The sequence below is a fragment of the Burkholderia sp. 4M9327F10 genome (assembly GCF_005503145.1).
GTDB lineage: Bacteria > Pseudomonadota > Gammaproteobacteria > Burkholderiales > Burkholderiaceae > Paraburkholderia.
This window is the reverse complement of sequence record NZ_SCNV01000058.1, coordinates 1-56,884: the sequence shown is the minus strand read 5'-3', so window position 1 is coordinate 56,884 and position 56,884 is coordinate 1. Positions and strand designations below refer to the sequence as shown.

At 63.0% G+C, this 56,884-nt stretch carries 50 protein-coding genes and 1 pseudogene; 13 read left to right on the top strand and 38 right to left on the bottom strand.

Going from position 1 to position 56,884, the window contains the following annotated elements:
• Positions 1–131 precede the first annotated feature (131 nt).
• From FFS45_RS33775 to FFS45_RS33690, 18 genes and pseudogenes are all read right to left on the bottom strand, one after another.
• Positions 132–920 carry a DNA adenine methylase gene (locus tag FFS45_RS33775; protein WP_137958978.1) on the bottom strand — a complete coding sequence of 263 codons (789 nt, stop codon included), beginning with the start codon at positions 918–920 and terminating at the stop codon, positions 132–134.
• A 161-nt stretch (positions 921–1,081) separates the two neighbouring features.
• Positions 1,082–1,714 carry a hypothetical protein gene (locus tag FFS45_RS33770; protein WP_137958977.1) on the bottom strand — a complete coding sequence of 211 codons (633 nt, stop codon included), beginning with the start codon at positions 1,712–1,714 and terminating at the stop codon, positions 1,082–1,084.
• Positions 1,711–2,262, bottom strand: a complete 552-nt coding sequence (locus FFS45_RS33765; protein WP_137958976.1) for a glycosyl hydrolase 108 family protein — start codon at positions 2,260–2,262, stop codon at positions 1,711–1,713. Before FFS45_RS33765 ends, FFS45_RS33770 begins: the two co-directional genes overlap by 4 nt.
• A complete protein-coding gene (locus FFS45_RS33760; protein ID WP_137958975.1) occupies positions 2,259–2,708 on the bottom strand; it encodes a hypothetical protein in 450 nt (149 codons plus the stop codon). Before FFS45_RS33760 ends, FFS45_RS33765 begins: the two co-directional genes overlap by 4 nt.
• A gap of 64 nt (positions 2,709–2,772) precedes the next feature.
• The gene (locus FFS45_RS33755; protein WP_137958974.1) at positions 2,773–3,825 is read right to left on the bottom strand and encodes a contractile injection system protein, VgrG/Pvc8 family; all 1,053 of its coding nucleotides are present in this window, start codon (positions 3,823–3,825) and stop codon (positions 2,773–2,775) included.
• A gap of 25 nt (positions 3,826–3,850) precedes the next feature.
• The gene (locus tag FFS45_RS33750) at positions 3,851–4,057 is read right to left on the bottom strand and encodes a tail protein X (RefSeq protein WP_137958973.1); all 207 of its coding nucleotides are present in this window, start codon (positions 4,055–4,057) and stop codon (positions 3,851–3,853) included.
• Positions 4,032–4,913, bottom strand: a complete 882-nt coding sequence (locus FFS45_RS33745; RefSeq protein WP_137958972.1) for a phage tail protein — start codon at positions 4,911–4,913, stop codon at positions 4,032–4,034. The genes FFS45_RS33750 and FFS45_RS33745 overlap by 26 nt, the downstream gene beginning before the upstream one ends.
• A gap of 20 nt (positions 4,914–4,933) precedes the next feature.
• Positions 4,934–7,375: a phage tail tape measure protein gene (locus FFS45_RS33740; protein WP_137958971.1), complete on the bottom strand. Its 2,442-nt coding sequence runs from the start codon at positions 7,373–7,375 to the stop codon at positions 4,934–4,936.
• Positions 7,376–7,484: 109 nt separating this feature from the next.
• On the bottom strand, positions 7,485–7,808 hold the full coding sequence (locus FFS45_RS33735) for a phage tail assembly protein (RefSeq protein ID WP_137958970.1): 324 nt from the start codon (positions 7,806–7,808) through the stop codon (positions 7,485–7,487).
• Positions 7,809–7,921: 113 nt separating this feature from the next.
• The gene (locus FFS45_RS33730; protein WP_137958969.1) at positions 7,922–8,425 is read right to left on the bottom strand and encodes a phage major tail tube protein; all 504 of its coding nucleotides are present in this window, start codon (positions 8,423–8,425) and stop codon (positions 7,922–7,924) included.
• 10 nt (positions 8,426–8,435) lie between these two features.
• Positions 8,436–9,605: a phage tail sheath family protein gene (locus FFS45_RS33725; RefSeq protein ID WP_137958968.1), complete on the bottom strand. Its 1,170-nt coding sequence runs from the start codon at positions 9,603–9,605 to the stop codon at positions 8,436–8,438.
• 92 nt (positions 9,606–9,697) lie between these two features.
• Complete coding sequence (locus FFS45_RS33720) at positions 9,698–10,159, bottom strand: phage tail assembly chaperone (protein ID WP_137958967.1); 462 nt, start codon at positions 10,157–10,159, stop codon at positions 9,698–9,700.
• Positions 10,160–10,371: 212 nt separating this feature from the next.
• Positions 10,372–11,862: pseudogene (locus tag FFS45_RS33715) on the bottom strand (ComEC/Rec2 family competence protein); the annotation flags it as partial.
• A 109-nt stretch (positions 11,863–11,971) separates the two neighbouring features.
• Positions 11,972–12,760, bottom strand: a complete 789-nt coding sequence (locus FFS45_RS33710) for a TatD family hydrolase (RefSeq protein ID WP_137958965.1) — start codon at positions 12,758–12,760, stop codon at positions 11,972–11,974.
• Between the two features lie 26 nt (positions 12,761–12,786).
• Entirely contained in the window at positions 12,787–13,527 is a 741-nt protein-coding gene (gene lolD / locus FFS45_RS33705) for a lipoprotein-releasing ABC transporter ATP-binding protein LolD (protein ID WP_137958964.1), read from the bottom strand.
• Positions 13,520–14,776 (bottom strand): lipoprotein-releasing ABC transporter permease subunit, encoded by a 1,257-nt coding sequence (locus FFS45_RS33700; RefSeq protein WP_137958963.1) that lies wholly within the window; start codon positions 14,774–14,776, stop codon positions 13,520–13,522. The genes lolD and FFS45_RS33700 overlap by 8 nt, the downstream gene beginning before the upstream one ends.
• Positions 14,777–15,055: 279 nt before the next feature.
• Positions 15,056–15,355 carry an addiction module antidote protein gene (locus FFS45_RS33695; protein ID WP_137958962.1) on the bottom strand — a complete coding sequence of 100 codons (300 nt, stop codon included), beginning with the start codon at positions 15,353–15,355 and terminating at the stop codon, positions 15,056–15,058.
• Positions 15,356–15,358: 3 nt separating this feature from the next.
• Positions 15,359–15,664 carry a type II toxin-antitoxin system RelE/ParE family toxin gene (locus FFS45_RS33690; RefSeq protein WP_137958961.1) on the bottom strand — a complete coding sequence of 102 codons (306 nt, stop codon included), beginning with the start codon at positions 15,662–15,664 and terminating at the stop codon, positions 15,359–15,361.
• A gap of 312 nt (positions 15,665–15,976) precedes the next feature.
• Here FFS45_RS33690 and FFS45_RS33685 point away from each other — a divergent pair, with 312 nt between their 5' ends.
• The 5 genes from FFS45_RS33685 to FFS45_RS33665 all read left to right on the top strand — a co-directional run bounded on the left by FFS45_RS33685 (position 15,977) and on the right by FFS45_RS33665 (position 22,886).
• Entirely contained in the window at positions 15,977–17,104 is a 1,128-nt protein-coding gene (locus FFS45_RS33685; RefSeq protein ID WP_137958960.1) for a regulator, read from the top strand.
• Positions 17,105–17,156: 52 nt separating this feature from the next.
• Positions 17,157–18,863 (top strand): single-stranded-DNA-specific exonuclease RecJ, encoded by a 1,707-nt coding sequence (recJ, locus tag FFS45_RS33680; RefSeq protein WP_137958959.1) that lies wholly within the window; start codon positions 17,157–17,159, stop codon positions 18,861–18,863.
• Between the two features lie 146 nt (positions 18,864–19,009).
• A protein-coding gene (gene prfB, locus FFS45_RS33675) for a peptide chain release factor 2 (RefSeq protein ID WP_137958958.1) occupies positions 19,010–20,114 on the top strand; the annotation gives its coding sequence in 2 pieces (ribosomal slippage) (positions 19,010–19,090 and positions 19,092–20,114; 1,104 coding nt in all).
• Between the two features lie 157 nt (positions 20,115–20,271).
• Positions 20,272–21,798: a lysine--tRNA ligase gene (gene lysS, locus FFS45_RS33670; RefSeq protein WP_137958957.1), complete on the top strand. Its 1,527-nt coding sequence runs from the start codon at positions 20,272–20,274 to the stop codon at positions 21,796–21,798.
• Between the two features lie 371 nt (positions 21,799–22,169).
• Complete coding sequence (locus FFS45_RS33665) at positions 22,170–22,886, top strand: glycine zipper 2TM domain-containing protein (RefSeq protein ID WP_137958956.1); 717 nt, start codon at positions 22,170–22,172, stop codon at positions 22,884–22,886.
• Positions 22,887–22,997: 111 nt separating this feature from the next.
• Here the strand turns inward: FFS45_RS33665 and iscX are convergent, their stop codons facing one another.
• The 12 genes from iscX to FFS45_RS33605 all read right to left on the bottom strand — a co-directional run bounded on the left by iscX (position 22,998) and on the right by FFS45_RS33605 (position 32,713).
• A complete protein-coding gene (gene iscX, locus FFS45_RS33660) occupies positions 22,998–23,195 on the bottom strand; it encodes a Fe-S cluster assembly protein IscX (RefSeq protein WP_074299870.1) in 198 nt (65 codons plus the stop codon).
• 15 nt (positions 23,196–23,210) lie between these two features.
• The gene (gene fdx, locus FFS45_RS33655; RefSeq protein ID WP_137958955.1) at positions 23,211–23,552 is read right to left on the bottom strand and encodes an ISC system 2Fe-2S type ferredoxin; all 342 of its coding nucleotides are present in this window, start codon (positions 23,550–23,552) and stop codon (positions 23,211–23,213) included.
• A 183-nt stretch (positions 23,553–23,735) separates the two neighbouring features.
• A complete protein-coding gene (gene hscA, locus FFS45_RS33650; protein WP_137958954.1) occupies positions 23,736–25,607 on the bottom strand; it encodes a Fe-S protein assembly chaperone HscA in 1,872 nt (623 codons plus the stop codon).
• A gap of 154 nt (positions 25,608–25,761) precedes the next feature.
• A complete protein-coding gene (gene hscB, locus FFS45_RS33645) occupies positions 25,762–26,289 on the bottom strand; it encodes a Fe-S protein assembly co-chaperone HscB (protein WP_137958953.1) in 528 nt (175 codons plus the stop codon).
• A gap of 134 nt (positions 26,290–26,423) precedes the next feature.
• Positions 26,424–26,747, bottom strand: coding sequence for an iron-sulfur cluster assembly protein IscA (gene iscA, locus FFS45_RS33640; protein WP_074264157.1), 324 nt, complete (start codon positions 26,745–26,747; stop codon positions 26,424–26,426).
• Positions 26,748–26,882: 135 nt separating this feature from the next.
• Entirely contained in the window at positions 26,883–27,299 is a 417-nt protein-coding gene (iscU, locus tag FFS45_RS33635; protein ID WP_137958951.1) for a Fe-S cluster assembly scaffold IscU, read from the bottom strand.
• Between the two features lie 89 nt (positions 27,300–27,388).
• The gene (locus tag FFS45_RS33630) at positions 27,389–28,612 is read right to left on the bottom strand and encodes an IscS subfamily cysteine desulfurase (protein ID WP_137958950.1); all 1,224 of its coding nucleotides are present in this window, start codon (positions 28,610–28,612) and stop codon (positions 27,389–27,391) included.
• A 65-nt stretch (positions 28,613–28,677) separates the two neighbouring features.
• Positions 28,678–29,208: a Fe-S cluster assembly transcriptional regulator IscR gene (gene iscR / locus FFS45_RS33625; RefSeq protein WP_137958949.1), complete on the bottom strand. Its 531-nt coding sequence runs from the start codon at positions 29,206–29,208 to the stop codon at positions 28,678–28,680.
• Between the two features lie 155 nt (positions 29,209–29,363).
• Positions 29,364–29,861: a low molecular weight protein-tyrosine-phosphatase gene (locus tag FFS45_RS33620; RefSeq protein ID WP_137958948.1), complete on the bottom strand. Its 498-nt coding sequence runs from the start codon at positions 29,859–29,861 to the stop codon at positions 29,364–29,366.
• A gap of 202 nt (positions 29,862–30,063) precedes the next feature.
• On the bottom strand, positions 30,064–30,303 hold the full coding sequence (locus tag FFS45_RS33615) for a hypothetical protein (protein WP_137958947.1): 240 nt from the start codon (positions 30,301–30,303) through the stop codon (positions 30,064–30,066).
• Between the two features lie 150 nt (positions 30,304–30,453).
• Positions 30,454–31,866, bottom strand: coding sequence for a lactate utilization protein B (locus FFS45_RS33610; RefSeq protein ID WP_137958946.1), 1,413 nt, complete (start codon positions 31,864–31,866; stop codon positions 30,454–30,456).
• 124 nt (positions 31,867–31,990) lie between these two features.
• Positions 31,991–32,713, bottom strand: a complete 723-nt coding sequence (locus tag FFS45_RS33605) for a (Fe-S)-binding protein (RefSeq protein WP_137958945.1) — start codon at positions 32,711–32,713, stop codon at positions 31,991–31,993.
• Between the two features lie 193 nt (positions 32,714–32,906).
• Here FFS45_RS33605 and FFS45_RS33595 point away from each other — a divergent pair, with 193 nt between their 5' ends.
• On the top strand, positions 32,907–33,713 hold the full coding sequence (locus FFS45_RS33595) for an IclR family transcriptional regulator (protein ID WP_137958944.1): 807 nt from the start codon (positions 32,907–32,909) through the stop codon (positions 33,711–33,713).
• 170 nt (positions 33,714–33,883) lie between these two features.
• Here the strand turns inward: FFS45_RS33595 and pbpG are convergent, their stop codons facing one another.
• A complete protein-coding gene (pbpG, locus tag FFS45_RS33590) occupies positions 33,884–35,059 on the bottom strand; it encodes a D-alanyl-D-alanine endopeptidase (RefSeq protein ID WP_137958943.1) in 1,176 nt (391 codons plus the stop codon).
• An 828-nt stretch (positions 35,060–35,887) separates the two neighbouring features.
• Between pbpG and FFS45_RS33585 the strand changes: the two genes are divergently transcribed.
• Complete coding sequence (locus tag FFS45_RS33585) at positions 35,888–36,460, top strand: phasin family protein (protein WP_137958942.1); 573 nt, start codon at positions 35,888–35,890, stop codon at positions 36,458–36,460.
• A gap of 528 nt (positions 36,461–36,988) precedes the next feature.
• Here the strand turns inward: FFS45_RS33585 and lpdA are convergent.
• From lpdA to aceE, 3 genes are all read right to left on the bottom strand, one after another.
• Positions 36,989–38,770: a dihydrolipoyl dehydrogenase gene (gene lpdA, locus FFS45_RS33580; RefSeq protein WP_137958941.1), complete on the bottom strand. Its 1,782-nt coding sequence runs from the start codon at positions 38,768–38,770 to the stop codon at positions 36,989–36,991.
• Positions 38,771–39,044: 274 nt separating this feature from the next.
• The gene (aceF, locus tag FFS45_RS33570) at positions 39,045–40,724 is read right to left on the bottom strand and encodes a dihydrolipoyllysine-residue acetyltransferase (protein WP_137958940.1); all 1,680 of its coding nucleotides are present in this window, start codon (positions 40,722–40,724) and stop codon (positions 39,045–39,047) included.
• Between the two features lie 86 nt (positions 40,725–40,810).
• A complete protein-coding gene (gene aceE, locus FFS45_RS33565) occupies positions 40,811–43,507 on the bottom strand; it encodes a pyruvate dehydrogenase (acetyl-transferring), homodimeric type (protein ID WP_137958939.1) in 2,697 nt (898 codons plus the stop codon).
• Between the two features lie 273 nt (positions 43,508–43,780).
• Here aceE and fixL point away from each other — a divergent pair, with 273 nt between their 5' ends.
• The 3 genes from fixL (at position 43,781) to folD (ending at position 48,180) form a co-directional block, all read left to right on the top strand.
• Entirely contained in the window at positions 43,781–46,294 is a 2,514-nt protein-coding gene (fixL, locus tag FFS45_RS33560) for an oxygen sensor histidine kinase FixL (RefSeq protein ID WP_137958938.1), read from the top strand.
• On the top strand, positions 46,291–46,938 hold the full coding sequence (fixJ, locus tag FFS45_RS33555; protein WP_137958937.1) for an oxygen response regulator transcription factor FixJ: 648 nt from the start codon (positions 46,291–46,293) through the stop codon (positions 46,936–46,938). Before fixL ends, fixJ begins: the two co-directional genes overlap by 4 nt.
• A 384-nt stretch (positions 46,939–47,322) precedes the next feature.
• Positions 47,323–48,180: a bifunctional methylenetetrahydrofolate dehydrogenase/methenyltetrahydrofolate cyclohydrolase FolD gene (gene folD / locus FFS45_RS33550; protein ID WP_137958936.1), complete on the top strand. Its 858-nt coding sequence runs from the start codon at positions 47,323–47,325 to the stop codon at positions 48,178–48,180.
• Here folD and FFS45_RS33545 read toward each other — a convergent pair.
• Positions 48,177–49,277, bottom strand: a complete 1,101-nt coding sequence (locus FFS45_RS33545; RefSeq protein ID WP_137958935.1) for an acyltransferase — start codon at positions 49,275–49,277, stop codon at positions 48,177–48,179. The genes folD and FFS45_RS33545 overlap by 4 nt on opposite strands.
• A 433-nt stretch (positions 49,278–49,710) precedes the next feature.
• On the opposite strand from FFS45_RS33545, the gene FFS45_RS33540 reads away from it, so the two are divergent.
• Positions 49,711–51,810: a M3 family metallopeptidase gene (locus tag FFS45_RS33540; RefSeq protein ID WP_137958934.1), complete on the top strand. Its 2,100-nt coding sequence runs from the start codon at positions 49,711–49,713 to the stop codon at positions 51,808–51,810.
• 208 nt (positions 51,811–52,018) lie between these two features.
• Here FFS45_RS33540 and FFS45_RS33535 read toward each other — a convergent pair whose 3' ends face one another.
• Together FFS45_RS33535 and dinB are read right to left on the bottom strand one after the other, a co-directional pair.
• Positions 52,019–53,308: an amidohydrolase family protein gene (locus FFS45_RS33535; RefSeq protein WP_137958933.1), complete on the bottom strand. Its 1,290-nt coding sequence runs from the start codon at positions 53,306–53,308 to the stop codon at positions 52,019–52,021.
• A gap of 110 nt (positions 53,309–53,418) precedes the next feature.
• On the bottom strand, positions 53,419–54,591 hold the full coding sequence (dinB, locus tag FFS45_RS33530; protein WP_249363033.1) for a DNA polymerase IV: 1,173 nt from the start codon (positions 54,589–54,591) through the stop codon (positions 53,419–53,421).
• A gap of 138 nt (positions 54,592–54,729) precedes the next feature.
• On the opposite strand from dinB, the gene FFS45_RS33525 reads away from it, so the two are divergent.
• On the top strand, positions 54,730–55,113 hold the full coding sequence (locus FFS45_RS33525; RefSeq protein ID WP_137958932.1) for a hypothetical protein: 384 nt from the start codon (positions 54,730–54,732) through the stop codon (positions 55,111–55,113).
• Between the two features lie 143 nt (positions 55,114–55,256).
• A complete protein-coding gene (locus FFS45_RS33520; RefSeq protein ID WP_137958931.1) occupies positions 55,257–55,979 on the top strand; it encodes an aspartate/glutamate racemase family protein in 723 nt (240 codons plus the stop codon).
• A 26-nt stretch (positions 55,980–56,005) separates the two neighbouring features.
• On the opposite strand, the gene FFS45_RS33515 is transcribed toward FFS45_RS33520, so the two are convergent.
• Positions 56,006–56,884: AAA-associated domain-containing protein (locus FFS45_RS33515; RefSeq protein ID WP_137958930.1), on the bottom strand; the 879-nt coding region annotated here is incomplete at its 5' end.

Here is a 56,884-nt window from a genome sequence, read left to right as displayed (position 1 = left end):
CCCAAAAGGCGAGAATCTACGCACTCCGACACGAAGTTAACAGCAGTACCGTCCCGTCTGTTGTGCGTAAACGTCACCCCGATGCGCAGCAGCCAATTTATGCAACAACGCCGCGCAAGCATCTCTTGACATTAGAACAGGCCCACCGGCTCATCCAGTTCATTCCAGCTATAAATGACGATTTCCTTACGGGCGATGCCCTTCCCGCCCCCGATGGTGTAATGAATGTCCACGGTCTCAATATAAAAGCCTTCAAATGCCCGACGGACGTCCGGATGATCGTTCAGGCTGACAATTGCCTTTCCTTTAAGTGTCTGCAGGCGCCGTGCCATTTTCACGTACTCGTCGAATGCAAACGGCACCCCATACCCTTCAGTTTCCCAGTAGGGCGGATCCAGATAAAAAAGCGTGTGCGGCCGGTCGTATTTGTCGATGCACGCCGCCCAGTCGAGTCGCTCAATGAAGGTGTTAGCCAGGCGTAGGTGTGCCGCTGACAGGTCCTCCTCGATGCGCAAGAGGTTAAGCCCCGGTGGCGTCGTCGTCGCTGTCCCGAACGTCTGCCCTTCCAGCTTTCCGCCAAAGCAGTTTTTCTGAAGGTAGTAGAACCGTGCCGCACGCTGGATATCGGTGAGGGTTTCCGGGACCGTATCCTTAAGCCATTCGAACACTTGCCGGCTTGTCAGCGCCCACTTGAACTGGCGAACAAACTCTTCAAGATGATGCTGCACGACCCGGTACAGGTTCACCAGTTCGCCGTTGATGTCGTTGATCACCTCTACCTTGGCCGGTGGCCGCAGAAAGTACAGCGCTGCGCCACCGGCGAACACCTCAACATAGCAATCGTGAGCAGGAAAACGCGGAATCAGATGATCGGCGAGACGGCGCTTGCCGCCGATCCATGGAATGATGGGATTTGCCATTGTGAAAGCCGTTTTTAAACTTGGTGTAGAATCCGGCCCGCCTACCGGTAGGTAGCAGGGCCTTGGCTGATTCACTGGCACAAGCAGTGGAAAGGCGGCCGGGAGACGTGTTACAGCACGCCACCCGGTCGCCCTGTTTCTTCATTGACGCAGGTACGCCGTCAAAGTTGCTTTTTCGTGGAATCAGGTCCCGCAAGACGAGCGCTATCGGCGCTCACCGTGATATCCGGCGACACGGCGAACTGGGTGATCGCCGCGGCCTGTTTGTCCGCCCGCGACGACGATCCGAAGAAGTACTCCTTCGAGCCCAGCACCATCGCGATCAAAATCCCGAACAGCGTGTCGAGCGCTCGCATCACGCTGTCGTCCATCTTGATCTGCTGCGCCGCGAGCAGGAACTCCATACCGATCACCGCAAACAGCGCGGCCGTATACATATAGGCAAGATTGCGCGCCGTATGATCATGCTCGACCGCCGCAAAGTTGCGGGCGCTCGCCCGATCGTCGGCAGCCACCCGGTCTGCCTGCACCTGTATGCCCGCCATGTTCTCCACATGCGAGAAACCGGCCTGCCGCATCTTCAGTGCGAAGTCGTCGTCCGCCTGCTTCAGCACGAGTAGTTGCTCGGGCGTTGTCTGCTGGTCGGTCAGGGCAGACTTTACCGCGTCGACCGAACCATCGGCGAGACCCAGCTTGGCTGCGATAGCGGAAGCGGCCATCGCCGCAATGCCCGGCACGCCACCCGTCAGGGCCGTGACAAGCCACGGCGCTACCGTTTTCAGGACATCCATCATGCGCTCACCCCCAATGCGCGATTGAGCTGCCAGCCGTATTCGAACGTCTCGTTCTCCGGGCGCTTTTCGGCGCACTCGATGTAATAGACGGACTGTTGCGCTGCCACCATGCCGAGCAGCACCCGATGGCCGTCCGCACCGCGCACAGCGAGGAAGGATTTCAAGGCGGACATCGTCATCGCACCGATACCGCCATCGACGGCAATGTCCGGGAACGCCCGGGCGTTCTGGTTCAGAACGTTCAGCGCACGCTGCAGGAACCGCACGCCTGTCACCTGCCCGGTGTTAACGCCAATGTCAAAAAGCCTGTCGGCCAAAGCCGGCGACACGTCGTCGACGAGATCGAACCTGGGCTGCAGCCAGTATCGGCTCCGGTAGATCCGCACGGCTACCGCGCGCGGCATATCACGCATCGCACCGGTATAGCCGAACGCTCTGGCAACGGCGACGGTAATACCCCACATCGTTTCGCCGCCCGCATCGGCGGCATTGTTCGAATACCCGCCTTCGCGACCGATCAACGCATCAATCTTTTCGTCCAGTGTCATTGCTTCGTTCCTTTCGCCACGTTTTGTTCCAGAACCTCAATACGCTGCTGCTGCAACCGGTTGAGGATGTCGCCTTCGTTGATATGGGTGAACACCCACACGATTGAGCCCACGAGGAAGGTCTGAACGATGCCAAACACGATCCCCAGCACCCACATCGCCCCTCTCGCCGTGTTCCGCATGGCAGCTACGCCGTCGTCAACGCCACTGATCTGTGCCTCCAGCGCGTCACGCTCCTTCTTCGCCTCGCCCACCCGGCCCCACAGAAGCTCGATGTCCTTGCGTGCGTTCTGGTTATGAATTGACATCTCTGCAATCGCACGATCAAGTACTGCGACTGGTTGCACCGAAGTCTTGATGTCCTCAAGGCTCGCCGCGACGCTGCGCAACTGCTCGCCCAGACGTGCAATCTGCACCGCCAGACTGGTGTTCTGCTGTTCACCCATCGTCCCGTCCGTTCCAATAAAAAAACCGCCCGTAGGCGGTTCGCTTCCATGTCCGGTAATCACCTCAGTGCGGCGGTGCCGGAACGACCAGATTGATTGCCTTCGCGGCCTTCTTCCCGTGCCCGACCTTCGCCTTGCCCTTGTTGCCAGCGTTCAGTTCAACCCGCGTTTCCCAGCTACGACCGGCATAGTCGTGCGTCACCGAATCGATCAGGAAATCGCCATCCACCTCTTTCTTGAAACCCTTCAGGCTGACGGTCTTCTCGGCGGAAAAATCCGCTCGCCCCTGCATCAGCATCGAGCTCTTCGCAGTGTGGTGGTTGAGCTTCTGCAACCGTGCATCGGCCGCCGCTTTCGCCGCCTCCCGGCTCGCAAAGGCATGCCGCTCCGTATGCACCGCCGACGCCCCCTTCGGTGCATCGGGATTCGGAATGACCAGATCGATTTTCTTGCCCGTCTTCACGTCGTGCACCCTGGTTCGAACTGCAGCGAAGCTGGCCCGATCGGCAAACGTGATCTCGTAGTCGAGCAGCATGTTCGGTGTGAGCGTGATCGATGGAAGCGGCAAGCCACTCGAACTCTTTCCCGCACCGCGACCTGCGACGATCAGCTTGCCAACCTTCACGGCCGCCGTCGCCCCATGTTGCCGCGACAGGCGCGTCACGAAATGCAGGTCGCTCTCGCCGAACTGATCCGCTCGCGGCACCGTGACGTCGATCGCGCACACCGGCGCCCACCCGTTGCGCCGCGCGACATCCCCAACGATGTCGGCCAGCTTCGCGTTCTCCCAGCTACCGTACCGATGCGTCTTCGACGTCGCACGCATGTTCGAGGGGCGGCCGCGGATGATCACCGATGCCGGTGGCCCCCTGAGCGCAATCTCGTCGATCGTGTATTCGCCGAGAAAGGCGAGGCCCTGCCCCTGCCACCCAAGCGAGATTTTCAGCGTCGCGCCCTTGGGCGGAAATTCGATCTTGCCATCCCGGTCGTCGAGCTCGATCTCACACTCATCGGCATCGAGCCCTGGCTTGTCGACCATATGGATGCGCAGCACACGATCCTCAATCACCTTCGTAATGTCGTCGCCATTGGCGACGATCTGGAAAATAGCCTGCATACCTGCCCTCCCGATTTACGCCGCGCTAGGTCCACAGTTGGACCGGTTCACTACGCGGCACGTCGACATCCGGCAGCGTGATCGTGATGCCCGCCATGAACGGCTGTTCCCGCGCAGCAAGGCCCGGGTTGGCTTCGTACACGGCTTCAACCATCCCGGTCACCGAGCCGTACACCGCATAGCAGATCTCGTCGAGTACGTCGCCGTCAGACGTTCTTATAATCTTCGCCATAGCGACCAAACTCCAGGCTAAACGTCTGTTTGCGCGGGACGCCGTCCGACATCAGCGCCTCCTGCTCCTCCTCGACCGCCTGCAGATACCAGCGACCGAGCACTTCGCCGTAGCCGGTTGTCAATTGCACTGGCAGCATGCGATCGCCGATCGCACGCAAGGCATCGAGTTGCTTAGCTCCAGCGCCAGAGGCTGCAAACACAACGCCCGACAGCGTGATGGTTTCGCCGCCCTGACTGACCGCCTGCAGCGCCTCCTGGCGGTTTAGACGTTCCTGCGAGGCGACCTTATATTTCGTGATCCGACGCAACTTGTCGAAAGCCGCGGTCGACAGATTGAAGTGGAATGTATCGCCCTTGTCCGAGCTCAGCGTCATCAGGTGAGGGGTTGCAGTCGCGGCACCGTCAAGCAGGCCGGAGAACAGCGTCCCCGCACCGGTTGAAGTCGCGAGCGAACCCGGTGCCGGCGTCTCCCTGATCCCTGCCCACGCGTTGAACTTCGTGCGCACGTCGCCGAGCGCGCCGGTCACCGATTCGGCAGCCGACCTGATCACCGGATTGCCCGATGCCGTCGCCATCTTCAGCACGCTACCGACCGATGACTGCACGGCGTTGAAGCTGCGCACGACGGTGCCCACCTTCGGGTTCACGTCACTCGCCACCGACAACGCGCTGCTCGCGCCGGACAGGAGCTCGGCAGCGCTATCGAGGTTTCCCGTCGCCAGCTTCTGCAACACGGCGACGGTATTCGCGCTGGCCGGCCGGTTGCGCTCATAGACACGGTTCATGCTTCGCACGCGCTCCGTCGCGATGCTCGCCTGCGTCGCCGCCTGCGTGATCTGTCTTTCAAAGTCCATAACGTTTCCTTTGGTATCTGCTATAGATGAGGCGAATCAAACATCGCCGAGCGATTGCTCTTCGCGAGCTGATCCTTCATCATGCGTTGCAGTTGTGGCGAAACCTTTGCGAGGAAGCGGTCGGCCGCGTCACTACTGGGTTCCCCCTGCATCACCACTTGAAAGACTGGCGCAAAGGTGTTTTGCTGATCGACCTTCATGGCGGGTTTGACGGCCCCGGATGGCTTCTCCAGCGCCCTGGCTTTCGCAACGGCATCGACAGCAGGCTGTGCATCGCCACGGGAGAACGCCCATTTTGCGGCGGCCCCCAGTGCCTTTTCGCCAGCATACGTGCCGATCGCCCCACCCACGATGCCGCCGATCGCCATACCAATCGGGCCACCCACCGCACCAACCAGTGCACCGGCTTTCGCACCAAGCACACCACCCGCGAGACTGCCGGCTATACCGCCAAAACCCCGAGCTTTCTCGGCCCGGTTATCGTCGCTCGTTGCGACCGCATAGGCGTTTGTCGCCGCCAAACCAACCTTGAGCACCGAGCCGGCCACCGCAATCTTGCCCGCGTACGGCATGACGCGACCGACCAGACCACGGGCAGCGCCCAGCACGCGCGAGAAGCGACCGCCCTTGCCTGCTGCGCGACCGGCACCGCCAGCAACGTCGCCGAGTTCGCCCGCGATCGCACCGGCCGCCCCACCCAAACCGCCGCCTGCGCCACCGACACCCGGCAGGTTGACGACGAAGACGCGTTGCACGCCGCCGACAGCAGCCCCACCCAGCGCGTCCATCACCCGGCCCATCGGACCGCCCTTGCCACCGCCCGCGCCACCGATCCCGGCGCCGGCACGACCGCGACCGACGAGGATCGAGCCCCGCGCGATGTCGAGCGCTCCGCGCCCGATCTGGAAAAGCGACTTTGCGCCGCGATACGCAATGAAGCCAGCCGCTACACCGGCAACGGCCATCGTCGCCTTCGGAGCCGCATCGGTAATCTTCGCGAGCCCCTCGCCGGTTGCCTTGGTTGCATGGCCCACGGCATCGGTAACGGGTCGCAGCGCGTCGCCGATACTGCGCATCGCATCATTCCACTGCTGCCCGACCTCGCTCCAGATCTGCTTCGAGGCATCGCGCCGGTCGGCGAGATCCTTCACGATCTCACCATTGGCCTGCGCCGATTCCTTCTTCAGGCGCTGATATAAATCGGCATTCTGCAGATAGGCGGTCAGCGCCGCCTTGACCTGCATGTCGTTGAAGAGGTCACCGGTTTTCATGGTGTCTTCAAACGCGGCGATCTGAGCCTCGCGCTTCTCCGGATCCGACTCCCCGTTTATGCTCTTCGCTGCATCGGCAAGCTGTTTCGCTTTCGCGGGATCGGTGCGCTCGATGTACGCACGCGCCAGAACGAAGGAAGCCTCAAGCGTCGACCAGCCCTTGCCGATCGCTTCGCGCATTTTGGCTTCGTAGTCGACGCCGGCCTTTTTATAGTTGCTCGCGGTTTCATTGGATCCGATCTTTGAAAACCAGTTTTTGAGGTTGTTCGCCGCTTCGTCTGCATTGCCGGCCGTCTTCATCTGAACCTGCAGCATCGCGCCGAGCTGGGTCACCGAATCCTGCCCGGTGATACCGATCTTCTGCATTTCGGCAAGCAGCACGGGAAACCAGCGAGCCATATCGGCCGACTCGAACGAGCCCTCCTTGCCGAGGAACGCGATGGCTTCGAATGCACGGCTCATGTGCGCCGGGTCCGCAATCCGCGCGTTCTGCTGCAGCGCCTGGATCATGCGAGCGGTTTCAACGGTGGTCGCACCCTGGCCGATTGAAAACTTCGCGGCCAGCGGTGCGAAGTCGAGCGCACGGTCCACATCCATGCCGGCGGCAACCATCTGGTTCACCGCGTCGGCAAGCTCATTACGGCCAATACCGTTCGCCGAGGCATCACGACGGATCCGACGCCCCATCGTCGCTTCCTGCTCAGTGCGGGCGATGCCCGCCTTGATTGCAATGTCGCGGATGATCGCCTGATAGTCCGCCGAGATCGCAGTCGGTACGGCGACCGCAGCAGAAAACTTCACAGCGTCGCCGATCGTGCCTCGAACCCCTTCGCGGCCTGCCGCAATGCGTTCGTGACCAGCGGCCTTCAGGTCAAGTCCGCGCGCGGTGCGCCCGAGTCGCTGATACGATCTGTCAAGCCGGTCGACTTCAACGCCGGCCTCGCGAAGGGACCGCAGGTTTGAGTCGATCTTGCGACGGATACCGTCGGCCGCCGAATCGCCCGCCTGATGCAGGCGGCGAAATTCATCCTGCAGTTTGATCGTGTCGCCGATCGTGCGCTGCCAGAGCCTTGTGTCGCTCGCCGTCTTCTTCAGGCCGACAATGCGCGAGCTCGTCTCGGTGATTGCCTTGCCGAATGTCGACGACACGACACCGCCGATGACAATTCCCAGTGCGATGTCATTTGCCATCTCACACCTCATTCGATGCAACCGGCAGCGCCGGTTGCGGATTCAGTCCCGCTACGCCCGTTAGTCGGTCAGCCACCAGATCACGTCGTCGAGCGTCAACTCGTCGACATCACGCGGCGACATCCGCAGTTCGTTCACCAGGCGCTTCGCCAGCTTTTTCAGCGTCGCCGGACTGATCCTTGCGAGGGGCTCGAAAGCGAAAGTAGGCATCCTGCAGGCGGTTGTAATCACCAAGATCCATGCCCTCCAGGTCGTTCGGCGCGACCTCCGCCAGCGCTGCAAAGAGCGCGAGCTCCTGACCCGCAGGATCATCCGGATAGAGCTTCTGTGCAGCGCGCTGGTCGCGCACCCTGGGTCGACGTAGCGTGATGCTGTCGCGCGTCACGCCGTCGAATGTCGCTGGGTAGTCCAGCCTGACCGTTACCGTATCCATCAGCACCTCAAAAAAGGAAACGGCGGATAACGCGTGCCCGCCGTGATATGAAACCCTGTCAGGGAAAAGTTACTTTGCAGCGCGATGTGTCACCGACACGCCGCCCACATACATCACATGCCTATTGCCTTGCGAATCTCCGTGAGCTGGTCGACTCCGTTGATGATGCGCACCATGCCGAGCGGATCGATCTCATGCACCGCCGCGCCGTCGATCTCCAGCTTGTAGTACGTCAGCGACACGGTGAATTTGGATTCCGCCTTCTCACCGGGCTTCCAGTCACCCGGATCGATCTCGGACAGCATGCCGCGCAACGTTGCGGCCACCGCCTTCGTCTTGCCCTGCAAGTCCTTGAATGCGCCGCGAAAGACACCGTTGAACGCCGTCGTATCCGCAAGCCCGAAGAAAACCAGAACTTCGCGCGTCATTGACGCCATCGCAAAGGAGGCCTCCATGGCTTCCATACCGAGGTCCATCTTCACGGGCGCATCCATGCCGCCGCCGCGATGCTCGTCGGTCTTGATCTTGAGCTTGGGCAGCGTCACTGAGGTCGACAGGCCGGCGAAGCCCTTGCCGTCGACGTACAGGTTGTAATTTGATAGTGTTTCCGGAATCACGCATTACCTCTCATGAGTGGGTATCGAGCACTTCGGTGAGCCACTGGTTTGTGATCTCGAAGCGGAAGATGGGGTTTTCAGCGGGCGGCACATCGGTGAAGCGGATGTTCCAGTAGACCTTGCCTTGCTCGAGCTGCGAAGCCGTGTTGAGCTCCGGGTCGGCGTAGACCTCGAAGTTGATCAACGCGCCCTGCTTCTTGAGGTCGCGCATGAACGCCTGCAAGCCCTTCGTGACGTCGTCTACGTAGGTAGCGGTAATGCCGCGGTCGACCGCCCACTTATGCCCCGCGAGCACGGCATCCATGACGATATCGAGCGTGCGCACACGCGTAACGAATGCCCATTTCGGATCGCTCGACAATGTGCGATTTCCCCACAGACGATAGCCGCCGTCGCGGATAATCGTGGCGATATTCGCGTTATTGAGCAGGTTCGCGCGACACGTCTCGTCGCCGTCGAGAAACTCGATCGGTCGCTTCGTCCCGGTGATGTCCGTGAGTTCCTTGTTCGATGGCGACGCCCAGAAGCCTATGTTCCCGTCCGTCTGGCAGAAGAGGCCCGCCGCATACGACGAGGCGGGTGCAGCGACGTCAGCGTTCGCGGTCGTGTCCCAGTACGTCGCGCCAGGATCGACCATATACAGCCGCTTGCTGCCGAAGTTCGCCGCATAGGCAATCGCCGCCTCGTCGTCGGTGTTCGGCCCGTCAATGATGCCGATCGCGCGCAGCTTGCCTGCCAGCGAATCCATTGCTGTCGCGACTGCCTGAGTCGCAGAGAAGCCCGGTGCGAGTAGCAGGCGCGGCTGCACGTTGTACTTCGACTTTGCGTCGAGCAGCGACTGCAGGCCGGTGCGGGCGCCGCCGGCACTCACGCCACCGATGATCGCAGAGGTAAGCGCGGCAGCCTCGCCGCCGGCAGCGACACCCGTCGCAACAATCACGGCCTTGCTCTGCGCGTAGATCGCACGCGCGGCCTGCGCAATCGCGCTGCCCTCGCCGAACGCTGCAACGGCTTCGCGATAGCTCGTAAGCTGTGTCGGCACGTTCGGTGCGGCCCGGTCCGCGCCCGGTGTATACGTGTTGACCATGCCGACGATCGACGAGCTCGGCACGGCAATGGTACGTGGTCCGGAGTCGACCAGCGAGACCGTGACGCCATGAAAAAACGATGTTGCACCCATGTAAGTCTCCTGGGAAACGGCAAAAGAAAAGCCGCCCCTGGACAACGAGGGCGGCTGAAAACATGTTTGGCGGGTGACGCGACAGCGAGTGGTCAGCTGGTCGACGAGGTACTGTCCTGCGAGGTCACGAAGTCAGGCCGCAAGGGCAGGTCAACGTTTGGCCAGCCATCGGTGACCGGCAGATCGCGCAAGGTCTTGCGGTACGCGAGCAGCCCGGCGAGCTGGTCAGCGGTCAGCGTCGTGCCGCGGCCGGCGAACGTCTCGTCCTGATGACGGGCAATCAGCCAGTCCGTTGCAGACAGCGCCGCGTCGCGCTCTGCCCGCTTCGCGTCGGCGAGCTGGTCGGGCGAGAGGGGTGCCGGGTCGAGCAGGACGGGCAGGCCATTTTCGTCGACCGCCATGCGCTTACCTTCTCCCTGGCCAGTCAGCAGACCGCGATATTGCGCGTCATTGAGTTTGATTACCTGCGCACCTTTCGGCGCGGGGCTGATAGCGTCATCGTAGAAGGCAACGATAGTGCGCTGTTCATCATATGCGGCGTATTTCTGACCCATGATCTAGAACCCTGTAGCAATGTAGGAACACGCGATAGGCGTGCGGCCACCCGTTACCCATCCGCCGGCGTTGAAACCGGTCCGCGATGAATACGATGTCCCGACGCCGCCCAGCGCGGACTGTGAGTTGTTGCCAATAACAAGCGCCGTTGCGCCGCTTGGAAATGCAATTGGGTAGGTCACGCCAACATCGCCTGTCTGCGATGTTGTGTAGGAATCTGCGAGAACCAGTAGACGGTCAGCGGCGCAAGTGCGACGGTCACCGCGAACTGGACCTGCGCTGCACTGCGCATACGCTCGAGTAAAGCCAGGCTGCGCGCGCGCAACGCTGCAAACATGCGCTCGACCAGGCGCTTAACCGGCGAGCCGGCCGGCGGCGTATCAGGCTCTGGATCCGGATCGGCCTCATCACGCACGCGCGGCCGGCCCGACACCGCAAACAGGATCGCCGCCACCGCGCAAAACGACAGCCAGAACCCTGCCGAAACCGGCGTCCAGGGGTCGAGCAGCAACACGAGGCCGAGCGCCCAGGCCAGCACCCACGACGGCCCCGCGCTGCGTCCGCTGACAAACGCAAGCGCCACCACGCCGGCCATCCACAACGCCCGCTGCGCCGGCACGTTGAATCCGGCGAGCGCTGCGTGCAGCGCGGCAAACAACACGCCTGCAGTGACGGCGACCTGCTGCGCGGGAATCCGCAGCGGCCAATGGCGACCGACGAAACACGAGCGTCGCCACAGCGCACCGGCCAGCCATCCCGCAAGGCCAGCGACGAAGCCGATGTGCAGCCCCGAAATAGCCACCAGGTGGCTCGTGCCGGTTGCGCGCATCAGCATCCAGTCAGCGGCGCTGACCTCGTCCTGCGCGCCGACCGCAAGCGCCACGACGATGCCGCGATGTGGCGCGCCGGCCAGCACGGCATCGATACGCGCACGCAGCGCAGCGCGCCAGCGGTCCACGCTGACTGCCAAACCGCTCGCATAGCCTTCGAGACGCCGTGCTGTGGCAGGGGTGCTGACATAACCGGTCGCCCGGACATTGCGCGCCAGCAAGCCGGCCTCCGCGTCGCGTACGCCGTAATTGGCGTTGCTGTGCGGACGCTTGAGCCGCACCGTCAGGCGCCACCGCGCACCTGGTTCCAGCAACGGCGGCAGCGGTCCCTTCTGATCGATCCAGGACAACTGGATCGTGCGGGGAAAACGGGCGATCGGCGCATCGACAGAGTCCACATCGAACAGGAAACGTGCGCCCTTGTCGTCGTGTGTCGGCAGGCCTCGGATGGCGCCCTCCACTTCGAGGTCGCGTCCCTCCCACGCGGTGGGCAAGCTCACGGCCAGCCGAAGTTCAGCCCGCCATGCCGCGTATCCGAAGCCCGCACAGGCAGCAGCCAGCCATAGCGCGCACCAGCCGCTGGCAATACGTGCGTCGAGCTGCAACGCAAACCGGGAGTCAGGCGTGTGGCGGCCTCGCCGCGCGCGCAAATACCGGAAGTACCGGAAGCACCGGAAGCGCCGGAAGCCCCCTAATTCCCCTAAGCTCCATAAGCCCCGGAAACTCCGCAAACCCTCGAAGCTCCAGATAGCCCAACCAGACGCGGCAATCAACGCGAAACACAACCCCAGCCACTCGCGCCGCAAAGGCAACGCCGCTTGCTGCTGCAAGACGATTACCCCTAACGCAAAACCACACCACACCGCCCGCATGCCCCCTCCGCCTGTCAAGCGCCAGGCATCGCAATTGGACACAGTCAGAAAGGCATTTCAGACGGCTTGCCGCACGTGTGCTCCGCCCGGCGCGAACCACTGAGGAAGATTATGCAGACGAAAGTGCGAGCCGCGGCAACGCGGCGTGAGCGTTAGCCGTTGTGCCTATGGAAAGCTCGTCTACGCCGATGCCGCGCAGTTGCGCGAGCCCGGCGCCGATGGCGGGAATCTGGTCTGGCGTGTTGCGTTGGCGGTAAAGCCAGGACGGGGGGATATCCGGCGCATCGGTCTCGACGACAAGCGCATCGAGTGGCAATTGCGCCGCGAGACGGCGGATCTGCAAGGCGCGCTCGAACGTCAGGTTGCCGCCGAAACCGAGATGCATGCCCTGATCGAGAAACGCCTGGGCCTGCTGAAAACTGCCGTTGAAGGCATGGGCAATGCCGCGATGCACGCCATGCTTGCGCAGGCCCTTGAGCACCTGATCCTGCGATTTGCGCACATGGCAAATCACCGGCAGATCGAATTCACGCGCGAGCTTCAACTGCTCGTTGTAGAAGAACTGCTGGCGCGCGTCGTCGAGGCCAGCCACGAAATAGTCGAGGCCGATTTCACCGAGACCAATAAAGAGCGGATCGTCGAGACTCGCTTCGATCTCCATGCGCAGCACCTCGAGATCGGCGTCCTGTGCACCGGGTGTGAAAAGCGGATGAATTCCGAGTGCGTACGCCCCGCCCTGCACGCGATGCGCGAGCTCACGCACCGTGGCGAAGTTCTCGCGCGCCACACCTGGAATCACGATACGCCCCACCCCAACTGCGCTCGCGGCCGCCGCGACGGACTCCCGATCCACGTCGAATTCCGACGCGTCGAGATGGCAGTGCGTATCGATCCACATGCTGGCGCCCCGGCGGTGAACGACGCTTAGACCGGAACCGTCGGCTCTTCGTACAGCACGCCGTCGCGCAGCCGCATGGTACGGTCGCAGCGCGCTGCCAGATCCGGGTCGTGCGTGACGATGACGAAGCTGGTGTCGAAGGTCTGCGACAGTTCGAGCATCAGGTTGAACACCGTGTCGGCCGTACCGCCGTCCAGATTGCCGGTGGGCTCGTCCGCCAGCACGCAGGCCGGGTTCGTAACGAGCGCCCGCGCAATCGCGACGCGCTGGCGCTCACCACCCGACAGCTCACCCGGACGGTGCTTCGCGCGATGCGCAAGACCGACTCGCTCCAGCGTCTGCAGCGCAGTGCGGCGCGCTTCGTCGGTCGGGATGCGACGGATGCGCAGCGGCATCGCGACGTTATCGAGCGCGGTAAATTCCGCCAGCAGATGGTGAAACTGATAGACGAAGCCGAGTGCGCGGTTGCGCAGGTCGTTGCGCTCGCGCTCCGAGAGTTTCGTGAACGGCTTGCCGAGCACCGACACTTCGCCCGCGCTCGGATCGTCGAGGCCGCCCAGCACGTGCAGAAGCGTGCTCTTGCCCGAGCCCGATGCGCCGACGATCGCCAGCTTCTCGCCGCGGCGCACCGACAGTTGTGTGTTGTTCAGCACCTGCACGTTCAGGCCGCCCTGCACGAACGACTTCGAGATACCGGTCGCTTCGAGGACGTACGGATGCAGGGCGCTGTCTGGGGTCATGGATTGGGCAACTGAACGATCATTCATAGCGCAGCGCCTCCGCAGGACGGACCTTCGCACCACGCCAGCTCGGATAGAGCGTCGCCAGCGACGCCAGCACGAACGCGATCACACCGATCTTGACCACGTCGCCGGGCACCAGTTCGGACGGCAGCTCGCTGATGAAATACACCGACGGCGGCAGGAACTGCACACCGAGCAGATGCTCGATCATCGGCACGAGCCATGGAATGCTCCAGGCAATCAGGCAGCCGAGCGCCACACCCGTCGCCGTGCCGATAAAGCCAATAGTCACGCCCTGCACGACGAAGATTTTCATGATCGAGCCGGGCTGTGCGCCGAGCGTGCGCAGAATTGCGATATCCGCCTGCTTGTTGGTCACCGTCATCACCAGTGACGACACCAGGTTAAACGCCGCTACGGCGATGATCAGCGTCAGGATGATGAACATCATGCGCTTTTCGATCTGCACGGCCGAGAACCATGTCTTGTTCTGCTGGGTCCAGTCGCGGATATACAGATCGCCCGAGAGCGTGCGCGCCAGCTGGTGCGCCACCTCCGGCGCACGCTGCATGTCCTTGAGCCGCAACCGCACGCCGGTGGGCGCCGGCACCCGGAACAGCACTTCCGCATCCTGAATGTTGATGAGCGCGAGCGTGCTGTCGTATTCGTAATGCCCCGACTCGAACACGCCAACCACGGTGAACTGCTTGAGGCGCGGCAGCATCCCGGCAGGCGTGATCGTGCCTTCGGGCGCCACCAGCGTGATCTTGTCGCCGCGCATTACGCCGAGATTCGCAGCCAGATCCGCACCGAGGACGATGCCGAAATCGCCCGGCTTCAGATCGGACAACTGGCCGCCGCCCTTCATTTCCTTATAGATATCGGACACCTGCGGCTCGAGTGCCGGGTCGACACCGCGCAGCGCCACGCCGCTCACGGCGTCCTGGCGGGTCAGCAACGCCTGGGCGTCGACATAAGGCGCCGCGCCGATCACTTCCTTGTTCTGCCGCGCTTCCTTGGCCGTCAACTGCCAGTCGGGCATCGAACCGGTCGGCGAAAAAATCTCAACGTGCGCCAGCACCGACAGCATGCGGTCGCGCACCTCTTTCTGGAAACCGTTCATCACCGACAGCACGACGATCAGCGCCGCGACGCCGAGCGCGATGCCCGACATCGAAACGAGCGCGATGAACGAAATAAAGCCGTTACCGGTCGTGCGTTTGCCGGCGCGGGTGTAGCGCCAGCCAATCTGCCATTCGTAGGGAAATTTCAAGCGAATCCTTTTCTGCGTTCTTCAACCTCGTGCGGCGGCCTCGTCATGCGACCGTTTGCGCAGCGCATGGCGGCGGCAATCCCGCGCCCCATAAGCTCCGAGGGTCGTGACCGTTGGTGTCGGATCGGGGCGGATGGTTCCGGAGCGGTACGCAAACTGCTGCAGCTGCACGGCTGGTACCGCTTCCACTCGGCGAATCCGCGCCGCGGCCCATCTACCATCGGTCAAGCGCGAAGTTTGCCATACAACGCAGAGAACCTCCGCAAAGCGTTGCTGGCCCTACGCGCGCGCCGCAGTGGCGTGCAATTCAAGGCCGAGTGCCCGGATCACCTTGATGATCGTCGCGAAGCTAGGGTTACCGTCTTCAGAGAGCGCCTTGTAAAGCCCCTCGCGCGAGATGCCGGTATCGCGAGCAAGTTGCGCCATGCCGCGCGCACGTGCGATCACGCCAAGCGCGTGCGCGAGATAGGCCGGATCGTCGCCGCCTTCGAGAAGGCAGGCTTCGAAGTATTCGGCCATGTCAGCCTCAGTCTTCAGGTGTTCGGCCGAGTCCCAAGGACGTGTTTTGATCTTTTCCATTACTCACTCTATATCGAGATTGTCGAGCATCTTGTGCGCCGCTTCGATATCCGCCTTCTGGGTCGATTTGTCGCCACCACACAGCAGAATCACCAGTTCCACGCCACGCTGCGCGTAATAGACACGGTAGCCAGGTCCATGGTCAATGCGCATTTCAATAACGGGCGCGCCAGCCGATTTCGTATCTCCCGGATTGCCCATGGCCAGCCGGTCAATGCGGGCCTGTATCCGGCGCTTCGCGATTCGGTCACGAAGGCCGTCGAACCAGACGTCGAAAACCTCAGTTGTTCGGATATCAAGCGTTATCAAGTGTAGTCCATGGTTCACATGACGTCAACTGTGGTTCACAGTCAACGACCAGTTATGGTGGGCCCGCAGCCGTCAACAATCGCATCCGGACGATGCAAGTTACGGGGCAATGCGGTTCGAAGCGTGCGATCAGAATGTCTGATCCTCTGGAGGTCAATTCTCCACCGGAGCCGGTGCGCGCGAAACTACTCCGATCGGCATAGGTGCAACCACAGCCCAAGCTTTAGAGACGGTGGACGGCAGCAAGCCGCCAGGCCTTTCTCCTAATCGCTCAACGTCCTGAATCGAAACACCTGCATGGTTTGCCATACAATGCCGAGCATCATGCACGCCAACCGTCTCCACCTTCTTCTACCCTTCGCGCTGCCCGCCGCGGCCGACGCCTCCACCGCGCTGCACAACATCGAAAGTCCCGCCCTCGACAGGCTGGTCGCGCGGGCGACGCTGGTCGAGCGGGTGATCGGCGAGGACTTCCAGCGCACGCTGCCACATGAGCGCTGGGTGGCCCGCCAGTTCGGCACCGTCGCGAGCGGCGCCGGGGCGGCCGACGAAGCGCCGCTCGCCCCCTACATGCTGCGTGCCGACGGCGGCGAGCCCGGCACCTCGACCTGGGCCTGCGTGCAGCCGGTGCACGTGCGCATCGCGCACGATCATCTGGTGCTGATCGACCCGGCCTCGCTCGCGCTGACGGACGCTGAAGCCGCCACGCTGCTCGAAGTCGCGCGGCCGCTGATCGAAGAACTCGGTGTGCGCATCGAGGCGCCCCAGCCGTCGCGCTGGTACCTCGCGAGCGACGCCTTCGGCACCCTGGCCGGCGCTTCGCCGCTGCGCGCGAGCGGCCGCAACATCGAAATCTGGCTGCCGCACGAGGCGCACACGGGCCAGCGCTCGCGGGCGTGGATGAAGCTGCAGAACGAAGTGCAGATGGCATGGTTCGAGCATCCGGTCAACGAGGCGCGTGAAGCGCGCGGGCTGCCAGCGGTCAACTCCATCTGGTTCCACGCGCAAGGCGCGGCCCAACCGGTCAGCAGCCCGTTTGGCCGAGTATTGTCGGACGCAGCGGCCACGCGCGGCCTCGCGCTTACCGCCGGCGTCGGGATCGGCACGCCACCGGCTTCGTTTGCGGAGCTGGCCTCAAATGGGCTCGGTGCCGGCAATGGCGCAAACAGCGCCAACGGACCCGCCGCCACGACGCTCGTCGAGCTCGACCCGTTTTCCGCGCCCTACATCGAGCAGGACTGGGGCCGCTGGAATGCGGCGTTTGCCGCGCTCGAGACCGGCTGGTTAGCGCCCGCGCTCGCCGCCCTGCAATCGGGCCAGCTCAACGAGCTCGGCCTCACGCTATGCGGCGACACCGGCTCGGTAACGCTCACGATTACGCGCGGCGATCTGCGCAAGTTCTGGCGGCGCCGTGTGCTGGCGTCGCTTCTGATCGAATGATTCAGCCCATCACCCGATTACCGTTCCACAGCATGTTCTCCGGCCTTTCTGCATGACTCGAATCGTTACGCGCGCCTGTTCCCCCGTCGACGCCGAAGTGTTGACCCGTCATGGCCTGCATCCGGTGCTGGCCCGCCTTTACGCGGCGCGCGGCGTCTGTCAGCCGGAGGAGATCGAAACCGGTCTCGCGCGCCTGGTGTCGCCGGCCCAGTTGAAGGGCTGCGAAGACGCCGCCGTGCTGCTGGCCGATTCGATCGAAGGCAAGCGCCGCATGCTGGTGGTCGCGGACTACGACTGCGACGGCGCCACCGCCTGCGCGGTAGCGGTGCGCGGCTTGCGGATGTTCGGCGCGCAGATCGAGTACCTGGTGCCGAACCGCTTCGAATATGGCTACGGCCTCACACCGGAGATCGTCGCGCTAGCGGCGCGCAATCCGTCCGGCAAGCCCGATCTGCTGATCACCGTGGATAACGGCATTGCCAGCGTGGACGGCGTGGAAGCAGCCAACGGCCTCGGCATCGATGTGCTCGTCACCGACCACCACCTGCCCGGCGACGAGCTGCCCGCCGCACGCGCGATCGTCAATCCGAATCAGCCGGGCTGCGGCTTTCCGAGCAAATGCATCGCCGGCGTGGGCGTGATGTTCTACGTGCTGCTTGCGTTGCGTGCCGAACTGCGGCGGCGCAACGCCTTCGACGACGCACGGCCCGAGCCGCGTCTGGATGGCCTGCTCGATCTGGTCGCGCTCGGCACGGTGGCCGACGTCGTCAAGCTCGACGGCAACAATCGCGTGCTGGTCGCGCAAGGTTTGCAGCGGATTCGCAAGGGCAAGATGCAGCCGGGCATCGCCGCACTGTTTCGCGCTGCGGCGCGCGATGCGCGCAGCGCCTCCGGCTTCGATCTCGGCTTTGCGCTCGGCCCGCGGCTGAATGCGGCAGGCCGGCTCTCGGACATGTCGCTCGGCATCGAATGCCTGACCACCGACGATATCGGCCGCGCGTGGGAGCTCGCGCAGCAGCTCGATTCGATCAACCGCGAACGGCGCGAGATCGAAGCGGGCATGCAGCAACAGGCGCTCGAGGACCTGTCGACGGTCGATCCGGCCGGCTCGGCCACCATCGTGCTGTTCAATGCGGGCTGGCATCAAGGCGTGATCGGCATTGTCGCGGGACGGCTGAAGGAAAAATTCCACCGCCCCGCCTTCACCTTTGCCCCAGCCGACGAAAGCGGCGTGCTCGCCAAAGGCTCAGGCCGTTCGATCCCGGGCTTCCATCTGCGCGATGCGCTCGATCTGATCTCGAAACGCGAACCCGGCCTGATCGTCAAGTTTGGCGGCCACGCCATGGCGGCAGGCATGACACTCGCTGCCGCGGATGTGCCGCGTTTCACCGCCGCGTTTGAAGCGGTGGGCCGCGAGTGGCTGTCCGAGGACGCGCTCGCCCGCGTGGTCGAAACCGATGGCGACCTGGAAGAAGCCTATTTCACGCCGCAATTCGTCGAGATGCTCGATGCCGCGGTGTGGGGTCAGGGCTTTCCTGCGCCGGTATTCTCGGGTGAATTCGAGGTGGCCTCCCAGGCGCTGGTAAAAGACAAGCACCTGAAGCTGCAACTGCTGCGCGGCCGGCAGCGTTTCAACGCAATCTGGTTCAATCACACGGATTCGCTGCCCGCGCGCACCACGATCGCCTACCGTCTTGCGAGCGACACGTGGAATGGCGTTTCGCGCGTGCAGCTGATCGTGGAGCACGCGCTGAGCTAAAGGCGTATCACCCCTCAACGCCCCCAAAACCGCGCAAATTCGCCACAAAACCGTCCCAAACGCCCACCGGAAACGCGCATTAGCCTCCGGCGGGCAGCCTCGATCGGCTATAATTTCCCCTTTTTACGAAGCTATAAAAGATCGACATGGAAGCGGAACGTCTCAACGCGATCGAAGCCTCTCTGGCCGACCTGCGCCATCGCGCGGGCGAGCTACGGGGGTATCTTTGACTACGACGACAAAGCACTGCGTCTAATCGAGGTCAACCGGGAACTCGAAGACCCGAACGTCTGGAACGACTCGAAGCACGCCCAGGCCCTTGGCCGGGAGAAAAAGCTGCTCGACGACGTCGTCGGCAAACTCACCTCGCTCGACAACGACCTGCGCGATGCGCAGGACCTGTTCGGCATGGCGCGCGAAGAAGATGACGAGGACACGCTCCTCGCCTGCGAAAGCGACGCAGCCGGCCTCGAGCAACGCGTCGCCGACATCGAATTCCGCCGGATGTTCTCGAACCCGGCCGACCCGAACAACGCGTTCCTCGACATCCAGGCAGGCGCCGGCGGCACGGAAGCGTGCGACTGGGCCTCGATGCTGCTGCGCCAGTACCTGCGCTACTGCGAGCGCAAGGGCTTCAAGACCGAAGTGCTGGAACAGACCGACGGCGACGTCGCGGGCATCAAGAACGCTACGCTCAAGATCGAAGGCGAATACGCCTACGGCTTCCTGCGCACCGAAACCGGCGTGCACCGCCTCGTGCGCAAGTCGCCGTTCGATTCGTCGGGCGGCCGCCATACGTCGTTCTCGTCGGTGTTCGTGTACCCGGAAATCGACGACTCGATCGAAGTGGACATCAACCCGGCCGATCTGCGCATCGACACGTACCGCGCGTCCGGCGCGGGCGGTCAGCACATCAACAAGACCGACTCCGCTGTGCGGATTACGCACATGCCGTCGGGCATCGTCGTGCAGTGCCAGAACGACCGCTCGCAGCACCGCAACCGCGCCGAAGCCATGGCCATGCTGAAATCGCGCCTGTACGAAGCGGAAATCCGCAAGCGTCAGGCCGAGCAGGACAAGCTCGAAGCCGGCAAGACCGATGTGGGCTGGGGTCACCAGATCCGCTCGTACGTGCTGGACAACAGCCGCATCAAGGATCTGCGTACCAACGTCGAAATCAGCAATACCAAGAGCGTGCTCGATGGCGACCTCGACCCGTTCATCAGCGCCAGCCTGAAACAGGGCATCTAAGAGCGACGCGAGTAACAGACGCAATTTAGCGCGCCGGCGCGGCATGGTTTGCCGCGCCGCATCTTTCAAGCGCCTGCCGCACGCAGTCCCAACGTCGAGCAGCAGGCAACCCCATGCGGCCCACCCGCATGCAGGCCACTCCGAACACCGACTCATCATGACCGAACCGATCCAGACGAACGCCGCGCCCGAGGGGGACGAAAACAAGATCATCGCCGAGCGCCGCGAAAAGCTGCGCGAGCTGCGTGAACAGGGCGTCGCCTATCCGAACGACTTCCGCCCCACGCATCACGCGGAAGACCTGCAGACGCAATACGCCGAAACCGATAAGGACACGCTCGAAGCGAATCCGCTCGAAGTTGCGGTGGCCGGCCGGATGATGTTGAAGCGCGTGATGGGCAAGGCGAGCTTTGCGACCGTGCGCGACGGTTCGGGTCAGATCCAGTTCTTCATCACGCCCGCGGACGTCGGCCAGGAAACCTACGACGCGTTCAAGAAGTGGGACATGGGCGATATCGTCGCCGCGCGTGGCGTGCTGTTCCGCACCAACAAGGGCGAACTCTCGGTGCGTTGTACCGAGCTGCGCCTGCTGTCGAAGTCGCTGCGCCCGCTGCCGGACAAGTTCCACGGCCTCGCCGACCAGGAAATGAAGTACCGCCAGCGTTACGTCGACCTGATCGTCACGCCGGAAACGCGCAAGACCTTCGTGGCGCGCACCAAGGCCATGTCGTCGATCCGCAAGTTCATGGCCGAAGCCGACTTCATGGAAGTCGAAACGCCGATGCTGCACCCGATCCCGGGTGGTGCCGCTGCGAAGCCGTTCGTCACGCATCACAACGCGCTCGATATGCAGATGTTCCTGCGCATCGCGCCGGAACTGTACCTGAAGCGCCTGGTGGTGGGCGGCTTCGAGCGTGTGTTCGAGATTAACCGGAATTTCCGTAACGAGGGCGTTTCGGTGCGCCACAATCCGGAATTCACGATGATCGAGTTCTACGCGGCCTACACCGATTACCAGTGGCTGATGGACTTCACGGAACAGTTGATCCGCCAGGCCGCGATTGACGCGCTCGGCACCGCGACGATCAGCTATCAGGGCCGCGAACTGGATCTGGCGAAGCCGTTCCACCGTCTGACGATCACCCAGGCCATCCAGAAGTACGCGCCGCAATACACCGACGCGCAACTGGCCGACGCCGCGTTCCTGCGCCCCGAACTGAAGAAGTTCGGTGTGGACGCGTCGCAGCCGCAGTTCCTGAACGCCGGCGTGGGCGCGCTGCAACTGGCGCTCTTCGAAGAAACCGCCGAATCGCAACTGTGGGAACCGACCTACATCATCGACTACCCGATCGAAGTGTCGCCGCTCGCGCGCGCCTCGGACAAGGTCGCGGGCATCACCGAGCGTTTCGAGCTGTTTATCACGGGCCGTGAAATCGCCAATGGCTTCTCCGAGCTGAACGATCCGGAAGACCAGGCCGCGCGCTTCAAGAAGCAGGTCGACCAGAAGGACGCGGGCGACGAGGAAGCGATGTTCTACGACGCCGACTACATCCGCGCGCTCGAGTACGGCATGCCGCCGGCAGGCGGTTGCGGCATCGGCATCGACCGTCTGGTCATGCTGCTGACCGACAGCCCGAGCATTCGCGACGTGATCCTGTTCCCGCATCTGCGCCGCGAAGACTGAGCGTGCTGATCGCGCCGATCCACGGCGAGATCTGCCAGCAGAACCCGACGCCCGGCTCACCGCCGGGCGTTTTTCATTCCGGCGGCCAACGCGAGGCGATCCGCATGGCATGCGCCTTCCTGACGGGTCGCGCTGGCTGACAGTTTGTAACTATCGGTAAAAGACTCTCAGGGCAAGATGCCCAATGTTGGGGCCCGATGCTGTCACAGGCTCACGAAATCAGGGTTCAAGCCACCCTCGCCACGCCCTCGCTGCCCGCATATCAGCGAACGCTACAGAACTGGTTACAAATTGAAACCCGGCGCGAATCGAACTGTCAGACACTTTGTCTTGAAAAAACCAATTCGACTCTGCTCCAGACGGAGGTCAATATGAACAATTCAGACAACACGCAACCACGCCGGATTCACCCGCTTGTCGCAACCGCGGCAGGTGCAGTCATCATTGCCAGCCTCGCGGCTACGGCCGCCGTCACGGGCCTGTTCCCGAAGGCGTCGAGCAGCGGCGCGCAAACGGACCAGACCCAGGCCGCGCAGGTCGCCTCGCAAGCGGCGGTGGTCGATTCGGCGGCTCCGGCCAATCCGAATACCTACACGCAGCAACAGCAGTCGCAGGCGCCTCAGCCACAGACTCAGGCACAAGCCCAAGCACAGCCTGCCCCGACGGCGCCGGTCCCCGCACAGCCGCAATACGCGCAGCAGCCACCGGCTCAACCGGCCCAGTATGCACAGCAGCCAGCCCCTCAGCCGGCCTATTGCGCTAGCTGCGGCACCATAGTGGCGATCTCGGAAGTCCGTCAGGAAGGTCATGGCACCGGTATCGGCGCAGTGGGCGGTGCGGTGGCCGGCGGTCTGATCGGCAACCAGTTCGGCGGCGGCACAGGGCGCGCCGCGATGACGGTGCTAGGCGCGGTCGGCGGCGGCTTTGCCGGCAACTCGGTCGAAAAGCATCTGCGCAGCACCACCGCTTACTCGGTCCACGTGCGCATGGAAAGCGGCAAGAACCGCTACTTCACGTACCACGAAGCGCCGCCGTTCCAGCAAGGCGAGCACGTTCGAATCGAGAACGGCACGCTCGTCGCGGGCTAAGCCGAGATTAGCGAAGCGAAGGCATACCAGACCATACGGCGCACCAAGCAAAAAGGCGATTCCACCGGAATCGCCTTTTTGCTTTTCAGAGCCGTTCAAGCCCTGCCCTGCTCAATAATCCGCATCCTCGATCCATGCGGCCTGGATCGCTTCGAGAATCTTCTCGTTCGACCGGTTCGGATCGTCGTCGAAGCCTTCCAGCTCCGTCACCCAACGGTGCAGATCGGTGAAGCGGATCTGCTGCGGGTCCACTTCCGGGTGCTTGTCGGTGAGGGCCATCGCAATGTCTTGCGTGTCGGTCCACTTCATGGCTGCGCGCTCCTGTTAGTGATTTTCCTTCGCGTGGTTGATCGAGTAACGCGGGATTTCAACGACCAGATCCTGGTCGGCCGGCACCATCGCCTGGCACGACAGGCGCGACTCGGGTTCCAGACCCCACGCCTTGTCGAGCAGATCGTCCTCGTCTTCTTCAGACGGCGTGAGCGCATTGAAACCCTCGCGCACGACGACGTGGCAGGTCGTGCACGCACACGATTTCTCGCAGGCGTGCTCGATTTCAATGCCGTGTTCCAGCAGATTGTCGCAGATGCTCTTGCCCGGCACAGCATCGATCACCGCGCCTTCGGGGCACAGTTCGATATGGGGCAGCACAACGATTTGAGGCATACGATTTCCGTTAGGTCTGGGGCACGGCCGCCGGCGAACTGGCTCCGTGTCATTTTACTGGTGACGCGCGCGTTTTTGACACGCGTCACGTGAGTCGTCGAGGGGCAAGGCTGCTGGAGCGGCTTTCATTGGGCATGCCCGTTGCAATCGGGACCGCCTGTGCTACCCCGCCCCGCCGCTTGCTCAGATATCGTCGAGTTTGCGGCCCGCCAACGCGCGGCGAATGCCCTTGTTCATGCGGCGGGCGGCGAATTCGTCGGTGCCTTCGGCGAGCGTCTTCGTAGCCGCTTCGATCGCGTCCGCGTCATCGCTTTGCGCCACCTGACGCAAGGCCGCAAGCAGCGCGTCGAGTTCAGCGCGCTCGGCTTCGTCGAGCAATTCGGCATCGGCCGCGAGCGCCGCGTCCGTGGCTTCGATCAGCCGTTGCGCCTCGACTTGCGCCTCGCGCAGCGCGCGGGCGCGCATATCGACTTCGGCGGTATTGAAGCTGTCTTCGAGCATTCTGGCGATGTCGTCATCGGCAAGGCCATACGACGGCTTCACCACCACCGACGCCTCCACGCCCGAAAGCTGCTCGCGGGCGAACACCGACAGCAGGCCGTCCGCGTCGACCTGATAGGTCACACGAATGCGCGCCGCGCCGGCCGCCATCGGCGGAATGCCGCGCAACTCGAAGCGCGCGAGCGAGCGGCAGTCCGCCACCAGTTCGCGTTCGCCCTGCACGACGTGAATCGCCATCGCAGTCTGGCCGTCCTTGAAGGTCGTGAAGTCCTGCGCGCGGGCGACCGGAATGGTCGAGTTGCGCGGAATGATCTTCTCGGTCAGACCGCCCATCGTCTCCACCCCGAGCGACAGCGGGATAACGTCGAGCAGCAGCCAGTCGTCGCCGTCGGCGCCGCGGTTGCCGGCCAGCAGGTCGGCCTGGATCGCCGCGCCGAGCGCAACCACCTGGTCCGGGTTGAGATTGGTCAGCGGCGGCTGGCCGAAGAACGCCTCGACCGCGCGGCGGATCACCGGCATGCGGGTCGCCCCGCCCACCAGCACCACACCCTTGATTTCTTTCGTCGTCACCTTGGCGTCGCGCAGCGCCTTCTTGGTCGGTCCAAGCGTGCGCTGCACGAGTGCCTGCGTGATCGCTTCAAACGTGCCCTCGTCGATTGCCAGATCGAGCCTGGCGCCGTTCGAGAGGGTCGCCTGCAGGGTTGCCAGTGGCGCATCCGAGAGCGCCTCCTTGGCCACGCGTACGCTGTCGAGCAGCATCCGCACGTCTTCGGGAGCCAGCGCCTGCGGCGCGACGCCGGCCTGCTCGAGCACATGACGGTAGAGCGCGTGATCGAAGTCGTCGCCGCCGAGCGCCGAATCGCCGCCCGCCGCGAGCACTTCGAACACGCCCTTGGTGAGCTTGAGGATCGACAGGTCGAAGGTGCCGCCGCCGAGGTCATACACGGCGTAGAGGCCTTCGGAGCCGTTGTCGAGGCCATAGGCAATCGCCGCCGCCGTCGGCTCGTTGAGCAGGCGCAGCACGTTCAGGCCGGCCAGACGCGCCGCGTCCTTGGTGGCCTGGCGCTGGGCTTCGTCGAAATAGGCCGGCACGGTGATCACGGCGCCGACCAGGTCGTCGCCAAGCGTATCTTCCGCGCGCTGCCGCAAGGTGGCGAGAATTTCCGCCGACACTTCGACCGGACTCTTCACGCCGTCAACGGTGCGGATCTGCACCATGCCCGGCGCGTCGATGAAATCGTACGGGGCGTTTTCGGCCCCCTCGACTTCGCTCTTGCCGCGGCCCATGAAGCGCTTGACCGAGACGATCGTATTACGCGGATCGCTCGCCGCTTCCGCCTTGGCGGTACGGCCGATGCGGCGGCCGCCCTTCTCCAGATAGCGCACCACCGACGGCAGCAGCACGTGGCCGTCCTCGTCGGGCAGCACGTCGGGCACGCCGCTACGGACGGCGGCAACGAGGGAATTGGTGGTGCCGAGATCGATACCGACCGCGAGACGCCGCTGATGCGGCGCGGGCGCCATGCCTGGTTCGGAGATTTGCAGTAAAGCCATCTGAGATCTTCTTCGGGGATCGTTCGGCCCCGTCCTGAATGGTTCGCGTTGCTGGGTTGAAGGCTACGGCTTGCGGTCGTGGCGTCCGGATCTGCTTCGGTCCTGGATTCGCGCCTTAAGTTCGCGGCTCCGGTTTGGCTTGCATTCGTTCGCCTCAGTTGTCGAGCCGCTCGATCTGCGTGCCGATTTCCGCCGCCACACGCTCGATAAACATCAACTGACGCACCGCCTCGCCCGCTGCCTGGTTCGCGCCGCTATCGAGCAGCGCGCCGAGTTTCGTAAAGCGCACCCGTTCCTCTTCGCGCAATTCGGCAAGCAAGGCATCGAGCGCGTCGACATTCTTCGCCGCCGCCGCGTCTTCGATGCCTTCGCGCCACTCCATCTGCTGCATCAGGAACGCCGGCTCCATCGCTGTGTTGTTCTCCGCGCCGACATCGATGCCGCGCAGCGACAACAGATAGGTCGCCCGCTTTAACGGATCGCGCAGGGTCTGATACGCCTCGTTCGTGCGCGTTGCCCATTGCATGGCAATGCGCTTTTGCGCATCGCCCGCTGCCGCGAAGCGATCGGGGTGAACCTGCGACTGCACCGTGCGATACGCATGATCGAGCGCACCGGCGTCGAGCGCATATTGCGCCGGCAGGTCGAACAGGTCGAAGTGGCTATCGTTCAGCGAGGCCATCGAATGATGTGATCCGTTCAAAAAGCGCTTCTGGCTTGCAGTTTCAGAGGCAAAACAAAATGCGACATAGGGTACGGCAAATTAAAAAGGCGGCCCGCGCCGCCTTTTTTCCGCTTCGCGCGGACTCAAACCACTCAGACGCGGAAGGATTCGCCGCAGCCGCACTCGTCTTTCACATTCGGGTTGTTGAACTTGAAGCCTTCGTTCAGCCCTTCACGTGCGAAGTCGAGTTCCGTGCCGTCGATATAGGCGAGGCTCTTAGGGTCGACAATGATCTTGACGCCGTTGCACTCGAACACCTGATCTTCAGGCGCGAGTTCGTCCACGTATTCGAGCTTGTAGGCCAAGCCCGAGCATCCGGTCGTGCGCACGCCCAGACGCAGCCCGACACCCTTGCCGCGCCGGGTCAGGAATTTCTGGACGTGATTTGCTGCCTTCTCGGTCAACGTAATTGCCATAGCGTTTCTCATTGGGCAGCGCTGCATGTTTCATGCGCGCTGCCGCCCTGCCTGCATTCAATATCGTTCATGCCGGGCTGCACACTCATGCTGCGTTGCCCGCTGCCCTGCTTCATTCGCGCTTTGAACTGCGCTTCAGGCGACCTGTTGCTTTTCGCCCGCTTCCGCGGTTTCGCCGTGACGCTGCTTGTAGTCAGCCACGGCTGCCTTGATCGCGTCTTCCGCGAGGATCGAGCAGTGGATCTTGACCGGCGGCAGCGCCAGTTCTTCGGCGATGTGCGTGTTCTTGATTTCCATGGCCTGATCGAGCGTCTTGCCCTTCACCCATTCGGTGACGAGCGAGCTCGAGGCAATGGCCGAACCGCAGCCATAGGTCTTGAACTTCGCGTCTTCGATGATGCCGTCCGCGCCCACGCGGATCTGCAGCTTCATCACGTCGCCGCAAGCCGGCGCGCCGACCATGCCGGTACCGACTGCGTCGTCGTCCTTGGCGAAGGAACCAACGTTGCGCGGATTTTCGTAATGGTCCAGAACCTTGTCGCTATAAGCCATGATTACACTCCTTGATTCGTTTCAACCTGCATTCGGATGCGATGTTTCGCCCAGTGTGGTGTCGCAGTCAGACTTCGCAGTCCGCCCGATTAGTGCGCCGCCCACTGGATCGTCGAAATATCGATCCCGTCCTTGTACATTTCCCACAGCGGCGACAGATCGCGCAGCTTCGAGATCTTGGTCTTCAGCAGGTTGATCACGTAATCGACGTCCTGCTCCGTCGTGAAACGGCCCACCGTGAAGCGGATCGAGCTGTGCGCCAGTTCGTCGTTGCGGCCAAGGGCGCGCAGCACGTACGACGGTTCCAGCGACGCCGACGTGCACGCCGAACCCGACGACACGGCGACATCCTTCACGGCCATGATCAGCGACTCGCCTTCGACGAAATTGAAGCTGATGTTCAGGTTGTGCGGCACACGCTTTTCCATGTCGCCGTTCACGTAGGTTTCTTCCATGTCCTGCAGGCCGCGCAGCAGACGGTCGCGCAGCATGCGGATGCGCTCGTTCTCCGTTGCCATTTCTTCGCGCGCAATGCGGAACGCTTCGCCCATGCCGACGATCTGGTGCGTGGCCAGCGTGCCCGAACGCATGCCGCGCTCGTGACCGCCGCCGTGCATCTGCGCTTCAATACGGATACGCGGCTTGCGGCGCACATACAGCGCGCCGATGCCCTTCGGGCCATACGTCTTGTGGGCCGAGAACGACATCAGGTCGACCTTCAGCTTTTGCAGGTCGATCTCCACCTTGCCGGTCGCCTGAGCGGCGTCGACGTGGAAAATGATGCCCTTTTCGCGGGTAATCTCGCCAATCGCCTCGATGTCCTGGATCACGCCGATCTCGTTGTTCACCGACATCACCGACACCAGGATCGTGTCCGGGCGCAGCGCGGCCTTGAACACCTCCAGGTCGATCAGGCCGTCTTCCTTGACGTCCAGATACGTGACTTCGAAGCCTTCGCGCTCGAGTTCGCGGCAGGTGTCGAGCACAGCCTTATGCTCGGTCTTCACCGTGATGATGTGCTTGCCCTTGCTCTTGTAGAAGTGCGCCGCACCCTTGATAGCCAGGTTGTCCGACTCCGTTGCACCCGAGGTCCAGATGATTTCGCGCGGGTCGGCGTTCACCAGCGCAGCGACGTTCTCGCGCGCTTCTTCCACCGCACGCTCCGCATCCCAGCCATACGAGTGGCTGCGCGATGCCGGGTTGCCGAACTGCTCGCGCAGGTACGGAATCATCTTGTCCACCACGCGCGGATCGACCGGGGTCGTGGCGCTGTAGTCCATGTAAATGGGCAGGTGGGGAATGTCGTTATTCATGAATCGCTCCGGGGGACATCATTGCTCTGGCTTCTGGGTTTCAAGTTCGCCTGACTTGCAGCGCTCTATGAACCGGCCATGTTGAAAACGGAATTCGGCCCGCGCGGCACGACCCGGGCGGGTTCCGCCGCCGGCGCCTCGTTGCGGCGGTCGCGCAGCACGGCCGGCGCGCCTTCGCGCGAGCGTTGCTGGTCGACCAGATCCTTCAGCGAGACCGAATCCAGGTACTCGACCATCTTCTGGTTCAGGGTGGACCACAGCTCGTGCGTCATGCAGTGGCCGTCGTGCTGTTTGGTGCCTTCGCAGGTGCCCTTGCCGCCGCATTGGGTGGCGTCGAGCGGCTCGTCCACGGCGATGATGATGTCCGCGACGGTCACATCCTCGGCGCGGCGGGCCAGATTGTAGCCGCCGCCAGGCCCGCGGACCGACTCCACGATCTCATGGCGGCGCAGCTTGCCGAACAACTGCTCGAGGTAGGACAGGGAAATATGCTGGCGCTGGCTGATACCCGCAAGCGTCACCGGGCCCTGCTCCTGGCGCAGAGCCAGGTCAATCATCGCCGTGACGGCGAAACGGCCTTTCGTGGTGAGTCTCATGATGTTGGGGATCGCAATTCTCGACAAGTTTGCTCAAGTATAAATACATGAGCAAATTAGTCAAGTATCCCTATCGCGATTTGGGTCATTTGCTTAATTAAACGGCCGGTTCCGCAGCCCGCCGGACAGACACCTGGAGACGGTCCACGGTGCGCTCAAGGCACCAGTTGCGGGTGCAACGCCGCGATCAGCCCCCGGCACGCTGCCTCGCACTGATCGAGCACCTGCTCAAAACCTGCGGCGCCGCCGAAATACGGATCGGCCACTTGCCGCTCGCCCGCCCAACGGCTGTCGCCTTCGGGCACGAACTCCATCAGCAGACGAATCTTGTCGCGCTGAGCCGGCGGACAGATCCGGCGCAATGCGGCGACGTTGGCGTCGTCCATGGCGATCAGCAGATCGAAGCGCTCGAAGTCTGCCAGGCCAATCTGGCGGCCGCGCAGCCCGGACAGATCGTAGCCGCGCAGCGCCGCGGCACGCTGGGCGCGCTCATCAGGCGCAGCGCCGATATGCCAGTCGCCAGTGCCGGCCGAATCGACCGTAATGCGCTGATCCAGCTTTGCCTCGCCTACCTGATGCCGCATCACCCCTTCCGCGGTCGGGGAACGGCAGATGTTCCCTAGACAGACAAAACAGATGGAGATGGTTTTCATCAAAAGCTCTGGATGCGCGGCATCCGGATGGGGTTAGCCAGCGGTGCCGCGATTATACAAAGATGGGGAGAATCTCGCCGGGCGCGCGCACGGCAGCATGGGCGCGGGGGCCATCACTGCATCCGGCGCTGCGATCCACCGCGCAGCCGCGACTACAGACATGCGCCACCGGCCGGTCATGGTCAGGAAATCCGACCGGCCTTCAGGATGCTTCGGCCGGCTGCAGCGATGCAACCGCACGCACAGGCTTGACCGGCAGCGCGTGATCGTTGCCAACCAGGCCATACGAAACCGTTCGCGCCAGTTCCGCCGTAAGCTGATCCGCGCCAAGCGGGGTCTGCGCGGCGCCCGACGCGGCCACGCCACTCACATACAGGTAAGCTGCCGCTGCGAGCGGCACAAACACGGCCAACGGCCAATACATCGATATTGTCTTTCTCATGATGTCGCTCTCTTCCGATTGAGGCATCCGGAGCTTGTGGCCCACTATGCCTAGTCGAAATGATATAGAACGAATCAATCGGGAAAAACCCACCCTGGCGAGATACAGCGTTGCTTGGGAGAGAACAGTGTCTCGAAAAACCCAGCGCACTCAGCCGAGATGACTGCGCTGCGCAGCGTACAGCTCGCGGAACGTACGCCCGACCGGCGCCGGCATGTCGCGCGTATGGGTCCAGCCGGCCGCGAGCGGCAGCCGCGCAATCGCGCGATGACGTCCGCCCATTCGCTCGAGGATGCGCACCGCCAGCTTGGTGAACAGCGCGTAAGCGTCCGGGTGCAGTGCAAGGAAGCCCCATAGCGCCAGCCCCGCCCGCTCGCGCCACGGCCGCAGGCGCCGCTCGACCTGCTTTTCGCGCAACTTGCGCAGCAGACCCGACAAGGGAATGCCGACTGGACAGACGCTATCGCATTCGCCGCACAGCGTGGCGGCCTGGGGCAGATCGATCGCGTTGTCGATCCCGACATAGCTCGGCGTCAGGACCGAGCCCATCGGCCCTGGATAGACCCAGCCATAGGCATGGCCGCCGACCTTCTGATACACCGGGCAGTGGTTCATGCAGGCGCCGCAGCGGATACAGCGCAGCATCTCCTGGAAGTCGCCGCCGATCAGCCCCGTGCGGCCGCCGTCGACCAGCACCACATACATATGCTCCGGACCGTCCTGATCGCCCGGGCCACGCGGGCCGGTCAGCACAGAAAAGTAATTCGAAGTCGCTTGACCGGTCGCCGAGCGCGGCAACAGGCGCATCGCGGTCGCGAGGTCTTCGAGCGTCGGCAGCACTTTCTCGATGCCGGTCACCGCGACGTGCACCCGCGGCATCACCGTGCACATGCCCTCGTTACCCTCGTTGGTGACGAGCGCGACCGAGCCGGTCTGGGCCACGAGGAAGTTGCCGCCGGTCACCCCCATATCCGCCGTCATGAAATGCGGGCGCAACACCTCGCGCGCCTCGCGGGTCATCTCCGGAATCTCGGTCAGGCGCGGGCGCTGGTGCGTTTTCGCGAACAGGTCGGCGATCTCGTCCTTATCCTTGTGGACGACCGGCGCGATGATATGGCTCGGCGGTTCGTTGTCGTTGATCTGAAGAATGTATTCGCCGAGGTCGGTTTCGATCGACTGCACGCCCATCTGGCCGAGCACTTCGTTCAGGCCCATTTCCTCGGTGACCATTGACTTGGTCTTGATCACCTTCTTCACGTCGTGCCGTCGCGCAATATCCGCGACAAGCTGGGCCGCTTCCCGGGTGGTCTCCGCGAACAGAACCGTGACGCCGCGCCGGGTCGCCTCGCGCTCGAAAGTCTCGAGCCACACGTCGAGGTTTTCCAGCGCGCGATTGCGGCGCTCCTTGAGCGCGGCGCGGGTCGCGGCGAAATCGATCGCCGTGATCGCGGCGGCGCGGGCCGAGACGAACTTCGTCGACAGCTTGGTGAGGTTCTGCTGCAGACGCTGGTCAGCGAGATTCTGACCAGCGCGCGCCTTGAACTGCATTGTTTGAACTTGCATGGCAGCCTTTGCGATTCGCTTGGCGGTTCAATGAGTGACGGCACGTGACGGCACGATCAGGCACGACATGCGGCGGGCCGCGCCGCTTGCTGCAATCGCTGCGCTACGACGGCTGAAACACGTCTTATGCGTCGCCGGCGAGCACCTGCGCGATATGCAGCACGCGCGTGGTGGTGTCGCCCTTGCGGCGCAAACGGCCTTCGATATTGAGCATGCAGCCGAGGTCGCCGAGCACTACCGTGCCCGCCCCGCTCGCGCCGATGTTCGCGCATTTTTCATCGACGATCGCCGTCGAGATATCGCCGTACTTGAGTGCGAACGTACCGCCGAAGCCGCAGCAGTGTTCGCAATTCTTCATCTCTGTGACTGTCACGCCCGCCTGCGCCAGCAAGGCGCGCGGCTGCGCCTTGACGCCCAGTTCGCGCAACCCCGAGCAGGAGTCGTGGTACGTGACCGGCCCCGCGAACTCGCCCGGCGGCAACTGCACCTTGGCGACGTTGACGAGAAAGTCGGTCAGTTCATACACCTTCGGACGCAAGCGCCCGAAACGGGTCATCATTTCCGGGTCGCTACCGAACAGGTCGCCGTAGTGCACGCGGATCATGCCGCCGCACGAGCCTGACGGCACCACGATGTAATCGAACTGCTCGAATTCACGCATGGCCTTCTCGGCCAGATCGCGCGCGAGACTGCGGTCGCCGGAGTTGTAGGCGGGCTGCCCGCAGCAGGTCTGGGCCGGCGGCACGATCACCTCGAAGCCGGCAGCCTCGATCAGCTTGATGACCGAAAAACCGATTTCGGGACGCATCAGGTCAATCAGGCAGGTAACGAACAATCCGACTCGCATGGGCGCTCCTTCGGGAAAACGTCCCTGATTATCCGCTGTTTGCCGAACAATACCAACGCAAACGCCGCGCCGGCCGCAAGGCGCGGAAGCGTTGCAAGCGGATTCGAAGCCAGCCTCCAACAGCGTTCGCTTTTTTCACAATACGATATACAATCAATTCTCCGCTGATTGACGCGTCAACCGATTTCTCCCCATGAGCGATACGAACCCGGATCCCAAGACTTCGATCCAGGTGATCGAGCGCATGATGCGCCTGCTGGACGCCCTTGCTGCGCATAGCGACCCGGTCAGCCTGAAGGAACTCGCGCTGCGCACGGAGCTGCACCCCTCCACTGCGCACCGCATCCTGAACGACATGGTGACGTGCCGTCTCGTCGACCGTTCGGATCCCGGCACTTATCGCCTCGGCATGCGTCTGCTGGAACTGGGGAATCTGGTCAAGGCACGCCTGTCGGTGCGCGACGCCGCGCTCACGCCGATGCGCGAACTGCATCGGCTGACCGGGCAGACGGTGAATCTGTCGGTGCGTCAGGGCGACGAAATCGTCTATATCGAACGCGCTTATTCCGAGCGCTCCGGCATGCAGGTGGTGCGGGCCATCGGCGGGCGGGCGCCGTTGCATCTGACCTCGGTCGGCAAGCTGTTCCTGGCTGCGGACGAATCGACCCGCGTGCGCGCCTACGCAACCCGCACGGGCCTCTCGGGGCACACCCAGAACAGCATCACCGATCTCGCCAAACTCGAGCGCGAACTGTCACATGTGCGCCAGCAATCCTGCGCGCGCGATAACGAAGAACTGGAACTCGGCGTGCGCTGCATCGCGGCAGGCATCTATGACGATACCGGCAAGCTGGTTGCCGGCCTCTCGCTATCGGCGCCGGCCGACCGGCTGCAGGACTCGTGGCTCGGGCAGTTGAGCAAGACGGCGCTGGTGATCTCCGCGTCGCTCGGCTATCAGCCGCAGACGCCGCCCAACAATGCGCATCATCAGCACGCCTGAGTCGCCGCGGTTGATTAGGCTGAGGCGGGGATGAGGCGCACAGCTTGCGCGCCCTAAATCAGCAGCACCCATCAAAACAAAAGCCCCGCAATTGCGGGGCTTTTGTTTGCGCCGCCTCGACAGGCAAGGCAGCAGAGGCGCAAGGCAGCGGCCTTGCCGGCGTCCTGGTATCAGGTGCCCGGACCGCCGGCGTCGGCACTGGTGATGTGCTGATCGCCGCCGTTGTCGAGCCACGTGCGCAGACGCGTTGCGTCGGCAAAGCGCGTGTACTTGCCCGACGAATCCAGCAGCACCACAATCATCGGGCGGCCGTGAATGGTGGTTTGCATCACCATGCACTCACCCGCCTCGTTGATGAAGCCGGTCTTCTGCAGGCCAATATCCCAGGTCGGATTGCGCACCAGCGCGTTCGTGCTGTTATAGGCGATCGAACGCTTGCCGGTGTACACCTCGTAGCTACGATCCGTCGAGAACTCGCGGATCATCGGATACTGATACGCGGCGTTGACCATCTTCACCAGATCGCGCGCGCTCGACACGTTCTCGCTCGTCAGGCCCGACGGGCTTTCGAAGTGCGTGTCGGTCATACCGAGTTGCTTGGCCTTGGCGTTCATCGCCGCGATGAAGGCCGGACGGCCACCCGGGAAGTAACGCGACAGCGCTGCGGCTGCGCGGTTTTCCGAGGCCATCAGCGCGATATGCAGCATGTCTTCACGCGAGAGCACCGAGCCGACCGCCAGGCGCGAACCGGTGTTCTTGATGTAGTCGCGGTCTTCGTCCGTGACTTCAATCTGCTCGGTCAGCGGCGCCTTCGAGTCCAGCACCACCATCGACGTCATCAGCTTGGTGATCGAAGCGATCGGCACCACGGCGCGCGAGTTCTTGTCGAACAGCGCCTCGCCGGTGTTCTGGTCGACCACGTAGGCGACGCTCGAGCGCAAGGCAAGCGCATCCGGCGTGTCGTGCAGGCCGAACGCCTGGCCGACCGTAGGCTGACGCGGCTCGAACGCAACCTTGCGCACGACCGTATGGCGGCGACCGTTCAACGTGTACGAAACGCGGCGCTTACGGGTTTCGGCGCGCGGCGCGTCGTTCGCAGCAGCCGTGGTCTTCGCGGCTTTGGACGACTTCGCAGCAACGGCAGAACCCGGCTTCTTTGCCGATTTCGCAGTTTTGACGGTCTTCTTGGCGGTTTTGGCCGGCGCGGTGGTTGTAGCGTCCGCGGCGAAAGCGTCGGCAGGCGCAGCAAACGCGGCCGCGATAGCCACCGAGGCGGCCACCGACACAGCGGTGCTGAGGGCCACGCCGTGGATCACTTTGAGCGACGAAAACATGTCGGTTTTCATTGGTGTTCTGTCAGAGGCGGCGAAAGTTTTACGCAAGTGTAGTAAAACCACGAAAAATTAGCAATATTAAGCACTTATCGTCGCTCCTTAAACCGGCTTGTAAGATCCGATTGCAAGAAGACTATAAGTTTCGCGGACTCGATCGAAAAAAACGATCCAGTCCGCGGACGTTCGGTGAGGCCGTTACGCGCCGGACTCCGGCCATTCCATCAGCATAACGGCAATTTAGAGACAACCTTGATCAGGGGAAATACGGTCGTTCCCGGCGCTGCAAAAGCTCCGCTGATCGTTGCCCAGCGGGCTTTTCTCCACAGCACCGGTCGATACGCAGACAAGCCGCCACAAGCGGACAGTTAAGCATCCGCTGCAGATTGAACCATCGCGCATTCGACCGACATGCCCGATTAACGTTCCGTGACAGATTCCGGTTTACATCGATTGTTGTATTGCTGCGTCTTGCTTCGAAATTTTTCTTCCTGTTCGTCCCGCAACCGCCCCCCAGGATCACGTCAATCGCTCAATTAGAGCAGCAAAAACTACCGCTTTAACGCGCACCAGCACTGTGCAACGGTCATTTCAACCTCTGTCGCGCATATGTCATATGCGCTTCATAACCTATTGTTTTATCGAGATATTCTCGACATTGTGCGACGCACAAAAAGAGCTTGACATCCATCACCATCATTCTAAAATAGGTGCATTGTTGCGATGCACAATACATCGCGGCTTGGTGTGTGATGCCACGTTTTTGTCGTTACTGTTTTGCCAGTTTTGCTATTACCCCAACTCGGTCCGCACCAGACGGATCGTTCATCCAGGAGCGTAAACATGTCTCTGCTGACCCCTGAGCAAATCGCCGCAGCCCAGAAAGCCAACCTCGAAACTCTGTTCGGCCTGACGACCAAAGCATTCGAAGGCGTTGAAAAGCTGGTCGAGCTGAACCTGCAAGTCGTGAAGTCGACGCTTGCGGAAAGCCAGGAAAATGCACAACGGGCGCTGTCGGTGAAGGACGCCCAGGAATTTTTCGCGCTGCAGGCTGGCCTCACGCAGCCGCTGTCGGAAAAGGCGCTGTCGTATGGCCGTCACGTGTATGAAATCGTGTCCGCCACGCAAGCCGAATTCGCCCGTGTTGCCGAAGCGCAATACGACGAACAGAACCGCAAGGTGCAGTCGCTGGTCGAGAACGTTGCCAAGAACGCCCCGGCCGGTTCGGAAACCGCTGTCGCCGTGCTGAAGTCGGCTATCACCGCCGCCAACACCACGTACGAAACGGTTCACAAGGCGACCAAGCAAGCCGTGGAAATCGCTGAAAGCAACTTCAACGCAGCCGCCACGGCAGCGTCGAAGGCCGCCTCGCAAGCTGCAGCTCAAGCTTCGCGCTCGGCCAAGAAGGCTGTTTAAGCTTAGTTCAGTCTGCTTAGTTGCAGTCCGCTTAGGTTCCGGCTTAGGTTCCGGCTTAAGTTTCAGTCCGTTTGGAAATTTGCGCCGGCGGGTTCGCCCGCTGGCGCATCTCGCAGCAACAGCGCCGTGCAGCTTCGCGTGCTACACATGCACTGCGCGGCCCAACGCTCCGATACGTTCAACAGCGTATCGTTTGCCCGGCAGACGCCGGGATTTTTTTACCCCGGTCTGACTGTCCCAATATCCAGGCGGGCAAACGATACGCTTGATTTAGGCGTGAGCAGCAAGGGCGATGAGTGCCCTGCCCCGCTCACATAAACAAAACGGCGCGCCCTTTACGGGGCGCGCCGTTTTGCTTTTGCGGCTGTTTTGCTTTTACCGCTGTTTTACCTTTGCGACCGAATCCTGTGCTGGTTTCGCAGCCAGCCAGGCTCTGCGGCTAACCGGGCAAGCAGACTTTCACAAACGGAAGCCTCGCACTGGCAAAGGACGCCCACACTGGCTACGCGCAGGCGCCCCTTTTCCGTCTTACTTCTTTTTCTGCGGCGGCAGATCGGTACAGACGCCTTCGTAGAGCTCGGCGGCCATCCCGATCGACTCACCCAGCGTCGGGTGCGGGTGGATGGTCTTGCCGATATCGGTAGCGTCCGCGCCCATTTCGACGGCGAGACAGACTTCGCTGATCAGGTCGCCGGCATTCAGGCCGACGATACCGCCGCCGATCACGCGATTCGTTTCTTCGTCGAAGATCAGCTTGGTGAAGCCCTCGTCGCGGCCGTTGGCGATAGCGCGCCCCGAAGCAGCCCACGGGAACACCGCCTTGCCGTACTTGATGCCTTCGGCCTTGCACTGATCTTCGGTCTTGCCGGCCCAGGCCACTTCCGGATCGGTGTAGGCCACCGACGGGATCTGCAGCGCGTCGAAGTACGCCTTCTCGCCGTGCGCCGCCTCAGCCGCCACATGGCCCTCATGCACAGCCTTGTGGGCGAGCATCGGCTGACCGACGATATCGCCGATTGCGAAGATATGCGGCACATTGGTGCGCATCTGTTTGTCGACATCGATAAAGCCACGCTCGGTCACGGCGACGCCGGCCTTGTCGGCACCGATCTTCTTGCCGTTCGGGCTACGGCCCACGGCGACGAGCACGAGGTCATAGCGCTGCGGCCCAGCCGGCGCCTTCTCGCCTTCGAACGACACGTAGATGCCGTCGTCCTTCGCTTCAGCGGCAGTGGTCTTGGTCTTCAGCATGACGTTGGCGAAACGCTTGCTGTTGTACTTCTCCCAGACCTTGACGAGATCGCGATCCGCGCCGGCCATCAGACCGTCGAGCATTTCGACGACGTCGATCTGCGCGCCGAGCGTCGAGTACACCGTAGCCATTTCCAGACCGATGATGCCGCCGCCGATCACGAGCATGCGCTGGGGAATCTGGCGCAGCTCGAGTGCACCGGTCGAATCGACCACGCGCGGATCTTGCGGAATGAACGGCAGCTTGACCGCTTCGGAGCCGGCCGCAATGATGGCCTGCTTGAACTTGACGACCTTCTTGCCGGCTTCCGTTTCGACTTCCATGTGATACGGATCGACGAACGCCCCGGTACCGGTGACGACTTCGACCTTGCGCGCCTTGGCCATGCCGGCGAGACCGCCGGTGAGCTTCTTGACGACGTTGGACTTGAAGTCACGCAGCTTGTCGAGATCGATCTGCGGCTTGCCGAACGTGATGCCGTGATGACCGAGCGCCTCGGCCTCATCGATCACGAGCGCGGTATGCAACAGCGCCTTGGACGGAATGCAACCCACATTCAGGCACACACCGCCGAGCGTCGAATAACGCTCGACGAGCACGGTCTTCATGCCGAGATCGGCAGAACGGAACGCAGCGGAATAGCCACCGGGGCCCGAGCCGAGAACGAGCATGTCGCACTCGATATCGGCCTGACCGGAGAAACTGCCTGCCTGAGGCGCCGCGGCCGGTTGCTTCGGAGCGGCGGCGGGAGCGGGGGCGGCTTGTGCGGGCGCAGCGGCCTTGGCGGGTTCTGCTGCTTTAGCCGGCGCGGCAGCCGCAGCCGACGCTTCGACGATGGCGATGATCGTGCCTTCGGACACCTTATCACCGGTTTTGACGCGAACTTCCTTGACAGTGCCGGCGGTATCGCTGGGCACTTCGATGGAAGCCTTATCCGACTCGAGCGTCAGGAGAGCTTGTTCGTTCTCGATGACGTCGCCCGGCTTGATATTGACTTCGATGACATCGACATCCTTGAAATCACCGATGTCCGGCACCTTCACTTCGACGAGACTCATAGTGTCCCCTTCTCTTATTGATCGTTGACGAGGGAAGCGCAAACAGAACTCAAGAACAGCCTAAAAGCTGGCAGCGCGCCGGACAGAAACATCCTTTGCAGTCCGCCCAAGGACGCGCCTTTCTTTTGCCTACTTTTCTTTGGAAAACAAAGAAAAGTAGGTGCCGCCCCGCACAGGGGCAACGCTAATAGACCGACATGAAAACAAGTTCAGCGAGAGACCTGGATAACAGCCAAAAACCCAGGTCCCCCGGCGCAACGACGACGTCACTCGATCAAAGAATCACACGCCGGAAATCGGCAAGAATCGCACCCAGATACGCATTGAAGCGCGCAGCTTCAGCCCCATCGATGACACGATGGTCATACGACAGCGAAAGCGGCATAGTAAGACGAGGCACAAACTGCTTCCCATCCCAAACCGGCTTCATGGCGCTACGCGACAACCCCAGAATAGCGACTTCAGGCGCGTTAATGATTGGCGTAAAGTGCGTGCCGCCAATACCACCCAAAGAAGAAATCGAGAAGCAGCCACCTTGCATCTGATCCGGCTTGAGCTTGCCCTCACGAGCGGCCTTGGACAGATCAGCCATCTCCCTGGCGATATCAACAAGACCCTTCTTGTCCGCATCGCGAATCACAGGCACCACCAGGCCATTCGGCGTATCGGCGGCAAACCCAACGTGGTAATACTGCTTGAACACGAGGTTATCGCCATCGAGGCTGGCATTGAACGTCGGGAATTTCTTCAAGGCGGAAACAACCGCCTTGATCACAAACGCCAGCATCGTGAACTTCACGCCGGCCTTTTCGTGTTCCTTGTTCAGTTGCACGCGCAGCGCTTCGAGATCGGTGATATCCGCTTCGTCGTTGTTCGTGACGTGCGGAATCATGACCCAGTTGCGGTGCAGGTTCGCACCCGAAATCTTCTTGATGCGCGACAGCGGCTTCGGATCGATCGGACCGAACTTGGTGAAATCGACCTTCGGCCACGGCAGCAGGTTCAGCTCGCCACCACCGGCAGCAGCAGGCGCCGCAACCGGAGCCGCACGCTGGCCCGTCATCACACCCTTGATGAACGCCGTCACGTCGGCCTGGGTAATGCGGCCCTTCGGACCCGTACCCTGCACGCGCGAAACATCCACGCCCAGTTCGCGCGCGAACTTGCGCACGGATGGCGACGCGTGGCTCGCCTTGCGCTCACCGCCCTCACCGGCCGGAATCAGCGGCGCCTGAGCCAGTGCGGACGGCGCTGCCGGAGCCGGGCTCGGCACAGCCGGCGCATCCGACGGCTTTTCCGCTGCCGGCTTGGCCGCAGGTGCGGGCGCGGGAGCCGCCGCACCGCCTTCCGCTTCGATCACGACGATCACGGAGCCTTCCGACACCGTATCGCCAATCTTGACCTTCAGTTCCTTGACGACACCGGCGGCCGTGCTCGGCACGTCCATGGTCGCCTTGTCGGACTCGAGCGTGACCAGCGACTGTTCCTTCTCGACGCGGTCGCCGACCTTCACCGCGATCTCGATCACGGGAATGTCCTTGTAGTCGCCGATATCCGGGACTTTCACTTCCTGCACGCCGCCACCGCTTGCAGCAGGCGCGGGCGCCGGTGCAGCAGCCGTCGCCGGTGCGGGCGCAGCAGCAGGCGCCGGTGCCGGAGCCGGAGCGGCAGCCGCCGCGGCGCCATTGGCCTTGGCCGCAGCCGCGCCGCCTTCGGCGCCTTCCAGCACGACGATCAGCGAGCCTTCCGACACGTTGTCGCCCACCTTGACCTTCACTTCCTTGACGGTACCGGCAGCTGAGCTCGGCACGTCCATGGTCGCCTTGTCCGATTCCAGCGTGACGAGGGACTGCTCCTTCTCGACGGTATCACCCGCCTTCACCAGCACCTCGATCACAGGAATGTCCTTGTAATCGCCGATGTCCGGCACCTTGACTTCGATCGCTTGACTCATTGTGGGTGTCTCCTGGGCCGCGCACGCCACCTGCTCCTGGTTGTCAGGAGCAGGCGCGCACGCCGTGGCACACGGGGAATGATGCCTTAGACGGTCATCGGGTTGGGTTTGGCGGGATCAAGGTTGTACTTCTTGAGCGCCTCGGCGACGACCTTGCGTTCGATCGTGCCTTCATCTGCCAGTGCATTCAACGCGGCAACCGTGACCCAGTAGCGGTCCACTTCGAAGAAGTGGCGCAGATTCTCACGCGTGTCCGAACGGCCGTAGCCGTCCGTGCCCAGCACGACGAACTTCTGCGGCACGAAGGCGCGGATCTGCTCGGTCAGGGCGCGCACGTAGTCGGTCGATGCGATGACCGGGCCTTGTGCGTCCTTGAGCAGCTTCTCGACGTGCGAGACCTTCTTCTCTTCGGTCGGGTGCAGCAGGTTCCAGCGTTGCACTTCGTGGCCTTCGCGGGCCAGTTCGGTGAAGCTCGGCACGCTCCAGAGGTCGGCAGCGACACCCCAGTCGTTCTTCAGCAGGTCGGCGGCGGCGATCACTTCATTGAAAATCGTGCCCGCGCCCATCAGTTGAACGCGCGGCGCCTTCACGTCAGCGTCGGCCTTTTTGAACGCGTACATGCCCTTGATGATGTCCGACGCTACGCTGTCGCCCTGCGGAATCGCCGGGTGCTCGTAGTTCTCGTTCATCACCGTGATGTAGTAGTACACGTCTTCCTGTTCCGCGACCATGCGGCGCAGACCGTCCTGCATGATGACGGCGAGTTCGTAACCAAACGTCGGGTCATAGCTGATGCAGTTCGGCACCGAAGCCGCCCACAGCAGCGAGTGGCCGTCTTCGTGCTGCAGGCCTTCGCCGTTCAGCGTCGTGCGGCCCGCGGTGCCGCCCAGCAGGAAGCCGCGCGAACGCATGTCGCCCGCGGCCCAGGCCAGATCGCCAATGCGCTGGAAGCCGAACATCGAATAGAAGATGTAGAACGGGATCATGATCTCGCCGTGCGTCGAGTACGACGTCGCGGCAGCGATCCAGTCCGACATACCGCCGGCTTCGTTGATGCCTTCCTGTAGGATCTGGCCGGTTTCCGACTCACGGTAGAACATCAGCTGGTCGGAGTCTTCCGGCACGTACTTCTGGCCGTCCTGATTCCAGATACCGATCTGGCGGAACAGACCTTCCATACCGAAGGTACGCGACTCGTCCGGCACGATCGGCACGACGCGCTTGCCGAGCGCCTTGTCCTTCAGCAGGATGTTGAGAATCCGCACGAACGCCATCGTCGTGGAAATCTCGCGGCCTTCGCCCGTACCCTTGAGCAACGGTTCGAACACGTCGAGAGCCGGCACCGGCAGCGACTCGGCCTTCTGGCGACGCGCCGGCAGATAACCGCCCAGGTCCTGACGGCGGGCGCGCATGTACTCGAGTTCCTTCGAACCTTCTTCGAACTTGAGGTACGGCACATTGACGAGGTCTTCGTCGGAGATCGGCAGACGGAACTGGTCGCGGAATTTCTTCAGCTGATCGACGTGCAGCTTCTTCTGCTGGTGGGTGATGTTCATCGCCTGGCCAGCTTCGCCCATGCCGTAGCCCTTGATCGTCTTCGCGAGGATGACGGTCGGCTGGCCCTTGGCGTTGGTGGCTTCCGTGAACGCCGCGTAGATCTTGTGCGGATCGTGGCCGCCGCGATTCAGGTTCCACACGTCTTCGTCGGACCAGTCGGCGACCAGCGCCTTCAGCTCCGGCGTATTGAAGAAGTGCTCGCGAACGTACGCGCCCGACTCCGACTTGTAGGTCTGATATTCGCCGTCCACGACTTCCATCATCCGGCGCATCAGCGCGCCCGACTTGTCGCGCTGGAACAGCGCATCCCAGCGGCTGCCCCAGATCACCTTGATGACGTTCCAGCCGGCGCCGCGGAATTCGCTTTCGAGTTCCTGGATGATCTTGCCGTTACCGCGCACCGGACCGTCGAGGCGCTGCAGGTTACAGTTGATCACGAACACCAGGTTGTCGAGACGTTCGCGGCCGGCCATGCCGATCGCGCCGAGCGATTCCGGCTCGTCCGTTTCGCCGTCGCCGAGGAAGGCCCAGACCTTGCGGCCTTCGGTCTTGGTGATGCCGCGCGCCTGCAGGTACTTCATGAAGCGCGCCTGATAGATCGCCATGATCGGGCCGAGGCCCATCGAGACGGTCGGGAATTGCCAGAAGTCCGGCATCAGCCACGGGTGCGGATACGAGGAGATGCCCTCGCCGCCCACTTCCTGACGGAAGTTGTCGAGCTGGTTCTCGGAGAGACGGCCGAGCAGGAACGCGCGCGAGTAGACACCCGGCGACGAGTGGCCCTGCACGAACACGAGGTCGCCGCCGTGCTTGTCCGAGGCGGCGTGCCAGAAGTGGTTGTAGCCGACGTCATACAGCGTGGCGGCCGACGCGAACGAGGCGATGTGGCCGCCGACGTTGGTGTCCTTGCCCGCGCGCAGCACCATGGCGATGGCGTTCCAGCGCGTGTACGAGCGGATGCGGTGTTCGATGTCCTGGTCGCCGGGGATCGGCGCCTGACGCGACACGGGAATCGTATTGATGTAGGGGGTGTTGGCGGAGAACGGCAGGTGTTCGCCGTGCACGCGGGCAAATTCGATTTGCTTTTCGATCAGGTAGTGGGCGCGATCGGGGCCCACAGCAGAAATCACGCCATCCAGCGCTTCGAGCCACTCGCCGGTTTCCTGGGGATCGTCGTCTTTTTCGGCGGCGACATATTTCATGACTTCATCGGGTACAGCGGACATGCTCGTCTCCTGGGGATAAGGAACGTTCTTCGAACAGACGACGCGGACGAGTGTGGCCGCGGCAGCTTCGGCCGATTGTAATAAGGCGCTCGCGGTCTGCGCAACAAAATTTTCGAATTACGAGATCACTTCTCATAATGCGGAAAATTGTTGCGGCGCACCCTGAATTGACTGCCCATCAGCGGATACGTCGGCTAGTTTGCTCCGATTAGCGGTACTTTCCGCGCTTTTTTGCGCCATTTGCTAGTGAGCCGCTGCGCTACAATGCCAGCCATGTTGACCGAACGGCTTTTCGCACGCTCGGCGCGGCCGTCCGGTTCGCCGGCGGACTCGTCGCCGTCCCGCTGGCACCATGGACCATGGTGGTCGAATTCCTATTTGCTGACGCCGCTCCTGTCGATCCTGGTGTTCCTGGTCGTCATGAGCCTGATCCTGTGGAGCCTGAACCGGCGCGAGCAGCAGCAACAGGAAGACACGCTCTACCGTAACGTCGCGTGGGCCCAGCAGCAGATCCGCCTGTCCATGACAGGCGCGCAGGAACAGATTCAGGCGCTGGCGCGCGACCTCGCCGCCGGCCACGCCGATCCGCATTCGTTCCAGGTGTCTACCACGGACATCATGCAGGGGCATCCCGAAATCCTCTACATGAACTGGTACACGGCTGCCCAGCAGCCACGCTGGCCCAATACTGCGCTGCCGGTGTTCGGCCAGCGCCTCGCCAAGCCGAGCGACGAACAGATGGACGAGGCCGTAAAGGCCGCCTTCAACGACGCGCGCACCTCGCGCCGCCAGGTGTACTCGCCGCTTATCTATGACGACCTCGGCAACGGCTATCTGACGCTGCAGACGCCGGTGTACCGCGACCGCGACTTTCTCGGCTCGATCGCCGCGGTGTTCTCGATCGAAGGCGTACTGAAGCACGACATCCCGCCCGAGCTGTCGGCGAAGTACAAGATTTCGATCATCGACCTGAACAACCGCGAGCTCGCCACCACCTCGACGCGTCCGCGCCTGCCGCGCGACGCGTTCTACGACCTGCCGCTCGACCCGCCGGGCCAGGGCGTCTCGGTGCGGGTCTATGCGTACCCGCAGATGACCAACTTCACGAACAACACGCTCGTGTGGCTGGTCGCGGGGCTGTCCTGCTTTGTGCTGTGGAGCTTGTGGAGCCTGTGGAAGCACACCCGCCAGCGCTTCGAAGCGCAGCAGGCCCTGTATGCCGAAGCGTTCTTCCGCCGCGCCATGGAGAACTCCGTGCTGATCGGCATGCGCGTGCTCGACATGCATGGCCGCATCACCCACGTGAACCCCGCCTTCTGCCGCATGACGGGCTGGGACGAAAGCGACCTCGTCGGCAAGCAGGCGCCGTTCCCCTACTGGCCGCGCGACGCCTACCCCGAAATGCAGCGCCAGCTCGACATGACGCTGCGCGGCAAGGCGCCATCGTCGGGCTTCGAGCTGCGGGTGCGCCGTAAAGACGGCTCGCTCTTCCACGCGCGGCTCTATGTGTCGCCGCTGATCGACAGCTCGGGCCGTCAGACCGGCTGGATGTCGTCGATGACCGACATCACCGAGCCCAAGCGCGCCCGCGAAGAACTCGCCGCCGCGCACGAGCGCTTCACGACCGTGCTTGAAAGCCTCGATGCCGCGGTCTCCGTGCTGGCCGCCGACGAAGCCGAGCTGCTGTTTGCCAACCGCTATTACCGCCATCTGTTCGGCATCCGTCCCGACGGCCACCTGGAACTCGCGGGCGGCGGCTTCGACAGCGCCCAGGCCTCGTCCGACTCGATCGACATGGTCGACGCCTATGCCGGCCTGCCCGCCGCCGCGCTGACGGAAAGCACGGCCGACGCTCAGGAAGTCTATGTACAGGGCATCCAGAAATGGTTCGAAGTGCGCCGCCAGTACATCCAGTGGGTGGACGGCCATCTGGCGCAGATGCAGATCGCAACCGACATCACCACCCGCAAGCAGGCGCAGGAACTCGCCCGCCAGCAGGACGAGAAGCTGCAGTTCACCAGCCGCCTGATGACCATGGGCGAAATGGCTTCGTCGCTCGCTCATGAACTGAACCAGCCGCTCGCCGCCATCAATAACTATTGCTCCGGAACCGTAGCACTGGTTAAATCTGGGCGAACAACGCCTGACAATCTGCTGCCCGTGCTCGAAAAGACCGCGCAGCAGGCGGTGCGGGCAGGCATGATCATCAAGCGGATCCGTGAATTCGTGAAGCGCAGCGAACCGAAACGCCAGGCCACCCGGGTCGCCGATATCGTGGCGGACGCGGTCGGGCTTGCCGAAATTGAAGCGCGCAAGCGCCGCATTCGCATCGTCACGGATCTGCGCTCGCGGCTGCCGGTGATCTATGTGGACCCGGTGCTGATCGAGCAGGTGCTGGTGAACCTGCTGAAAAACGCAGCCGAGGCCATGCACGACGCACGGCCCAATGCGGTCGATCCGGTGATCCGCGTGGTCGTGCGGCTCGACAGCGGCTTTGTGTGCATCAGCGTGGTCGACCAGGGCCCCGGTGTCGACGAGGCCACGGCCGAGCGTCTGTTTGAACCGTTTTACAGCACCAAGTCCGACGGCATGGGCATGGGGCTGAACATCTGCCGTTCGATTATCGAATCGCACCGCGGCCGTCTGTGGGTGGTGAACAACGTCGAATCTGACGGCCACATCACGGGCGCCACGTTCCATTGCAGTCTGCCTATTGGGGAGCCTGACGGCCCGAGCAACGGCGGGTCCGAGGCGCCGACACCACAAACCGTTACGGGAGAGCTATGAACAGCCCAGTCACCACACAGGAAACAGTCTTTGTCGTCGACGACGACGAGGCCGTGCGAGATTCGCTGCGCTGGCTGCTGGAGGCGAACGGCTACCGCGTGCAGTGCTTCTCCAGCGCCGAGCAGTTCATCGACGCCTGGCAGCCGCACACGCACCCGGGCCAGATCGCGTGTCTGATTCTCGACGTGCGGATGTCCGGCATGAGCGGTCTCGAGTTGCAGGAACGCCTGATCGCCGACAACGCCTCGCTGCCGATCATCTTCGTGACGGGCCACGGCGACGTGCCGATGGCGGTATCGACGATGAAAAAAGGCGCGATGGACTTCATCGAAAAGCCGTTCGACGAAGCCGAGTTGCGCAAGCTGGTCGAGCGCATGCTCGACAAGGCGCGCAGCGAAAGCACCAGCGTGCAGCAACAGCGCGCCGCGGCCGAGCGTCTGGGCAAGCTGACCGCGCGTGAGCATCAGGTGCTCGAGCGCATCATCGCCGGCCGCCTGAACAAGCAGATCGCCGACGATCTCGGCATCAGCATCAAGACGGTCGAGGCGCACCGCGCCAACATCATGGAAAAGCTCAACGTCAACACCGTCGCGGATCTGCTGCGACTGGCGCTGTCGAACAAGCCGCAGCAACCGGCGCAGTAACAGGCAACAGGCGCCGCCAGCGCCTTTGCAAACGCCCGAGTACGGCGTGCGGTACGTGGCTCAACTCGTTGCTGCGTACCATTCAGCAAGATGCCGGTGATACTCCGGCAACACTCGCGCACGCGGGCTCGCTCGTTCGCGTGGCCCGCACCGCTCAGGAAATTCCCCCCGCCTTCCCGCTGAAAGACCGTCAGGCCGCGACGGTATAATGCTGTACTTCGTAGCAGCGCCATTTCCGCGCCGCGTGCTTTTCGCGAGCCGACCGGTTCATGGCGAAAAGCGTCATCGAACCTATCCCGCGCGCCGAATGTGCCCACTCAGCCGGTTCTGCACAGTCAGGCGCGCCGCACGCCCCGCATTCCGAACGTCCTATCTCGACCGACCATGACAGCCAAACTGATCGACGGCAACGCCCTCTCCAAGACCTTGCGCGCCGACGTCGCGACCCGCGCCGCCGCCCTCACCGCCCGTGGCCATCAGCCGGGCCTCGCCGTCGTGCTGGTGGGCGACAACCCGGCCAGCGAAGTCTACGTGCGCAACAAGATCAAGGCCTGCGAAGACAACGGCCTGTTCTCGTCGTATGACCGCTATCCGGCCAGCCTGTCGGAAGCCGACCTGCTCGCGCGCATCGACGCCCTGAACAGCGATCCGAAGATCCACGGCATCCTCGTGCAATTGCCGCTGCCCGCGCATATCGACAGCCACAAGGTGATCGAAGCCATCGCGCCGGAAAAAGATGTGGACGGTTTTCACGTCGCCAACGCCGGCGCGCTGATGACCGGCAAGCCGCTGTTCCGCCCCTGCACGCCATATGGCGTGATGAAGATGTTCGAAGCCTACGGCATCGACCTGAAGGGCGCGAACGCGGTGGTGATCGGCCGCTCGAATATCGTCGGCAAGCCGATGGCGCTGTTGCTGCTCGAAGCCGGCGCGACCGTCACGATCTGCCACAGCAAGACCCGCGATCTGGCCGCGCATACGCGTCACGCCGACGTGGTGGTGGCGGCCACCGGCTTGCGCAACATCCTGACCGCGGAGATGGTGAAGCCTGGCGCGGCCGTGATCGATGTGGGCATGAATCGCGACGAAGCCGGCAAGCTGTGCGGCGACGTCGATTTTGCGGGCGTGAAGGAAGTGGCCGGCTACATTACGCCGGTGCCGGGCGGCGTCGGCCCGATGACGATCACCATGCTGCTCGTCAACACGATCGAAGCGGCTGAGCGCGCCGCCGGCAACGCCTAAGGCGCCACCGCCACTCCAACCGGACGCGGCGCGCGAGCAATCCGGCGCCGCGTCCATACCAGCACCGGCCGCTCCACAAACCGCCACGACAACGCCGCGCACAGCAGGATGAATGGCGCGGCGATCAGCACCGCAGTCTGATGGTTCAGATGCGGTGCGATACTCGCCACGCATTGCTGCATCATGAAGCCGTACAGATAGATGCCGTACGAGTAATCGTTGCGCGGCGCGAAACGGCGCAGCCACGGCGTCGTGCCGATCCACAGCACGCCGTACACGAAGGCGAGATAGAACAGCGGCTGCGCACCGGCTGTGTCGCGAAACACCAGAAACACCATCACGAGACCGAACGCCACGAGTCCATGAATCTCGATGCGCTCGCGCCAGCCATACAGCAGCATGCCGATAAAAAAGAACGGCTCCGGCCAGAACGAATAGCCGCCCGGCTTTTCGGCAAAGTCGCGCCACGCGATTTGCAGATGCGGCGACAGATGCAGGCGCAGCACGAAGGCCGCGACACCCAGCGCGACGGCAAACAGCATGCCGCGGCGGCTCGACAACAGGCCTGCCAGTCCCGTCAGCAGCACGATCAGATAGCAGCGCACTTCCAGCGGCAAGGTCCACAGCGGCGCGCACACATCGTTGACGAAGCGGTTGTGTTCGAACACGCCCGGCACGACCCAGCCAGACTTGAGCACGATGGTCGAAAAATTGTCGAGATTGGCCCACGTCACACCCGAGGCGAAATACTCGCGCAGCGGCAGCGTCGTGAAGAGCGGCCCGATCACGAAGATCGTCACCAGCGAGCCGCCGGCCACTGCCGGCCAGATGCGCGCAATGCGCAGCGCAACAAAGCGCGGCGCGGAGCGCTGGCGGTCGAAACTGGCGCTCACCAGCATGCCGCTCATCAGGAAAAACGCATAGACGCCGAGGGCGCCGAAACCGTCGAATCCGAGCGCGTTCTGAACCCAGTCGGTGCTGCCATCCGGCAGTTGCAGCAGGTAGGAGTGCCCGTAGACCACGGCAATGGCTGCCAGCAGCCGCACCAGGTCGAAGTTGTTCCCGTTGCGCGATAACGCTTGCGAAAGCGGATTCATCGAAAACTCTCTTGTGCCGACTGGAGTTGGCGCTTGAGCGCCGGCTCCGGTCTCATGCAACTTTTTGCGGTGGATGGCGCCGCCGGCCAGCGGCTTCTCACGCAGTCGACGACGAAGCCACACAATGCCGCAAGGCAACAATCCTGACCGTTCGCTTTCGCACAAACCGCGCCTACCCGCCTCGCATCGAGCCGCATGCGGCCCCACGCCTCGTGCTGAGCGCCGCCGCAAGCCCGTGCAGCAGCGGCATGGCGGCGCCTGGCGAAGCGGCGCAAATATCGGGGTGGAATACGCACAGGACGAACTTCTGATAATTTGTGCCGTAGCCACATTGGAATCGCAGCCCTCTGCCCCAATAATGTCGGTATCGGGCGCCGCCACGAGCCGCGCCCGCCGATTAACGCCTATTCACCCGCGTCAGACAGGAAGCCTTATGTCCACTACTCAACCGGCACACGACAACCCGCTCCTCGATTTCTCCGATCTGCCGCGCTTTGGCGACATCCGGCCCGAACACGTCACCCCCGCGCTCGACATCCTGCTGGCCAACGCGAGCGCCGCCGTGGAGCGCGCCGCCGAGCCGATTACGCCTGCCTCCTGGGCCGACGTCGTCGAACCGGTCGAACGCGTCACCGAACCGCTGTCGCGGGCCTGGGGCGTGATCGGCCACCTGAACGCAGTGGCGGACACACCTGAACTGCGCGCCGTCTACGGCGAAAATCTGCCGCGCGTGACCGAATTCTGGACGAGCGTCGGGCAAAACCTCGCGCTCTACGAAAAGTACAAGGCGCTTGCCGCCAGCAGCGATTTCGGCTCGCTCACCGGCGAACGCAAGAAGATCCTGCATAACGCGCTGCGCGATTTCCGCCTGTCCGGCGCGGAGTTGCCGGAAGACCAGAAGCCGCACTTCGCCGAATTGCAGGAACGCCAGGCTAATCTGTCGAAGGCGTTTTCCGATCACGTGCTGGACGCGACCAACGCCTACGCCTATATCGTCGAAGACAAGGCGCAACTGGCGGGCCTGCCCGAAGACGTGATCGAAGCCGCACAGGAAGCGGCCGAGCGCGACGGCAAGAGCGGCTTTAAATTCACGCTGCATTTCCCGTCGTACTTCCCCGTCATGCAATACGCAGAAAACCGGGCCATGCGCGAAACGATGTACCGCGCCTACGTCACGCGCGCCTCGGAACTGGGCGGCACCTATGGCGGCGGCAAGGCCGAGTGGGACAACACCGCCAATATCGCCGAGCAACTGAAGCTGCGCGCCGAAGAGGCGCAGATGATCGGCTATCGGAACTTCGCGGAGGTGTCGCTCGCACCGAAGATGGCCGAGTCGCCCGCGCAGGTCATGGCGTTCCTCGAAGACCTCGCGACCCGCGCGCGTCCGCATGCGGAACAGGACTGGAAGGAACTGCGCGAATTCGCCGCCACCGAACTCGGCATGAGCGAGCTGCAGCCGTGGGACATGACCTTCGCGGCGGAACGTCTGCGCCAGAAGCGTTATTCGTTCTCGGAAAACGAAGTCAAGCAATACTTCCCGGAAGACACCGTCTTCAAGGGCCTGTTCAAGGTCACGGAAACGCTGTTCGGCGTGAAGATTCGCCGCGACGAAGCAACCGTGTGGCATCCGGATGTGCGCTTTTTCCGCATCGAGAATCAGGATGGCGCGCTGGTCGCGCAGTTCTACGTGGACCTGTATGCGCGTGAAGGCAAGCGCGGCGGTGCGTGGATGGACGACGCGCGGGCTCGTCACAAGCATGCGCATGGCGGCGTGCAGACGCCGGTCGCGTATCTGACCTGCAACTTCTCGGCGCCGGTCGGCGGCAAGCCGGCCTGCTTCACGCACGACGAAGTGATCACGCTGTTCCATGAGTTCGGCCATGGGCTGCATCACATGCTCACGCGTGTCGACGAACTCGCGGTGTCGGGCATCAACGGCGTCGAATGGGATGCGGTCGAACTGCCGTCGCAGTTCATGGAGAACTTCTGCTGGGAGTGGGATGTGCTGAGCGATATGACTTCGCATGTCGATACCGCCAAGCCGCTGCCGCGCGACCTGTTCGACAAGATGCTGGCCGCCAAGAACTTCCAGAGCGGTCTCGCCACGCTGCGGCAGATCGTATTCTCGATGTTCGACATGAAGCTGCATACGGACTTCGATGCAGCGGGTCCGCAAGGCGCAAACGATCTGGCCCGCGAGATCAACGAGCGTTTCCATGTGGTGCCGCAAGCGGCCTTCTCGCGCTGGCCGAACACGTTCAGCCATATCTTCGCGGGCGGTTATGCGGCGGGCTATTACAGCTACAAGTGGGCGGAAGTGCTGTCGGCCGACGCGTATGCCGCCTTCGAAGAAGCGGCCCAGGCATCGAGCGGCAGCGTGCTCGATGCGGCGACCGGCACGCGCTATCGCAAGGAGATTCTGGAGGTGGGCGGCAGCCGGCCCGCGATGGAATCGTTCAAGGCGTTCCGTGGCCGTGAGCCGAATATCGACGCGCTGCTGCGTCATAACGGCATGACGCCGGCCGCGCATTAGGCCGCGCGCCTTCGGCGCAACTGGTAAAAAACCGGTGCATTGCTCAGGCAGGCACCGGTTTTTTGTCGGCCTTTGCCGACGGGGTTGCTTGCTCCCGGGGTTGCTTGCTCCCGGGGTTGCTTGCTCCCGGGGTTGCTTGCGCCAATGCGGCCATACGGCCAGGCGGCCAGGGCAGTCGCTGCCGCGACTGCCTCTTCTCCTGCTTCGCTCACCCTCGCTGCAGCTTGAAGTCGATCTGCTGCGGACGCCCTTCGAGCGACAACGTTGCCCGCGCCGCCGGCGAGCGCGCCACCACCTTGCCACGCCGCACCACCGCGAGCCGCGCTGCGCGCAAACGAATCGCCTCGACCGGGTCGCGCGCATCGAGCAGCACCAGATTCGCTTCGCATCCCGGCGCGATGCCATACCCTTCAAGCCCGAGGATGCGCGCCGCATTCACCGTCACCGCGTCGAAGCATGCATGCATCGCGTCAATGCCGGTCATCTGCGCGACGTGCAGCCCCATATGGGCGACTTCGAGCATGTCGCCCGAGCCGAGGCTGTACCACGGGTCCATCACGCAGTCGTGGCCGAATGCGACGTTGATGCCCGCTGCCATCATCTCCGGCACGCGCGTCATGCCGCGCCGCTTCGGATACGTGTCGCTGCGGCCCTGCAGCGTGATATTGATGAGCGGATTGGCAATCGCCGCCACTCCCGCCTCGCGCATCAGCGGCAGCAGCTTGCTGACGTAGTAGTTGTCCATCGAGTGCATGGAGGTCAGATGCGAACCGGTGACGCGCCCCTGCAAACCGAGCCGGTGGGTTTGCGCCGCCAGCGTTTCGATGTGACGCGAAAGCGGGTCGTCCGATTCGTCGCAATGCATATCCACGCGCAAGCCCTGCTGCGCCGCGTATTCGCACAGGATGCGCACCGATTCCGCGCCATCGGCCATGGTCCGCTCGAAATGCGGAATGCCGCCCACCACGTCGACGCCGAGCGCGATCGCGCGCTTCAGGTTGTCGAATGCGCCGGCGCTGCGCAGCACGCCGTCTTGCGGAAACGCCACCAGTTGCAGGTCGAGATACGGCGCCACCCGGCGCTTTACTTCAAGCAAAGCCTCCACCGCCAGCAGACGCGGATCGCACACGTCGACGTGGCTGCGAATCGCCAGCAGGCCGCGCGCCACCGCCCAGTCGCAGTATTGCAGCGCACGCTCGATCAAGGCCTGCTGGGTCAGTTGCGGCTTCAGTTCGCCCCACAGCGCAATGCCTTCGAGCAGCGTGCCCGATGCATTGACGCGCGGCAGGCCGTACGACAGCGTCGCGTCCATATGAAAGTGCGGGTCCACGAAGGGCGGCGTGACGAGCGAGCCGGCGGCGTCGATTTCTTCAGGCGCGCTCGCCGCCAGATGCGGCTCTACAGCGATGATGCGCCCCGCTTCAATGCCGATATCGACCGGCTCCTTATGCTGGGACGCGCTACGCGGCAGGCTGGCACGGCGGATGATCAGGTCCATGTCTCGCTCCTTTGACTGCCTTCGATTCTATCGGCGTCATAAAGCGTTTGGGCACACGCGTTGCGCCGCGGGAAGATGAATGCCTGCGGTATAGCCGGGCCGCTCAAGGATCAAGCGCCGGAATCGTCCGGCGACGCTGGCGACGGCGCCTCGATCACTTCATCCGCAGGCTCGTCATCGAACAGCGTGAACTGGCCGCTCTGTACCAGATGCTCCTCCTCGAGCCGCACGCCCACACCCAGCAGCCGCACCGGCTGGTTGCGGCGCGCAAAGCCTTTCTCCAGCAGCGCCAGCAGCGTCGGCAAATGGGGGACCTCGCCAACGCACTCGACCGTGGTGCGCTGAAAGTCCGCGAAGCGGATCTTCACGAACAGCTTGCGCACCGCCGCGGCGGCGTCGGCGCGCGCAATGCGCACGTCCAGTTGCTCGGCGAGCCGCCGCAACTCCTCCGCGCATTCTTCAAGCGTGCGCAGATCGGTGACATACGTGGTCTCGACACTCACCGATTTACGTTCCTGGTCGGCGCGTACGGGCCGCTCGTCGATACCGCGCGACAGTTCATAGAGCCGCTTGCCGAACACACCGAAATGACGGTGCAGATCGACCAGCGACCAGTCGCGCAACTGGCCGCAGGTGGTGAGTCCAAGCTTTTCGAGCCTGGCCGCCGTCACCTTGCCCACGCCGAAAATCTTGCGCACCGGCAAAGCGGCCACAAACGCATTGACCTCATGCGGCCGCACTACATGGAGACCGTCGGGCTTGTTCCAGTCGGACGCAATCTTGGCGACAAACTTATTCGGCGCCACTCCTGCCGACACCGTCACGCCGACCGTCTCGCGCACGCGCTCGCGAATCTCCTTGGCCATCAGCGTCGCGCTGCCTTTGCAGCGCTCGGTGCGGGTGACGTCGAGATAGGCTTCGTCGAGCGACAGCGGTTCGACCTCAGCGGTGTAATCGCGGTAGATCGCCATGATCTGGCGCGAGGCGGCGCGGTATTTCTCCATCGACGGCGGCATGATCAGGAGGTCGGGACACTTGCGCATGGCCAGCGCCGACGACATGGCCGAGTGCACGCCGAAGCGCCGCGCCTCGTAGTTGCAGGTGGCCACCACGCCGCGATGATCGGGCCGCCCGCCCACGGCCAGCGGCCGGCCGCGCAGCGACGGGTCGTCGCGCATTTCGACCGACGCGTAAAAACAGTCGCAGTCGCAATGGATGATCTTGCGCGCGGACGATGGGGGCATCACTGACGGCATAGGGGACAGATCTGCCCTCGGCGCCATGCGGGGGTTGGCGAAACCCATGGCTGACGAGAAGAACGCGGCTAGAGGAGGATCGGGCGGATTCAAGATAGATATACTGTACAAAAATACAGTAGTATTATCAAGAAGCACTCGAACCGTCCTGCAACGCCCGCGCCCATGCCCTCCTCCATCCGCAACTCGCTCGTCTGGATTTTCGAAGCCCTCGAGCGCGATTCGACCTATCTGAGCAAACGGATGTTCGGCTCAGACGCCGCCTATATCGACGGTCTGCTGTGTCTGGTCGCCTCGGACCGCGACCCGCCGTGGAATGGCTTGCTGGTCTGCACCTCACAAGAGCGCCACACCGCGCTCACCGATGAAATGCCCGCCTTGCGGCCTCATCCGGTGCTCGGTAAATGGCTATATGTCCCACAAGACGATCCGGCATTCGAAACTGTCGCGGAACGAATCACGGCGCTCGTGCTCGCACGCGATCCGCGCGTGGGCGTCGAGCCCAAGCCGCGCAAGCGGGGCGGAAAATCCAGGCTGCCGACGGCATAGCAACACAAACCCGCCGTCCCCGCCGGTACCGTACCGGCGCAATCGCGCCGATCCGTACCGCTGCCCGCCGCCCTGCCCGGCCTATACTCGACGCTCACGCCTCCGCACCGACCGGGTAGAGACAGAAGGACAGGGACAGGGTTATGAAAACAATCGGCATCATCGGCGGCATGAGCTGGGAGTCTTCAGCCGAGTACTACCGGCTGCTCAACCGCCATGCAAAGGCTCGCCTGGGCGGCCATCACAACGCGCGCAGCCTGCTGTTGACGGTAGATTTCGCCGAGGTGGAAGCACACCAGCGCGCCGGCGACTGGACTGCACTGGGCACGCAAATGGCCGCGGCGGCACTGCAACTCGAACGCGGCGGCGCGGACCTCGTGATCCTCGCCACCAACACGATGCATCGGGTGCACGAATCGATCGAGCAGACCATCTCGGTGCCGTTCCTGCACATCGCCAATCCGACCGGCAGCGCCTTGCGCGCAGCGGGTATCGAGCGCGTCGGCCTGCTGGGCACGCGCTACACGATGGAGCAGACGTTTTACACGGGGCGCCTGCACGAGCGCTACGGGCTCGAGACGCTAACGCCGAACGAAGCCGATCGCGCCAACGTGCATCGCATCATCTACGACGAGCTGTGCCATGGCGTGGTCCACGAGGAATCACGGCGCGTCTATCAACGCGTGATCGCGGACCTCGCTGCGCGCGGGGCGCAGGCGGTGATTCTCGGCTGCACAGAGATCACGCTCCTCATCAAGCCGGAGCATGCTGCCTTGCCGGTGTTCGACACCACCGCGCTGCATGCGCAGGCCGCGGTGGACTGGGCGATCGAGGCGGATCGTCAAGGTACGGCGGCGGCACATTAATCCCGCCGCCCCCTGACCACCCGCGCTCAGGCCTCCACGTCTTCCAGACTGAAAATTTCCGTCTGGTCGTTGTACGAGAAGATCTCGCCATAACGGCCCCAGTTGATCACAGCGTCGAGCGTGTCTTCGGCAGCGCTGTCGGTCAGGAAGTCCTCCAGTTCCTGCTCGAAACGCACACGCGGCGCACGATGCCCCGGGCGCTCGTTGAGCACCTTCTTGATCCGCGCTGCGAGCGGCACATGACGCAGCAGATGCTCGGCGAACATCATCTTGCGTTCCTGCGTGCCGAGTTCGGCAAACACACGCGCCGGCGGCGTCAGCAGAATGTCGCCTTCACGCACATCGGCGAAGCCCAGGTACTGCAGCACTTCGGCAACCGGGAACAGATCGTCCACCTCCAGATGCAGCGAGCGGGCAATTTCCGGCATGTCGGCGCGGCCGTTATAAGGCGCCGCAGCCAGCATTTCGATCAGACCGGCCATCAGGTTGGTCGACACATGCGGCAGCCAGCTTCCCAGCTCCAGGCCCTTTTTGGTCGATTCGTCGTGGTGGCGCGAGGTCATCTTCGCGTAGATCTCGTCGACCAGCGCGCGGAACGCCGGGTCCAGGCGATTGCGCGGATGCTGGAACGGCACCTTGATCTCGGCGATCACGCGGCCCGGGTTCGACGACAGCACGAGGATGCGGTCGCACATGAACACCGCTTCCTCGATGTTGTGTGTGACGATCAGCACCGACTTGATCGGCATGCGACCCTGGGTCCACAGGTCCAGCAGGTCGGTACGCAGCGTCTCGGCGGTCAGCACGTCGAGCGCGGAGAACGGCTCGTCCATCAGCAGCAGGGTCGGGTCGACCACCAGCGCACGGGCAAAGCCCACGCGCTGACGCATGCCGCCCGAGAGCTC

Coding starts and splice junctions, on each gene's coding strand:
- FFS45_RS33610 (WP_137958946.1), bottom strand. CDS start 31,866: ATGCAAGTTCAAACAATGCAGTTCAAGGCGCGCGCTGGTCAGAATCTC.
- dinB (WP_249363033.1), bottom strand. CDS start 54,591: ATGGCGCCGAGGGCAGATCTGTCCCCTATGCCGTCAGTGATGCCCCCA.
- FFS45_RS33685 (WP_137958960.1), top strand. CDS start 15,977: ATGCCGAGCATCATGCACGCCAACCGTCTCCACCTTCTTCTACCCTTC.
- FFS45_RS33775 (WP_137958978.1), bottom strand. CDS start 920: ATGGCAAATCCCATCATTCCATGGATCGGCGGCAAGCGCCGTCTCGCC.
- FFS45_RS33720 (WP_137958967.1), bottom strand. CDS start 10,159: ATGGGTCAGAAATACGCCGCATATGATGAACAGCGCACTATCGTTGCC.
- folD (WP_137958936.1), top strand. CDS start 47,323: ATGACAGCCAAACTGATCGACGGCAACGCCCTCTCCAAGACCTTGCGC.
- FFS45_RS33665 (WP_137958956.1), top strand. CDS start 22,170: ATGAACAATTCAGACAACACGCAACCACGCCGGATTCACCCGCTTGTC.
- iscR (WP_137958949.1), bottom strand. CDS start 29,208: ATGAGACTCACCACGAAAGGCCGTTTCGCCGTCACGGCGATGATTGAC.
- pbpG (WP_137958943.1), bottom strand. CDS start 35,059: ATGAAAACCGACATGTTTTCGTCGCTCAAAGTGATCCACGGCGTGGCC.
- aceF (WP_137958940.1), bottom strand. CDS start 40,724: ATGAGTCAAGCGATCGAAGTCAAGGTGCCGGACATCGGCGATTACAAG.
- FFS45_RS33520 (WP_137958931.1), top strand. CDS start 55,257: ATGAAAACAATCGGCATCATCGGCGGCATGAGCTGGGAGTCTTCAGCC.
- FFS45_RS33605 (WP_137958945.1), bottom strand. CDS start 32,713: ATGCGAGTCGGATTGTTCGTTACCTGCCTGATTGACCTGATGCGTCCC.
- recJ (WP_137958959.1), top strand. CDS start 17,157: ATGACTCGAATCGTTACGCGCGCCTGTTCCCCCGTCGACGCCGAAGTG.
- iscX (WP_074299870.1), bottom strand. CDS start 23,195: ATGAAGTGGACCGACACGCAAGACATTGCGATGGCCCTCACCGACAAG.
- FFS45_RS33595 (WP_137958944.1), top strand. CDS start 32,907: ATGAGCGATACGAACCCGGATCCCAAGACTTCGATCCAGGTGATCGAG.
- FFS45_RS33525 (WP_137958932.1), top strand. CDS start 54,730: ATGCCCTCCTCCATCCGCAACTCGCTCGTCTGGATTTTCGAAGCCCTC.
- lysS (WP_137958957.1), top strand. CDS start 20,272: ATGACCGAACCGATCCAGACGAACGCCGCGCCCGAGGGGGACGAAAAC.
- FFS45_RS33745 (WP_137958972.1), bottom strand. CDS start 4,913: ATGGACTTTGAAAGACAGATCACGCAGGCGGCGACGCAGGCGAGCATC.
- hscA (WP_137958954.1), bottom strand. CDS start 25,607: ATGGCTTTACTGCAAATCTCCGAACCAGGCATGGCGCCCGCGCCGCAT.
- FFS45_RS33695 (WP_137958962.1), bottom strand. CDS start 15,355: ATGGAAAAGATCAAAACACGTCCTTGGGACTCGGCCGAACACCTGAAG.
- fdx (WP_137958955.1), bottom strand. CDS start 23,552: ATGCCTCAAATCGTTGTGCTGCCCCATATCGAACTGTGCCCCGAAGGC.
- hscB (WP_137958953.1), bottom strand. CDS start 26,289: ATGGCCTCGCTGAACGATAGCCACTTCGACCTGTTCGACCTGCCGGCG.
- FFS45_RS33535 (WP_137958933.1), bottom strand. CDS start 53,308: ATGGACCTGATCATCCGCCGTGCCAGCCTGCCGCGTAGCGCGTCCCAG.
- FFS45_RS33740 (WP_137958971.1), bottom strand. CDS start 7,375: ATGGCAAATGACATCGCACTGGGAATTGTCATCGGCGGTGTCGTGTCG.
- FFS45_RS33750 (WP_137958973.1), bottom strand. CDS start 4,057: ATGGCGAAGATTATAAGAACGTCTGACGGCGACGTACTCGACGAGATC.
- FFS45_RS33710 (WP_137958965.1), bottom strand. CDS start 12,760: ATGTGGATCGATACGCACTGCCATCTCGACGCGTCGGAATTCGACGTG.
- FFS45_RS33725 (WP_137958968.1), bottom strand. CDS start 9,605: ATGGGTGCAACATCGTTTTTTCATGGCGTCACGGTCTCGCTGGTCGAC.
- iscA (WP_074264157.1), bottom strand. CDS start 26,747: ATGGCAATTACGTTGACCGAGAAGGCAGCAAATCACGTCCAGAAATTC.
- FFS45_RS33630 (WP_137958950.1), bottom strand. CDS start 28,612: ATGAATAACGACATTCCCCACCTGCCCATTTACATGGACTACAGCGCC.
- lolD (WP_137958964.1), bottom strand. CDS start 13,527: ATGAATGATCGTTCAGTTGCCCAATCCATGACCCCAGACAGCGCCCTG.
- iscU (WP_137958951.1), bottom strand. CDS start 27,299: ATGGCTTATAGCGACAAGGTTCTGGACCATTACGAAAATCCGCGCAAC.
- FFS45_RS33770 (WP_137958977.1), bottom strand. CDS start 1,714: ATGATGGATGTCCTGAAAACGGTAGCGCCGTGGCTTGTCACGGCCCTG.
- fixJ (WP_137958937.1), top strand. CDS start 46,291: ATGAACAGCCCAGTCACCACACAGGAAACAGTCTTTGTCGTCGACGAC.
- fixL (WP_137958938.1), top strand. CDS start 43,781: ATGTTGACCGAACGGCTTTTCGCACGCTCGGCGCGGCCGTCCGGTTCG.
- FFS45_RS33615 (WP_137958947.1), bottom strand. CDS start 30,303: ATGAGAAAGACAATATCGATGTATTGGCCGTTGGCCGTGTTTGTGCCG.
- FFS45_RS33620 (WP_137958948.1), bottom strand. CDS start 29,861: ATGAAAACCATCTCCATCTGTTTTGTCTGTCTAGGGAACATCTGCCGT.
- FFS45_RS33760 (WP_137958975.1), bottom strand. CDS start 2,708: ATGGGTGAACAGCAGAACACCAGTCTGGCGGTGCAGATTGCACGTCTG.
- aceE (WP_137958939.1), bottom strand. CDS start 43,507: ATGTCCGCTGTACCCGATGAAGTCATGAAATATGTCGCCGCCGAAAAA.
- lpdA (WP_137958941.1), bottom strand. CDS start 38,770: ATGAGTCTCGTCGAAGTGAAGGTGCCGGACATCGGTGATTTCAAGGAT.
- FFS45_RS33585 (WP_137958942.1), top strand. CDS start 35,888: ATGTCTCTGCTGACCCCTGAGCAAATCGCCGCAGCCCAGAAAGCCAAC.
- FFS45_RS33735 (WP_137958970.1), bottom strand. CDS start 7,808: ATGGATACGGTAACGGTCAGGCTGGACTACCCAGCGACATTCGACGGC.
- FFS45_RS33755 (WP_137958974.1), bottom strand. CDS start 3,825: ATGCAGGCTATTTTCCAGATCGTCGCCAATGGCGACGACATTACGAAG.
- FFS45_RS33540 (WP_137958934.1), top strand. CDS start 49,711: ATGTCCACTACTCAACCGGCACACGACAACCCGCTCCTCGATTTCTCC.
- FFS45_RS33765 (WP_137958976.1), bottom strand. CDS start 2,262: ATGACACTGGACGAAAAGATTGATGCGTTGATCGGTCGCGAAGGCGGG.
- FFS45_RS33545 (WP_137958935.1), bottom strand. CDS start 49,277: ATGAATCCGCTTTCGCAAGCGTTATCGCGCAACGGGAACAACTTCGAC.